This is a genomic window from Streptomyces sp. NPDC008238, from assembly GCF_042956445.1.
Classification (GTDB): Bacteria; Actinomycetota; Actinomycetes; order Streptomycetales; family Streptomycetaceae; genus Actinacidiphila.
The window spans coordinates 1-54775 of sequence record NZ_JBIBGK010000032.1; the positions used below are offsets into that span (position 1 = coordinate 1).

General features: G+C 73.3%; 54 protein-coding genes, 1 tRNA gene, 4 pseudogenes and 1 riboswitch. Of the genes and pseudogenes, 29 read left to right on the forward strand and 30 right to left on the reverse strand.

The features are described from left to right. Positions 1 to 376 precede the first annotated feature (376 nt). On the forward strand, positions 377 to 1012 hold the full coding sequence (gene eda / locus ACFZAU_RS36490; protein ID WP_500555751.1) for a bifunctional 4-hydroxy-2-oxoglutarate aldolase/2-dehydro-3-deoxy-phosphogluconate aldolase: 636 nt from the start codon (positions 377 to 379) through the stop codon (positions 1010 to 1012). Here eda and ACFZAU_RS36495 read toward each other — a convergent pair. Genes ACFZAU_RS36495 through ACFZAU_RS36505 form a run of 3 tightly spaced genes read right to left on the reverse strand, consistent with a single transcriptional unit; the run spans position 998 to position 3791 of the window. Beyond that, positions 998 to 2188, reverse strand: a complete 1191-nt coding sequence (locus ACFZAU_RS36495) for a bifunctional RNase H/acid phosphatase (RefSeq protein ID WP_500555752.1) — start codon at positions 2186 to 2188, stop codon at positions 998 to 1000. The genes eda and ACFZAU_RS36495 overlap by 15 nt on opposite strands. Continuing rightward, positions 2188 to 2931: a zinc ribbon domain-containing protein gene (locus ACFZAU_RS36500; RefSeq protein ID WP_500465526.1), complete on the reverse strand. Its 744-nt coding sequence runs from the start codon at positions 2929 to 2931 to the stop codon at positions 2188 to 2190. The genes ACFZAU_RS36495 and ACFZAU_RS36500 overlap by 1 nt, the downstream gene beginning before the upstream one ends. Further along, positions 2928 to 3791 carry a Nif3-like dinuclear metal center hexameric protein gene (locus ACFZAU_RS36505; protein WP_500555753.1) on the reverse strand — a complete coding sequence of 288 codons (864 nt, stop codon included), beginning with the start codon at positions 3789 to 3791 and terminating at the stop codon, positions 2928 to 2930. The genes ACFZAU_RS36500 and ACFZAU_RS36505 overlap by 4 nt, the downstream gene beginning before the upstream one ends. Positions 3792 to 3971: 180 nt before the next feature. Here ACFZAU_RS36505 and ACFZAU_RS36510 point away from each other — a divergent pair, with 180 nt between their 5' ends. Both ACFZAU_RS36510 and ACFZAU_RS36515 read left to right on the forward strand, forming a co-directional pair. Further along, entirely contained in the window at positions 3972 to 5102 is a 1131-nt protein-coding gene (locus ACFZAU_RS36510) for a hypothetical protein (protein ID WP_500555754.1), read from the forward strand. 60 nt (positions 5103 to 5162) lie between these two features. Further along, positions 5163 to 5342: a hypothetical protein gene (locus ACFZAU_RS36515; RefSeq protein ID WP_500465510.1), complete on the forward strand. Its 180-nt coding sequence runs from the start codon at positions 5163 to 5165 to the stop codon at positions 5340 to 5342. 16 nt (positions 5343 to 5358) lie between these two features. On the opposite strand, the gene ACFZAU_RS36520 is transcribed toward ACFZAU_RS36515, so the two are convergent. Genes ACFZAU_RS36520 through ACFZAU_RS36530 form a run of 3 tightly spaced genes read right to left on the reverse strand, consistent with a single transcriptional unit; the run spans position 5359 to position 8265 of the window. Beyond that, positions 5359 to 6297, reverse strand: coding sequence for a 3-oxoacyl-ACP reductase (locus ACFZAU_RS36520; RefSeq protein WP_500555755.1), 939 nt, complete (start codon positions 6295 to 6297; stop codon positions 5359 to 5361). Positions 6298 to 6316: 19 nt separating this feature from the next. Next, positions 6317 to 7393 (reverse strand): Zn-dependent alcohol dehydrogenase, encoded by a 1077-nt coding sequence (locus tag ACFZAU_RS36525; protein ID WP_500555756.1) that lies wholly within the window; start codon positions 7391 to 7393, stop codon positions 6317 to 6319. A gap of 26 nt (positions 7394 to 7419) precedes the next feature. Continuing rightward, positions 7420 to 8265: a MaoC/PaaZ C-terminal domain-containing protein gene (locus ACFZAU_RS36530; RefSeq protein ID WP_500555757.1), complete on the reverse strand. Its 846-nt coding sequence runs from the start codon at positions 8263 to 8265 to the stop codon at positions 7420 to 7422. Positions 8266 to 8497: 232 nt separating this feature from the next. Between ACFZAU_RS36530 and ACFZAU_RS36535 the strand changes: the two genes are divergently transcribed. The 4 genes from ACFZAU_RS36535 to ACFZAU_RS36550 are packed head-to-tail and all read left to right on the forward strand — an operon-like array spanning position 8498 to position 12055. Then, positions 8498 to 9442, forward strand: coding sequence for an ABC transporter ATP-binding protein (locus ACFZAU_RS36535; protein WP_500555758.1), 945 nt, complete (start codon positions 8498 to 8500; stop codon positions 9440 to 9442). Then, the gene (locus ACFZAU_RS36540; protein WP_499598471.1) at positions 9442 to 10173 is read left to right on the forward strand and encodes an ABC transporter permease; all 732 of its coding nucleotides are present in this window, start codon (positions 9442 to 9444) and stop codon (positions 10171 to 10173) included. The genes ACFZAU_RS36535 and ACFZAU_RS36540 overlap by 1 nt, the downstream gene beginning before the upstream one ends. Positions 10174 to 10211: 38 nt before the next feature. Then, entirely contained in the window at positions 10212 to 11444 is a 1233-nt protein-coding gene (locus ACFZAU_RS36545; protein ID WP_500555759.1) for a sensor histidine kinase, read from the forward strand. Then, the gene (locus ACFZAU_RS36550) at positions 11441 to 12055 is read left to right on the forward strand and encodes a response regulator (RefSeq protein ID WP_500555760.1); all 615 of its coding nucleotides are present in this window, start codon (positions 11441 to 11443) and stop codon (positions 12053 to 12055) included. Before ACFZAU_RS36545 ends, ACFZAU_RS36550 begins: the two co-directional genes overlap by 4 nt. A gap of 319 nt (positions 12056 to 12374) precedes the next feature. On the opposite strand, the pseudogene ACFZAU_RS36555 reads toward ACFZAU_RS36550, so the two are convergent. The 4 genes and pseudogenes from ACFZAU_RS36555 to ACFZAU_RS36570 all read right to left on the reverse strand — a co-directional run. After that, a pseudogene (locus ACFZAU_RS36555) lies at positions 12375 to 12555 on the reverse strand (molecular chaperone DnaJ); the annotation flags it as partial. A 103-nt stretch (positions 12556 to 12658) separates the two neighbouring features. Next, complete coding sequence (locus tag ACFZAU_RS36560; protein ID WP_500555810.1) at positions 12659 to 13027, reverse strand: GNAT family N-acetyltransferase; 369 nt, start codon at positions 13025 to 13027, stop codon at positions 12659 to 12661. Between the two features lie 465 nt (positions 13028 to 13492). Continuing rightward, positions 13493 to 14407: an alpha/beta fold hydrolase gene (locus ACFZAU_RS36565; protein WP_500555761.1), complete on the reverse strand. Its 915-nt coding sequence runs from the start codon at positions 14405 to 14407 to the stop codon at positions 13493 to 13495. 35 nt (positions 14408 to 14442) lie between these two features. Then, complete coding sequence (locus ACFZAU_RS36570; RefSeq protein WP_500555762.1) at positions 14443 to 15423, reverse strand: RNA polymerase sigma factor; 981 nt, start codon at positions 15421 to 15423, stop codon at positions 14443 to 14445. A 113-nt stretch (positions 15424 to 15536) separates the two neighbouring features. On the opposite strand from ACFZAU_RS36570, the gene ACFZAU_RS36575 reads away from it, so the two are divergent. The 4 genes from ACFZAU_RS36575 to ACFZAU_RS36590 all read left to right on the forward strand — a co-directional run bounded on the left by ACFZAU_RS36575 (position 15537) and on the right by ACFZAU_RS36590 (position 19255). Further along, positions 15537 to 16211, forward strand: a complete 675-nt coding sequence (locus tag ACFZAU_RS36575; protein WP_500555763.1) for a class I SAM-dependent methyltransferase — start codon at positions 15537 to 15539, stop codon at positions 16209 to 16211. A gap of 10 nt (positions 16212 to 16221) precedes the next feature. Beyond that, positions 16222 to 17106, forward strand: coding sequence for an N-acetylmuramoyl-L-alanine amidase (locus ACFZAU_RS36580; protein WP_500555764.1), 885 nt, complete (start codon positions 16222 to 16224; stop codon positions 17104 to 17106). A 166-nt stretch (positions 17107 to 17272) separates the two neighbouring features. Further along, positions 17273 to 18094, forward strand: a complete 822-nt coding sequence (locus ACFZAU_RS36585) for a DUF5336 domain-containing protein (protein ID WP_500555765.1) — start codon at positions 17273 to 17275, stop codon at positions 18092 to 18094. Positions 18095 to 18241: 147 nt separating this feature from the next. Then, positions 18242 to 19255: an LLM class F420-dependent oxidoreductase gene (locus tag ACFZAU_RS36590; RefSeq protein ID WP_500555766.1), complete on the forward strand. Its 1014-nt coding sequence runs from the start codon at positions 18242 to 18244 to the stop codon at positions 19253 to 19255. On the opposite strand, the gene ACFZAU_RS36595 is transcribed toward ACFZAU_RS36590, so the two are convergent. After that, positions 19242 to 19778 carry a hypothetical protein gene (locus ACFZAU_RS36595; protein ID WP_500555767.1) on the reverse strand — a complete coding sequence of 179 codons (537 nt, stop codon included), beginning with the start codon at positions 19776 to 19778 and terminating at the stop codon, positions 19242 to 19244. The two genes, ACFZAU_RS36590 and ACFZAU_RS36595, sit on opposite strands and share 14 nt — an antisense overlap. A gap of 143 nt (positions 19779 to 19921) precedes the next feature. On the opposite strand from ACFZAU_RS36595, the gene ACFZAU_RS36600 reads away from it, so the two are divergent. Beyond that, on the forward strand, positions 19922 to 20209 hold the full coding sequence (locus ACFZAU_RS36600; protein ID WP_499598499.1) for a hypothetical protein: 288 nt from the start codon (positions 19922 to 19924) through the stop codon (positions 20207 to 20209). A 7-nt stretch (positions 20210 to 20216) separates the two neighbouring features. Here the strand turns inward: ACFZAU_RS36600 and ACFZAU_RS36605 are convergent, their stop codons facing one another. Genes ACFZAU_RS36605 through ACFZAU_RS36615 form a run of 3 tightly spaced genes read right to left on the reverse strand, consistent with a single transcriptional unit; the run spans position 20217 to position 23373 of the window. Then, positions 20217 to 21320, reverse strand: a complete 1104-nt coding sequence (locus ACFZAU_RS36605; protein WP_500555768.1) for a prenyltransferase/squalene oxidase repeat-containing protein — start codon at positions 21318 to 21320, stop codon at positions 20217 to 20219. Continuing rightward, a complete protein-coding gene (locus ACFZAU_RS36610) occupies positions 21317 to 22054 on the reverse strand; it encodes a class I SAM-dependent methyltransferase (protein WP_500465494.1) in 738 nt (245 codons plus the stop codon). Before ACFZAU_RS36610 ends, ACFZAU_RS36605 begins: the two co-directional genes overlap by 4 nt. Then, the gene (locus ACFZAU_RS36615; RefSeq protein ID WP_500555769.1) at positions 22048 to 23373 is read right to left on the reverse strand and encodes a glycosyltransferase family 4 protein; all 1326 of its coding nucleotides are present in this window, start codon (positions 23371 to 23373) and stop codon (positions 22048 to 22050) included. The genes ACFZAU_RS36610 and ACFZAU_RS36615 overlap by 7 nt, the downstream gene beginning before the upstream one ends. Positions 23374 to 24421: 1048 nt before the next feature. On the opposite strand from ACFZAU_RS36615, the gene ACFZAU_RS36620 reads away from it, so the two are divergent. Further along, on the forward strand, positions 24422 to 25039 hold the full coding sequence (locus tag ACFZAU_RS36620; protein WP_500555770.1) for a TetR family transcriptional regulator: 618 nt from the start codon (positions 24422 to 24424) through the stop codon (positions 25037 to 25039). 14 nt (positions 25040 to 25053) lie between these two features. Here the strand turns inward: ACFZAU_RS36620 and ACFZAU_RS36625 are convergent, their stop codons facing one another. Continuing rightward, entirely contained in the window at positions 25054 to 25287 is a 234-nt protein-coding gene (locus tag ACFZAU_RS36625; RefSeq protein WP_500555771.1) for a ferredoxin, read from the reverse strand. A gap of 4 nt (positions 25288 to 25291) precedes the next feature. Beyond that, positions 25292 to 26755, reverse strand: coding sequence for an aldehyde dehydrogenase (locus tag ACFZAU_RS36630; RefSeq protein WP_500555772.1), 1464 nt, complete (start codon positions 26753 to 26755; stop codon positions 25292 to 25294). Between the two features lie 115 nt (positions 26756 to 26870). Between ACFZAU_RS36630 and ACFZAU_RS36635 the strand changes: the two genes are divergently transcribed. From ACFZAU_RS36635 to ACFZAU_RS36660, 6 genes are all read left to right on the forward strand, one after another. Beyond that, on the forward strand, positions 26871 to 27875 hold the full coding sequence (locus ACFZAU_RS36635) for a Strvi_7410 family MBL fold metallo-hydrolase (protein ID WP_500555773.1): 1005 nt from the start codon (positions 26871 to 26873) through the stop codon (positions 27873 to 27875). 101 nt (positions 27876 to 27976) lie between these two features. Next, positions 27977 to 28054: riboswitch (cobalamin riboswitch) on the forward strand. A gap of 108 nt (positions 28055 to 28162) precedes the next feature. Next, the gene (locus ACFZAU_RS36640) at positions 28163 to 29296 is read left to right on the forward strand and encodes an SCO2321 family membrane protein (protein ID WP_500555774.1); all 1134 of its coding nucleotides are present in this window, start codon (positions 28163 to 28165) and stop codon (positions 29294 to 29296) included. Next, positions 29293 to 29916, forward strand: coding sequence for an SCO2322 family protein (locus ACFZAU_RS36645; protein WP_500555775.1), 624 nt, complete (start codon positions 29293 to 29295; stop codon positions 29914 to 29916). The genes ACFZAU_RS36640 and ACFZAU_RS36645 overlap by 4 nt, the downstream gene beginning before the upstream one ends. Before the next feature lie 791 nt (positions 29917 to 30707). Continuing rightward, positions 30708 to 31823, forward strand: a complete 1116-nt coding sequence (locus tag ACFZAU_RS36650) for a CbiQ family ECF transporter T component (protein ID WP_500555811.1) — start codon at positions 30708 to 30710, stop codon at positions 31821 to 31823. Then, positions 31820 to 33433, forward strand: a complete 1614-nt coding sequence (locus tag ACFZAU_RS36655) for an ABC transporter ATP-binding protein (protein WP_500555776.1) — start codon at positions 31820 to 31822, stop codon at positions 33431 to 33433. The genes ACFZAU_RS36650 and ACFZAU_RS36655 overlap by 4 nt, the downstream gene beginning before the upstream one ends. Next, positions 33385 to 34284: an ECF transporter S component gene (locus ACFZAU_RS36660; RefSeq protein ID WP_500555812.1), complete on the forward strand. Its 900-nt coding sequence runs from the start codon at positions 33385 to 33387 to the stop codon at positions 34282 to 34284. The genes ACFZAU_RS36655 and ACFZAU_RS36660 overlap by 49 nt, the downstream gene beginning before the upstream one ends. Positions 34285 to 34658: 374 nt before the next feature. On the opposite strand, the gene ACFZAU_RS36665 is transcribed toward ACFZAU_RS36660, so the two are convergent. Then, positions 34659 to 35828: a steroid 3-ketoacyl-CoA thiolase gene (locus tag ACFZAU_RS36665; protein ID WP_500555777.1), complete on the reverse strand. Its 1170-nt coding sequence runs from the start codon at positions 35826 to 35828 to the stop codon at positions 34659 to 34661. 405 nt (positions 35829 to 36233) lie between these two features. On the opposite strand from ACFZAU_RS36665, the pseudogene ACFZAU_RS36670 reads away from it, so the two are divergent. Both ACFZAU_RS36670 and ACFZAU_RS36675 read left to right on the forward strand, forming a co-directional pair. Continuing rightward, positions 36234 to 37488, forward strand: a pseudogene (locus ACFZAU_RS36670) (cytochrome P450). Positions 37489 to 37552: 64 nt separating this feature from the next. After that, positions 37553 to 37627: transfer RNA gene (locus ACFZAU_RS36675), tRNA-Val, on the forward strand. A gap of 145 nt (positions 37628 to 37772) precedes the next feature. Here ACFZAU_RS36675 and ACFZAU_RS36680 read toward each other — a convergent pair. After that, positions 37773 to 38075, reverse strand: a pseudogene (locus ACFZAU_RS36680) (tyrosine-type recombinase/integrase); the annotation flags it as partial. On the opposite strand from ACFZAU_RS36680, the gene ACFZAU_RS36685 reads away from it, so the two are divergent. Together ACFZAU_RS36685 and ACFZAU_RS36690 are read left to right on the forward strand one after the other, a co-directional pair. Further along, positions 38056 to 38466 carry a hypothetical protein gene (locus tag ACFZAU_RS36685; RefSeq protein ID WP_500555778.1) on the forward strand — a complete coding sequence of 137 codons (411 nt, stop codon included), beginning with the start codon at positions 38056 to 38058 and terminating at the stop codon, positions 38464 to 38466. The pseudogene ACFZAU_RS36680 and the gene ACFZAU_RS36685 overlap by 20 nt on opposite strands. Positions 38467 to 38639: 173 nt before the next feature. Beyond that, positions 38640 to 38873: a barstar family protein gene (locus ACFZAU_RS36690; protein ID WP_500555813.1), complete on the forward strand. Its 234-nt coding sequence runs from the start codon at positions 38640 to 38642 to the stop codon at positions 38871 to 38873. Positions 38874 to 39434: 561 nt separating this feature from the next. Here the strand turns inward: ACFZAU_RS36690 and ACFZAU_RS36695 are convergent. The 3 genes from ACFZAU_RS36695 to ACFZAU_RS36705 all read right to left on the reverse strand — a co-directional run bounded on the left by ACFZAU_RS36695 (position 39435) and on the right by ACFZAU_RS36705 (position 41735). Further along, positions 39435 to 39908, reverse strand: coding sequence for a hypothetical protein (locus ACFZAU_RS36695; protein WP_500555779.1), 474 nt, complete (start codon positions 39906 to 39908; stop codon positions 39435 to 39437). A gap of 453 nt (positions 39909 to 40361) precedes the next feature. Further along, on the reverse strand, positions 40362 to 41081 hold the full coding sequence (locus tag ACFZAU_RS36700; RefSeq protein ID WP_500555780.1) for a DinB family protein: 720 nt from the start codon (positions 41079 to 41081) through the stop codon (positions 40362 to 40364). A gap of 243 nt (positions 41082 to 41324) precedes the next feature. Further along, entirely contained in the window at positions 41325 to 41735 is a 411-nt protein-coding gene (locus tag ACFZAU_RS36705) for a hypothetical protein (RefSeq protein ID WP_500555781.1), read from the reverse strand. A 530-nt stretch (positions 41736 to 42265) separates the two neighbouring features. Between ACFZAU_RS36705 and ACFZAU_RS36710 the strand changes: the two genes are divergently transcribed. After that, complete coding sequence (locus ACFZAU_RS36710; protein WP_500555782.1) at positions 42266 to 42880, forward strand: hypothetical protein; 615 nt, start codon at positions 42266 to 42268, stop codon at positions 42878 to 42880. Between the two features lie 6 nt (positions 42881 to 42886). On the opposite strand, the gene ACFZAU_RS36715 is transcribed toward ACFZAU_RS36710, so the two are convergent. Next, on the reverse strand, positions 42887 to 43534 hold the full coding sequence (locus tag ACFZAU_RS36715) for a hypothetical protein (RefSeq protein WP_500555783.1): 648 nt from the start codon (positions 43532 to 43534) through the stop codon (positions 42887 to 42889). Between the two features lie 28 nt (positions 43535 to 43562). Between ACFZAU_RS36715 and ACFZAU_RS36720 the strand changes: the two genes are divergently transcribed. Beyond that, positions 43563 to 43688 carry a hypothetical protein gene (locus ACFZAU_RS36720; protein WP_500555784.1) on the forward strand — a complete coding sequence of 42 codons (126 nt, stop codon included), beginning with the start codon at positions 43563 to 43565 and terminating at the stop codon, positions 43686 to 43688. Between the two features lie 92 nt (positions 43689 to 43780). Here the strand turns inward: ACFZAU_RS36720 and ACFZAU_RS36725 are convergent, their stop codons facing one another. Beyond that, positions 43781 to 44554 (reverse strand): hypothetical protein, encoded by a 774-nt coding sequence (locus ACFZAU_RS36725; RefSeq protein ID WP_500555785.1) that lies wholly within the window; start codon positions 44552 to 44554, stop codon positions 43781 to 43783. 273 nt (positions 44555 to 44827) lie between these two features. Then, positions 44828 to 45220, reverse strand: coding sequence for a hypothetical protein (locus ACFZAU_RS36730; protein ID WP_500555786.1), 393 nt, complete (start codon positions 45218 to 45220; stop codon positions 44828 to 44830). Positions 45221 to 45655: 435 nt separating this feature from the next. Between ACFZAU_RS36730 and ACFZAU_RS36735 the strand changes: the two genes are divergently transcribed. Further along, on the forward strand, positions 45656 to 46465 hold the full coding sequence (locus ACFZAU_RS36735) for a hypothetical protein (protein ID WP_500555787.1): 810 nt from the start codon (positions 45656 to 45658) through the stop codon (positions 46463 to 46465). A gap of 426 nt (positions 46466 to 46891) precedes the next feature. Here the strand turns inward: ACFZAU_RS36735 and snpA are convergent. Together snpA and ACFZAU_RS36745 are read right to left on the reverse strand one after the other, a co-directional pair. Further along, positions 46892 to 47548: pseudogene (snpA, locus tag ACFZAU_RS36740) on the reverse strand (snapalysin); the annotation flags it as partial. Between the two features lie 487 nt (positions 47549 to 48035). Then, positions 48036 to 48998, reverse strand: a complete 963-nt coding sequence (locus ACFZAU_RS36745) for a TIGR03619 family F420-dependent LLM class oxidoreductase (protein WP_500555788.1) — start codon at positions 48996 to 48998, stop codon at positions 48036 to 48038. A gap of 143 nt (positions 48999 to 49141) precedes the next feature. On the opposite strand from ACFZAU_RS36745, the gene ACFZAU_RS36750 reads away from it, so the two are divergent. Then, positions 49142 to 49708 (forward strand): helix-turn-helix domain-containing protein, encoded by a 567-nt coding sequence (locus ACFZAU_RS36750; protein ID WP_500555789.1) that lies wholly within the window; start codon positions 49142 to 49144, stop codon positions 49706 to 49708. Here ACFZAU_RS36750 and ACFZAU_RS36755 read toward each other — a convergent pair. Further along, the gene (locus tag ACFZAU_RS36755; RefSeq protein ID WP_500555790.1) at positions 49672 to 50181 is read right to left on the reverse strand and encodes a DUF4240 domain-containing protein; all 510 of its coding nucleotides are present in this window, start codon (positions 50179 to 50181) and stop codon (positions 49672 to 49674) included. The two genes, ACFZAU_RS36750 and ACFZAU_RS36755, sit on opposite strands and share 37 nt — an antisense overlap. Positions 50182 to 50500: 319 nt before the next feature. On the opposite strand from ACFZAU_RS36755, the gene ACFZAU_RS36760 reads away from it, so the two are divergent. Both ACFZAU_RS36760 and ACFZAU_RS36765 read left to right on the forward strand, forming a co-directional pair. Beyond that, on the forward strand, positions 50501 to 51514 hold the full coding sequence (locus tag ACFZAU_RS36760) for a DUF1259 domain-containing protein (protein WP_500555791.1): 1014 nt from the start codon (positions 50501 to 50503) through the stop codon (positions 51512 to 51514). Positions 51515 to 51663: 149 nt separating this feature from the next. Next, complete coding sequence (locus ACFZAU_RS36765) at positions 51664 to 51984, forward strand: hypothetical protein (protein ID WP_500555792.1); 321 nt, start codon at positions 51664 to 51666, stop codon at positions 51982 to 51984. A 97-nt stretch (positions 51985 to 52081) separates the two neighbouring features. Here the strand turns inward: ACFZAU_RS36765 and ACFZAU_RS36770 are convergent, their stop codons facing one another. From ACFZAU_RS36770 to ACFZAU_RS36780, 3 genes are all read right to left on the reverse strand, one after another. After that, positions 52082 to 53305 (reverse strand): NAD(P)/FAD-dependent oxidoreductase, encoded by a 1224-nt coding sequence (locus tag ACFZAU_RS36770; protein ID WP_500555793.1) that lies wholly within the window; start codon positions 53303 to 53305, stop codon positions 52082 to 52084. 98 nt (positions 53306 to 53403) lie between these two features. Beyond that, positions 53404 to 54369 (reverse strand): RNA polymerase sigma factor SigJ, encoded by a 966-nt coding sequence (gene sigJ, locus ACFZAU_RS36775; protein WP_500555794.1) that lies wholly within the window; start codon positions 54367 to 54369, stop codon positions 53404 to 53406. A 150-nt stretch (positions 54370 to 54519) separates the two neighbouring features. Further along, on the reverse strand, positions 54520 to 54738 hold the full coding sequence (locus tag ACFZAU_RS36780) for a hypothetical protein (RefSeq protein WP_500555795.1): 219 nt from the start codon (positions 54736 to 54738) through the stop codon (positions 54520 to 54522). Between the last annotated feature and the right edge of the window lie 37 nt (positions 54739 to 54775).

Genomic DNA, 54775 nt, shown 5'->3' on the forward strand with positions numbered 1-54775 from the left:
GCCTGTGCGCTGAAGACCTGTGGGGGTGCCAAATGCCGTCCGGGGTGATCGCACCTGCCTATCCGACCCCCCACCGGCCGTTGTGCGCCCACACGGCGGGAGGGGGTGTGGCGGGGTGCGCCCGGAAACGACGAGCGGCGGACCCGGTGCCCAAGGATGTAGACGCAAACCGCGAGCGTTGAGGACGTGCGCCGGCGCGGCCCCGACCCTACAACGACGTGCGAGACCCGCACCAACCATGCCGGGCAATCGGGCGGGAGGGTGGGAAACAGCCCGCCGCAGGCGCAAACAACCCGCACACAACCACCGGCCGCAAGGGGCACCCCCGTTGCGCGGCGTGCAACGCACGTTGCGGAGGGCACAAGGGACCGGCACGATGCGGCGCATGGTGCTGAACCTCGCCCCCGTGATCCCGGTCGTGACGCTGGAGGACCCCGCGGACGCACCCCCCCTCGTCGGGGCGCTGGCCCGCGGCGGGTTGACCGCGGTGGAGATCACGCTGCGGACCCCCGCCGCGCTGGACGCCGTCGCCGCGGCCGCGCGGGCCGTGCCGGAGGCGGTCGTGGGGGCCGGGACCGTGCTGCGGGCGGAGCAGGTGGGGGCGGCGGTGCGGGCCGGGGCACGGTTCCTGGTGAGCCCGGGGTGGACGGACGGCCTGGTCGACGCGATGACCGCCTCGGGGCTGCCGTTCCTGCCCGGGGTGTCGACCGCCTCCGAGGTGCTCGCCCTGGCCGAACGCGGCGTGACGGAGCTGAAGTTCTTCCCCGCGGAGGCGGCCGGCGGCCCGGCGTACCTGAAAGCGCTGGCCGCCCCGCTGCCGCACGTCCGGTTCTGCCCGACCGGCGGCATCGACGCGGCCCGCGCGCCGGCCTACCTCGCCCTGCCGAACGTGTCCTGCGTGGGCGGCAGTTGGATGGTCCCGCAGGACGCCCTGCGGGACCGCGACTGGGACCGGGTGGAGCGGCTCGCCCGCGAGGCGGCCGCGCTCACCGCGCCGTCAGCGCAGGTGTGACGTGTCGTTGAGCAGCCTCAGCGACGCGTTCCCGTCCCCGTAGTACGCCACCGCCGACAGCGCCGCCGCCGACAGCTCCATCCGGAACAGCGACTCCGGCGGGGCCCCGAGGGCGAGCCGGACGAGGGTCTTGATGGGCGTGACGTGCGTGACCACCAGCACCGTGCGGCCGGCGTAGCGGGCGATGAGCTTGTCCCGCGCGAGGGAGACCCGGCGGGCGACGGCGGCGAAGCTCTCCCCGCCGGGCGGGGCGGTCTTGGCGGAGCCGAGCCAGGCGTCGAGTTCGGCCGGATGGCGTTCCTTCACCTCGGCGAAGGTCAGCCCCTCCCAGGCGCCGAAGTCGGTCTCGCGCAGACCCTCGTCGACGCGTACGTCGAGCCCGAGCCGGTCCGCGACGGTCTGCGCGGTCTGCCGGCAGCGGGTCAGCGGCGAGGTGACGACGGCCTGTACGGTGCCGCGGGCGGCGAGGGCGTCGGCCACGCGCTGGGCCTGCCAGCGGCCCCTCTCCGAGAGTTCCGGGTCGTCGCCGCCGCTGCCGGAGAAGCGCTTCTCCGCGGTGAGCGGGGTCTCCCCGTGCCGCAGCAGGACGAAGGTGGTGGGCGTGCCGAGGTCTGCCGCCGCCGCCCAGCCGACGGGCGGGGCCTTGGGGGCCTCGTCCACCGGCTCGTCCACCGAATCGGCCGCCAAGGCGGCGGCCGGCACGGCGGCCGGCGCAGAGGAAGAGGCGAGCGCGGCGGCGGAACGGCCGGGCTCCCACTGCTTGCCGCGCTTGCCCGCGTCCATCGCCTCGTTGGCGAGCCGGTCGGCGTGCTTGTTCTTCTCGCGCGGGATCCACTCGTAGCTGACCTGCTCCGCGGGCAGGACCGCCTTCGCCTCGGCGGCCAGCGGCCGCATGTCCGGGTGCTTGATCTTCCAGCGGCCGGACATCTGCTCGACGACCAGCTTGGAGTCCATCCGCACCCGCACCCGGGCCTGCGGGTCGATCGCGTGGGCGGCGCGCAGCCCGGCGATCAGGCCCCGGTACTCGGCGACGTTGTTGGTGTGCGTACCGATGAACTCGGCGGCCTCGGCGAGCACTTCGCCCGTGGCGGCGTCGCTGACGACGGCGCCGTAGCCGGCCGGTCCCGGGTTGCCCCGGGACCCCCCGTCGGCCTCCACCACGAACGTACGGGCCATTACAGGCCCGACTCGGGGGTGCGGACGAGGATGCGCCTGCAGTTCTCGCAGCGCACGACCTCGTCGGCGGCGGCCGCCCGCACCTCGTTGAGCTCGGTGATGTTCAGCTCCAGCCGGCAGCCCTCGCAGCGCTTCTGGTAGAGCCGGGCGGCGCCGACGCCGCCGGACTGGGCGCGCAGCTTGTCGTAGAGCTTCAGCAGGTCGGCGGGGACCGAACCGGCGATGATCTCGCGCTCCTTGACGACCGTGGAGCCCTCGGCGTCGATCTCCTGCAGCGCCGCGTTGCGGCGCTCCCCGGACTCGCCGGCCTTGGCCTGCACGGACTCCAGGCGCCCGGTGAGCTCCTGGACCCGTTCCTGCAGGCCCTCGCGGCGTTCCATGACCTCCAGGACGACGTCCTCGAGGTCGCTCTGCCGCTTGGCGAGGGAGGTGAGCTCGCGCTGCAGGTTCTCCAGGTCCTTCGGGGAGGAGACCGCGCCGGAGTCCAGCCGCTCCTGGTCGCGGACGGCGCGCTTGCGCACCTGGTCCACGTCCTGCTCGGCCTTGGTCTGCTCGCGGGCGGTGTCGCTCTCCTCGGTCTGGGCGGCGACCAGCAGGTCGCGCAGCTGGGTCACGTCGGAGTTCAGGCGCTCGATCTCCGCGTGCTCGGGAAGGTTCTTGCGCTTGTGGTCCAGCTGCGCGAGGCGCGAATCGAGGGACTGGACCTCGAGCAGTCGGATCTGGTCTGCGGGCGCGGCTTTCAGCGGGGGGCTCCTGAGGTCGTGGGTTCGTCGAGGGGAAGTGCCGGGGCGTGGGCCGTCCACGGGTCGGTGACGGTGCGCGACACGTACGTGCGCAGCGTCCAGCCGTGCCGTTCGGAGACCTCGTCGAGGCGGCGCGCGGCCTGCTCGCACCAGGGCCACTCGGTGGCCCAGTGGGCGGCGTCGACGAGCGCCGGCGGTCCCGCCTGCTGCGCCTCGGACGCCGGGTGGTGGCGCAGGTCGGCGGTGAGGTAGACGTCCACCCCGGCCCTGCGCACGTCGTCGAAGAGGCCGTCGCCGGAGCCGCCGCACACCGCGACGGTACGGACCGGCCGCTCGGGGTCGCCGGCGACGCGCAGCCCGGTCGCGGTGGCCGGCAGGCCGGCAGCCGCCCGGCGGGCGAACTCCGCCAGCGTCAGCGGTTCGGGCAGCTCGCCGATCCGGCCGAGGCCGCGGCGGCCGGCCGGGTCGGCGGGGTCGGGCACGAGGGGTCCGGTGACGCGCAGGCCGACGGCCTCGGCGAGGGCGTCGGAGACCCCGGGGTCGGCCCGGTCGGCGTTGGTGTGCGCCACGTGCAGCGCGATGTCGTGTCTGATCAGGGTGTGCACGACGCGGCCCTTGAAGCCGGTGGCCGCGACCGTCGTCGTCCCGCGCAGGTAGAGCGGGTGGTGCGTGACCAGCAGGTCGGCGCCGGTGGCGATCGCCTCCTCGACGACCTCCCGGACCGGGTCGACGGCGAACAGCACCCGGCCGACCTCGGCGTCCGGGTCGCCGCAGACGAGGCCGACGGCGTCCCACTGCTCGGCCCACGCCGGGGGCCAGAGGGCTTCGAGGGCGGCGATGACGTCGGACAGTTTCGGCACGGGTCGAGGTTACCGCGCCCGTGGCGGACGGCCGGAATCCCGGCCTGGTCATGAGCACACCGAGCATCCGAAGTCCGACGGAACGGGACGAGAGCCACCCTTACGTGTGAAGACCACCGACTCGTGTCGGGCGGCCGGGCGTGCGAAAACTAGCGTCGTGGCCCGGAGGTGAGCCATACCATGACAGCCTGCGCCACCGAGACCACCACCGTGCGACGGGCCGGGTTCACGATCGCCGCGGACGGCTCCTACGCCGCCTGCCTGGCCCAGGGACCCGACGGGGACGACGGCTGGTACCCCGAGCGCTGGACGCTCGGCGGACCGGAGCCGTACACCGTGCCGCTGCCCGGCAACCAGCCCGAGGAACAGTGCTCCGAGGTCCTGCCCCTGCCCGACGGCCGCGTGCTGATCCTCCGCCGGGTCGCCGACCGGCACGACCTCGCCCTGCTCTACCCGACCGGCCCCGGCACCGGCGAACTGCTCGTCGGCTCGCTCCCGGGCGGGGACACGCGGGCGCGGCTGCTGCCTCCGGTCGCCTCCGGCGAGGTGTACGCGCTCACCTACGACCCGGCGCGGGAGGTGTCGGCGGTGTGGCTCGTGCACGACGACCGGGACCTGCGGCCGCGCCGGCTGGCGGAGGTCCCGGGCCGCTGCGGGGGCGGCGCGTGGCTGGACCGGGCGGGGCGGCTGCTGGCGCTGGACCGCGAGGCGGACGGGGCGGTCAAGACGGTCGCCGTCGACCTGGAGCGGGCCGGGGCGGTGAGCCCGCTGCTGCAGATCACCGACGACAGCAACGACCGGCTGCTGCTGGCGGAACCGGACAGCGGGCTGCTGATAGTGCGCAGCGACGCCACCGGCGAGGACCGGATCGGCTGGGGCGTGCTGGGCAGCCGCCGGCCCATGCGGTTCGCGGAGTGCCTGCGCGTGCCGGACGCGGTGCTGACCCCGTTCGCGGCCCAGCCCGGGCAGGTGCTGATGCCCGAGGCGTGCGCGGTGGCGCTGCGCGCGGACGGCCCGCACGGCACGTCGCTGGCGGTCTGGCGGCCCGGGGAGCGCCGCGCCACCTGGCTGTCGGCGCCGGAGGGATGGCTGCCCGGGGCGGGCCTGTGGTCGGCCCGCGGGGTGCTGCGCCTGCCGTACGCCTGCGCGCACTGCCCGTGCGGCACGGTGGAGTACGAGGCGCCGCCCGCGGTGCCCGTGCCGTTCCCGCCGGGGAGCGCGGCGGAGGGCGCTCCCCCGGAGCTGCCGGAGGCCGCGCGGACCAGCCCCGTGCTCCCGTTGCAGAAGGCGCCGCTGGCCACGGGATCTTGAATGGGTAAACTCCTGCGGCGTTCCGCGCACCCTGCAAGCTAGTCGACGGAGAGTCTCCTCATGTCCGATGCCCGACACGACACCGCCGCCGAGGCCCGCCTCGAGGACGGTTACGCCGAGGGCCTGCACGCCGGCCGCCACCGCGGTACGGCTTCCGCCCAAGACGACAACACCCAGGTGGTCGAGGCGCCGCACGGCCGCCACCGCCGCCCCTCCGGGCCCCCCGCCATGGAGATCTGACGGGCCCGGGCCCGTCTCAGCCCTCGTGGCGCAGGGCCAGGACGTCGGTGGCGGCGAACCCGTCACCGGGGTCACGGCCCGCCCAGTAGGGGGTGAGCAGGTCGTCCAGCTCGTCGTGGGTGAACGCGTCCTTGGCGGTGTCGAACCTCGCCGCGACGCGGGGGCGGTCCATCACCGCCACCATCCCGCCGTGCACGACGAACAGCTGGCCGGTGATCCGGTCGGCCGCCGGTGAGGCCAAGTAGCCGACGAGCGGGGCGACGTGCTCCACCCCGAGCGGGTCGGGCCCGTACGCGGGACGGCCGAGGCCCGCGAAGACGTCCTCGGTCATCCGGGTCCGCGCCCGCGGGCAGATGGCATTGACGCGGACGCCGTACCTGCCGAGGGCGGCGGCCGTCGACGAGGTGAGGCCGACGATGCCGCCCTTGGCGGCCGCGTAGTTGGGCTGACCGGCCGAGCCGGCGAGGAACGCCTCGGACGAGGTGTTGACGATCCGGCCGTAGACCGGGGAGCCCGTCGCCTTGGCGCGCTCGCGCCAGTGGGCGGCGGCGAACCGGGTGGTGGCGAAGTGGCCCTTGAGGTGGACCCGGACGACCGAGTCCCACTCGTCCTCGGTCATCGAGAACACCATCCGGTCCCGCAGGATCCCGGCGTTGTTGACCAGGACGTCGAGCGCGCCGTACGTGCCGACCGCCAGCCGCACCAGGTCCTGCGCCTGGTCGAGGTCGGCGACGTCGCCGTGGTGCGCCACCGCGTGGCCGCCGGCGGCGGTGATCTCGGCGACGACCTCGTCGGCGGGGCTCGCCGACGCCTCGCCGGAGCCGTCGCGGCCGGACTGCCCGTAGTCGTTGACGACCACGTTGGCGCCCAGCCGCGCCAGTTCCAGCGCCTCGGCCCGGCCGAGGCCGCGTCCCGCCCCCGTGACGACGGCGGTCCTGCCGTCCAGCACGCGCATGCGTCCTCCCGTCCCGGTGTCAGACCGCGATGCAGGTGCGCAGGGCCTCGCCGCTGCGCATCTGGTCGACGGCCTCGTTGATCTGGTCGAGCCGTACCCGGTGGGTGATAAGGCCCTCCAGGTCCACGCGCCCCGAGCGCCAGAGGCGGATGACGCGGTCGTAGGAGCGCAGGACGTCGCCGCCGCCGTACAGGGAGGGCAGGATGCGCTTCTCATCGAAGAAGAGCTCGAACATGTTGACCTGCAGGAGGTCGTCCATCGCGCCGGCGCCGACGACGCAGAGGGTGCCGCCGCGGCGGGTGGTGTCGTAGGCCGTGCGGGCCGTCGCGCTGCGGCCGACGACCTCGAAGACGTAGTCGAAGCCCTCGCCGCCGGTGATCCGGGCCTTGGCGTCGGCCAGTTCCTCGGGGGCGACCGCGTCGGTGGCGCCGAGGCGCAGGGCCGCGTCGCGGCGGGTCTGCACGGGGTCGACGGCGATGATCTCCGAGGCGCCGGAGGCGCGGGCGCCCTGGATGACGCTGATGCCGACGCCGCCGCAGCCGATGACGGCGACGGAGGAACCGGGGGTGACCCGCGCGGTGTTGAGCGCGGCGCCGATGCCGGTCGTGACGCCGCAGCCGATGAGGGCGGCGATCTCGTACGGCAGGTCGTCGGGGATGGGCACGGCGCACGAGGCGGGGACCACGACCTCCTCGGCGAAGGTCCCGGTGCCTGCGAAGCCGAACACGTCCCCGGCGGGGCGGCGGAAGTTGGGGGTGCCGGCGTTCATGAACCCGGCAAGGCACAGGTGGGACTGGCCGCGCCGGCAGGCCGGGCAGGCGCCGCAGGCCGGGAGCCAGCAGACCAGGACGCGGTCGCCGGCCGAGAGGCCGCTGACGTCCTCGCCGGTCCCGGTGATCTCCCCGGCGCCCTCGTGGCCGGGGACGAAGGGCGCGGGCTGCGGCAGGACGCCGCTCATGGCGGACAGGTCGGAGTGGCACAGCCCGGTCGCCCGCAGCCGGATGCGCACCTTGCCGGGGCCGAAGCCCACCGTCTCGACGTCGTCGACGACCTCGAGCTTGTCCTGGCCGATCTCCTGCAGGAGTGCTGCGCGCATGCGTGTTCCCCTCTCCCCTCCGGGACTTACGAGTGCTCGACAACGGTGTCGGCGAGGACCGGCGCGTCGTCGCGTTCGACGGCGGTCGCCGACGCCAGGACGCGGCCCTGCTGCGACCACATCCGGATGCGCAGGGTCTCGCCGGGGAAGAAGACCCCGGCGAAGCGGGTGGAGCAGGACGTCACACGGCTCGCGTCGTCACCGAGCAGGGTGTCGACGACGGCCTTGAGCGTGATGCCGTAGGAGCACAGGCCGTGCAGGATCGGCCGGTCGAAGCCGGCCTGCTTCGCGAACCCGGGGTCGGCGTGCAGCGGGTTCCAGTCGCCGGAGAGCCGGTAGAGCAGGGCCTGGTCCTCGCGGGTGGCGCGCAGCACGGTGCGGTCGGGCGCCCTTCCGGGCGGTTCGGTGCGGGCGGAGGGCCCGCGGTCGCCGCCGAAGCCGCCCTCGCCGCGGACGAAGATCTGCGCGTCGGAGGTCCACAGCGGGCCCTGCTCGTCGGCGACCTCGCGGCGCAGCACGATGACGGCGGCCTTGCCCTTGTCGTACACGTCGGCGACGCGCGTGGTCTGCCGCGCCCGGCCGCGGACGGGGACCGGGCGGTGCACCTCGATGCGCTGGGCGCCGTGCAGGACGGCGGCGAGGTCGATCTCGATGCCGGGCAGGGAGAGCCCGCCCCGCGGTTCCCCGGCGGCGGCGGAGCCGCCGGCGACGGTGGCGAAGCTGGGCAGGACCTGCAGGCCGGGGCCTTCGAGTGCGTAGCCGAGGGCGTTCGCGCCGAGGCCCAGGTGGTAGAGGATGACGTCCCGGTGGTCCCAGACGAGTTCGGCGCTGCGGGCTTCGGCCGAGGTGGCGGCGGCGACGTCGATCGGCATGTCCGGCGGCTCCTTCGCTGCGCGGGGGCCCTGGCGCGGCCGTCCGCACCGTCGGCCCCGCCAGGGCGCGTACTAGAACGCGTTCTAGCCAGCCCATGTATAACGCATCACCCGGGCCCTGGGAATAGCTGACGTACCGTCAGAGTGCCTTCGCAACAGTGACATTTGTCCTGCCAGGGTTCGTACATTCCCCACTGACCCCGCGGCGGGCCCTGGCCGTAGTGTCGGTGACATGACGACGACAGTGAGTTTCACCAGGGCCGTCAAGACGTTCGGCGCGGTACGCGCGGTTAACGGCGTCGACCTGGAGATCCGGCGGGGGGAGTCCGTCGCCCTGCTCGGCCGCAACGGCGCGGGCAAGTCCACCACGATCAGCCTGCTGCTCGGGCTCAACGAGCCCGACGACGGCGAGGTCCGGCTCTTCGGCGGCACCCCGCACACCGCGGTCCGCGCGGGCCGGGTCGGCGCGATGCTGCAGGACGGCAGGCCGATCCCCCGGGTGACCGTCCGGGAGCTGATCACCTTCGTGGCACGCACCTACCCCGACCCCCTGCCCGTGGCCGAGGCCCTGGAGTTGGCCGGCCTCACCGAGGTCGCCGGCCGCCGCGCCGACCGGCTCTCCGGCGGCCAGGCGCAGCGGGTCCGCTTCGCCGTGGCCCTGGCCGGCAACCCCGAGCTCATCGTGCTGGACGAGCCCACCGCCGCCCTCGACGTCGAGGCCCGGCGCGCCTTCTGGGACTCGATGCGCGCGTACGCGGCCCGCGGCAACACCGTGCTGTTCTCCACCCACTACCTGGAGGAGGCGGACGAGAACGCCGACCGCATCGTGGTCATCGACCGCGGCCGGGTCGTCGCCGACGACAGCGGCGAGCGCATCAAGCGCGCCGTCGGCGGCAACCTCGTCTCCTTCGACCTGGCCGGGGCCCCCACCGAGGGCCTGCGGCAGCTGCCCGGGGTGGTGTCCGTGGAGGTCCGCGGCGACCGCGCCCTGCTGCGCTCCGCCGACTCCGACGCCACCGTCGTCGCCCTCGCCGACCGCGGCATGGTCCGCGGCCTGACGGTGACCGCCGCCAGCCTGGAGGACGCGTTCCTCTCCCTCACCGCGCAGTCCCCCGCCCCGGACCACGCGCCCACCACCGCCAAGGACACCGCCGCCCTCGCCGAGGAGAAGGTCTGATGCTGCTCGCCTACGTCTCGCTGGAGATCCGCCGCACCCTGCGCGACGCCGGATTCGTGATCTTCGGCGTCGGCATGCCCGTCATGATGTACCTGCTCTTCACCAACCTCGGCGTCTCCGGCTCGGAGGACGACAAGGCCGCCTCGCTGGCCGCCATGATCGGCATGGCCGCGTACGGCGCGCTGGGCTCGGCGGTGTCCACCGGGTCGAGCGTCGCCGAGGACAAGGGCCTCGGCTGGCTGCGCCAGCTGCGGATCACCCCCATGTCGCCGCTGCTGGTCGTCACCGGCCGCTGCATCAGCGGCTCCGTCACCGTGCTGCCCGCCATCCTGGCCGTCCTGCTGGCCGGCGGGCTCGTCAACGGCGTCGAACTGCGGCCCTGGCAGTGGGCCGCCGTCGGCGGGCTGCTGTGGGTGGGCACCGCCCCCTTCACCCTGCTCGGGCTCGGCAACGGCTACCGGCTGTCCGGGCAGACCACCGGCGTGGTGAACATGGCCTGCAACCTGGGCCTGTCCGTGGTCGGCGGGCTGTGGATCCCCTCGTCGGTCTTCCCGGACTGGCTGCGGGCGGTCTCCGAGTGGACCCCGTCCCAGCGCTTCGGGCAGCTCGGCTGGAGCATCGCGGACGGCGCGGTCCCGCGGACGGGTACCGTCGCCGTGCTCGCCGCGTGGACGGCCGTCTTCGGCGCGTACGCCGTGTACGCCTACCGCCGCTCGGCCCGCACCCCGTGAACCCCACCGGGACCGTGGAAGAGGAGGTGGCGACGGCCATGGCCATCACCACGCAACCCCGGCGCCCGCTGCCGGCACGGATCCTCCACCACTGGCGGCAGCTGCGGGTGACCCGGCCCTTCGCCGAGGAGATCGAGGACCTCAAGCCCCCGACCCGGTTCACCTTCCTGCCCTGGCTGCTGATGGGCGTGGGCGCCCTGTCCCACCTCCTGCAGGGCAAGGCCGCCAACCCCTGGCTCGGCGGCCTCGGCCTGCTGGCCTTCAACTCCCTCTACATCGGCGTCGTCTTCACCTCCTTCGACCCGCGCACCGCCCGCGGCAAGGTGCCCCGGCGCTACCTCCTGGCGCTGGCCGCCGTCACCTACGCCCTCGCCATCGGCTACGGCGGCAGCTGGCTGGTGTTCTTCCCGCTGCTGTCGCTGGCCGTCGGGATCGTGGTGCGCGGCCGGCGGATGGGTCCCGTGCTGGTCGCCCTGGCGGTGTCCGCGGGGATCGTCTCCGGGATGCGCAGCGGCGACATCTGGGAGGGCGTCTCCATCGGGTACGGCAGCCTCATCTCCGGCCTGGTCACCGCCGCCATGCTCACCCTCTTCGACGCGGTGACCCAACTGCGCGCCACCCGCCAGGAACTGGCCCGCAACGCCGTCGCCGAGGAACGGCTGCGCTTCTCCCGCGACCTGCACGACCTGCTCGGGCACACGCTCTCCGTGGTCGTCGTCAAGGCGGAGGCCGCCCGCCGGCTCGCCCCGCGCGACCTGGAGGCCGCCCTCGCCCAGGTCGCCGACATCGAGGCGGTGGGACGCCAGGCGCTCACCGAGATCCGGGAGGCCGTCACCGGCTACCGCGAGGGCAGCCTCTCCACCGAACTGGACCGCGCCCGCTCGGCCCTGGCGGCCGCGGGCATCGAGGCCGTCGTCAAGGAGTCCGGCCCGCCGCTGCCCTCGCAGACCGAGGCCCTGCTCGGGTGGGTGGTGCGGGAGGGGGTGACCAACGTCGTACGGCACAGCGGGGCCGCCACCTGCGCCATCGAGCTCGCCGGCACCGGCGGCCGGGTACGTCTGCGGATCACCGACGACGGCCGCGGCGTAGGCTCGGCCCCCGGATCCGGCCCGGGCGACGGCTCCGGTTTCGGCTCGGGCTCCGGCTCGGGGCTGAAGGGGCTCACCGAACGGCTCGCCGCGGCGGGCGGCTCCCTCGGCACGGGCCCGGGCCCCGGGGGCGGGTTCCGCGTCGTCGCCGAACTGCCGGTGGAGGAGGAGCAGACCGCATGAGCGGCGTCATCAGGGTCCTGCTGGCCGAGGACCAGGGCATGATGCGCGGGGCGCTGTCCCTGCTCCTCAACCTGGAGGACGACATCGACGTCGTCGCACAGGTCGCCGCGGGCGACGGGATCGTCACCGCGGCGCTGGAGGCCCGGCCCGACGTCGCGCTGCTCGACATCGAACTCCCCGGCCGCAGCGGGCTCGACGCGGCGGCGGAACTGCGCGAGCGCCTCCCGGCCTGCAAGGTGCTCATCCTCACCACGTTCGGCCGCCCCGGCTACCTGCGCCGCGCGATGGAGGCCGGGGCGTCCGGCTTCCTGGTCAAGGACGGCCCCGTCGAGGACCTCGCCGCCGCGATCCGGCGCGTCCTCGCCGGTCACCGCGTGATCGACCCCGCCCTGGCCGCGGCCGCCCTCAGCACCGGGCCCAGCCCGCTGACGCCGCGCGAGCAGGACGTGCTCAACGCGGCGGCGGACGGGGCGACGGTGGCGGACATCGCGGCGCGGGTGCACCTGTCGGAGTCGACGGTGCGGAACTACCTGTCGTCCGCCATCGGCAAGACCGGCACCCGCAACCGGACGGAAGCCGTCCGCACCGCCCGCCACAACGGCTGGCTCTGACCCGGGGCCCGAGGCCCCCGTCCGCGTACGCCCCCACCGGCCACCCCCCTCCCGGCGGACGAAATTGCCCCGTCTGCGCCCGGCAGCCATCGCGGTGCCCGGATCTCCGGCAAGACCCGCACTCCCGCACCGGACGAAGGACCCCGGTCCGCCCCCGCCGACCACCGCCCCTCCCGGCGACCCGGCCCACCGCGCCGGGCAGCTCCGGGCCCGCTCAGGCCCCCTCCGGGCAGAGGAAGCCCATCCGTGCCCGGCAACCGTCGCAGTGCCCGGATCTCCGGCAAGACCCACATCCCCGTCGGCTCGACGCAGGCCGGGATCTCGCCGTCAGCGTGCGCCGCGACCGGATCCGGCCGTCGCCGGACCACTCCGGCCCCGGGGTCGGCACGACGGTGCCGACCCCCGGCACTGCTGGCACGGCCGGGAGGTCGCGAGACCTCCCCGCGGCATCGGCACACGTCACGGGTCCGCGCGACCGTGCGCGTCATCTCACTCCGCCCGCACGGACGAAGGACCCCACCTGTGCCCGCGCCCCCCGCTGCTGCCGGAACACCCCCCGCCGGACCGGCGCACAAAGCGAGCCGGCCCGGCGGCGCCGTACGGCTACCCGCGCCAGACCCAGGCCACCCGCTCGTACAGCGGCTCGAAGCCGGCGCGCAGCATGTTGTGGAGGGAGCTGTTGTGCTCGCCCGGGCCCTCCGCGCCGGTCTCGGCGACGAGCCAGCGGCAGCCCGCGTCGTGGGCGGCCCGGACGCGGGCCGTGAGCAGGGCCGACTGGGCGCCGCGGCCCCGCCACCCCGCAAGCGTGGCCCCGCCGAACATGCCCGCGCAGTCGCCGTTGAGGAAGACGCTGCCCACCGCGACGATCCGTTCGCCCTCCCAGACCGCGTACTGCCGCCAGTCCGGCCTGCCGACGCACGCCGCGGCCATGTCGGTCATGGCCGGCGTGGTGAAGCCGAAGGTCGTCATCATCACGGTCGCCCACTCGTGCGCCTGGTGGGGGCTCGACGAGGCCGACGCGCAGCCCCGGGTCGAGCGCGGTGGCACCGTCGACCGCGGCCAGGGCCGCCGGGACGTCGCAGCCGAGCTTGGCGAAGCGGGTGCCCTCGGTAAGGTCCCGCTTCCCGGCGATCGAGGCCCAGTCGGACGGCAGCAGCGACGGCGCGATCATGAGCGAGCCGACGGGCACGCCCTGGGCCCGGAAGAAGCCGCACACCTCGTCAACGGCCTCGGCCGTGACCGGTCCGGCGGAGCCGAATCCCCCGGCCCGGTTGAAGAAGCGGCTCGGGTCCTCGCGGACGGCCAGCGCGCGCACCGCGCCGAACCGCCGCGTGCCGATGCCCAGTGCCCCGCGCACGCCGGCCGGCGCTCCGGTCACGAAGTCGGCGTACGCCGCGATCTCTGTCTCCTCGGCCAGGCCGGTCGGCACCGTCGTCGTCATGCTGCGTTCTCCTTGTCCTGGGTGGTGACGAAGTCGCGCACCGCGGCCACGAACCTCTCCGTCTCCTCGATGTGTCCGAAGTGGCCGCTCGCGGTCAGCTCGCACAGCCGCGCCTGCGGTATCCCGACCTGCAGCTCGTACGCGAAGCCCGGCGGGCAGATGAAGTCGTGGGTGCCGACGATCACCAGGACCGGCGCCCCGATCGTGCCGAGCCGGTCGCGGACGTCCCATGCGGAGGGGCGCCGGTTCGGGTCGTGGGTGGCCCGGAGGGCGGGGACGGACCCGGTCCGCATCGCCGTCCTGCGGTAGTCGGCGAAGTAGGCCGGCAGCACGGCCTCGAGGTAGCGCTCCATGGACGCGTCGTCGGTGATCGCCGCCGTCCCCGCCACCCGGGCCCGCCACGCCCGCCCCGCCGCGGCCGCCTCGGGCCGGTCGGGCCGGCGCTCGACGAAGGCGGCCATCTCCTCGGTCGCCGTCTCCATCAGTTCCGGCCCGTACACGGGCGCGGTGTCGTAGAGGATCAGCCCGTCGAGGCGGCCGGGGTGGTCGAGGGCGAACTGCAGCGCCACGAAGCCGCCGTGCGAGTGGCCGAGGAAGTAGGCGGTGGGCGCCCCGAGGTCGTCCAGTACGGCCGCGGCGAAGCGCGCGTAGCGGGACGTCGAGTAGTCCCCGTCCGGCAGCGGATCGCTGTCGCCCGAGCCGACGGGGTCCACGTGGACCATGGTCAGGTGCTGTTCCAGTGCGGGTACGCGCAGGTACTCCGGGTGCACACCGGGGCCTCCGGAGTGCACGAGGCACACCGGCCCGGCACCCCTGACCCGGTAGACCTGGCGCACGCCGTCGACGAGGACGGTCCGCACCTCGGCGGCGGCACGTGTGGGGTGCTCCGCCTCGTGAGGGATGACGTTCATGCCCACACGATGCGGCGGGCGGCGAAAAGGTTCGGTCAGTTCCCGTGATCGTTCGCGCGGGCTTCTTCCCGGCGGCGGCGCGGGTGGTACAGGCGCAGCCTGTCCTCGCCCCCGCCGTCGAGGAAGTGCACCCAGACCACGCCGGGCGGGCAGTGGAACGGGTCCTCCGGCGGGCTGACGATGGCCGCCTCCCAGATGACGACCTCTCGGCTGGCCACCACGTTCAGCAGCTTCTGGCGGACGCCTTCGGAGACGTCGCGGCGGAAGGAGAACCCCAGGTAGTCGAGGTCGGTGCGCTTGCCGGTCGGCCACGTCACCTCCAGCTGGGGGGACCGCCAGCCGGCCCACGCCGAGGCGAGTTCGCCGCGGTGCGCCGCCAGCATGGTCTCCTCGGCCAGCCGGCGGTGGCGCGCGGTGAGGGAGGCGGAGTCGTCGTGGACCCGGTCGCCCGCGGCCACCAGCGCGGCCGACAGGTTGGCGCGCGCCTGGCTGAGCCTGCTGCGCACGGTGCCGACGGGGATGCCGCAGAGCAGCGCGATCTCCTCATAGGAGGTGACGTCGGTGAAGTAGCGCAGCATCGTCACCAGCCGCAGCCCGGGCGACAGGCCCTCCAGCGCGTCCCAGATCCAGTCCCGCAGCACGTGCCCGTCGAGCACGTCCGCCGGGTCGGGCGGGCCGCCCGAGCGGTCCATGGCGACGAATCCCTCGATCTCGGCCACGGGGACCGCCGACTTCCTGCGCAGCTGGGCCCGGCAGACGTTGCGGACCACCATCCGAAGCCAGGGGCCGGCGGCGTCCGGGTCGCGGAGGTCACCGATGCGCCGCAGCGCTATGAGCGCCGCCTCCTGCACGGCGTCCTCGGCGTCCGGGCCGTAACCCAGCACGGCGAGGGCGACCGCGTGCATGGCCGCCCGGTGCCTGGCGAGCAGCAGCCCCAGGGAACCCGCGTCACCGCACCGCGCGGCCCGCACCAGCTCGGTGTCGAGCGGTGCCCCGGCCCACAGCGGATCAGTCATGACGTGACCATTGAACCAGAACGTCCGGATCCGGGACCGGCGTCGCGCCCGCCGGGCGCGACGCCGGCGCACCCCCGCCGAAGGGCACCGCGGCCGTACGGGACGATGGGGGCATGAGCACGCCATCCCCCGCAGCGGTCCCCGCGGACGCGCTGGCCGCGTTCGAGGCGGCCAAGGGCTTCATGCCCACCGATGAGGGCCTCGCCCTGCACGCGGCCGCCGCCGACGCCGCCGCCCGCCTCCCGGGCCTGCCGCTGCTGGAGGTCGGCACGTACTGCGGCCGCTCCACGATCCTGCTGGCCGCCGCCGCCCGCGAGGCCGGCACCGTCGCCGTCACCGTCGACCACCACCGCGGCAGCGAGGAGCAGCAGCCCGGCTGGGAGTACCACGACACCACCCTGGTCGACCCCGAGGTCGGCCTGATGGACACCCTGCCCACCTTCCGGCGCACCCTGCACGCCGCCGGGCTGGAGGAGCACGTGGTCGCGGTCGTCGGCCGTTCGCCGCAGGTCGCGGCGGTGTGGGGGAAGCCGCTGGCCCTGGTCTTCATCGACGGCGGGCACACCGACGAGCACGCGGGCAACGACTACGAGGGCTGGGTGCCGCACCTCGCGCAGGACGGCCTCCTGGTCATCCACGACGTCTTCGCGGACCCCGCCGACGGCGGCCAGGCGCCCTGGCGGATCTACCGGCGGGCGCTGGAGTCGGGCGCGTTCACGGAACTGTCCGTGACGGGTTCGCTGCACGTCCTCCGGCGTACGTGCGCCGGGGTCCGGGACGGCGGATAGCATCGCTGACGTGTTCAAGAGCAAAGGCCGCTCCACCGTGGTCGTCGTGGCCGCGCTGGTCCCGGCGTGCGCGGCCGCGTGGCTGGTGTGGGACGCCACGGGCGGACCGGACGACCCCGGACGCAACGGGGACCTCCCGCAGAGCGTGCGTCCGCACCGCTCGGCGGCGGCGTCCTCCGGACCGTCCTCGGCGGCACCGTCCGCCGGGTCCGCGAAGCCGCTCGCGGGGAAGGTCGTGGTGCTGGACCCGGGCCACAACACGCGCAACAGCCGTCACACGGCCGAGATCAACCGCCTGGTCGACATCGGCACCGCCCGCAAGGAGTGCGACACCACGGGCACCGCGACCAACGCGGGGTACGCCGAGGCCGCGTTCACCCTGGACGTGTCCCGGCGCGCCCGGGCGCTGCTCGAAGCGCGGGGGGCGAAGGTGACGTTCACGCACGACGGCGACCGCGCCTACGGCCCCTGCATCGACGAGCGGGCCCGGACCGGCAACAAGGCGAAGGCCGACGCGGTGGTGTCGGTGCACGGCGACGGCTCGGCGGCCGGCAACCGCGGCTTCCACGTGATCATGCCGGCCCCGGTGCACCGCGGCATCGCGGACACCCGGAAGATCAGCGGGCCGTCGAAACTGCTCGGCACCGCCCTCAAACGGCACTTCGCCGAGGAGACGGGCACCCGGCCGTCCAACTACATCGGCGGCGGCACCGGCCTGGACGTCCGCAGCGACCTCGGCGGACTCAACCTCAGCAGCCGGCCGAAGGTGTTGATCGAGTGCGGCAACATGCGCGACCCCAGGGACGCCGCGCTGATGACCAGCCCGGCCTGGCGACAGCGGGCCGCGGAGGGCATCGCGGACGGCATCACCGCGTTCTTGGAGGACCGCGGGTGATCGGCCGGTGAGCATTGGGTCCCGATCGTGTCACCGAGGGGCGGACCGGTCCCACCCGGCGGCAACGGCCCTCATACGATGGGGAACCGCCCGGCGACAGCGACAACGAGACGACTGACAAGGACTCCTAGTGAATAACCGCTCCCTCACCCGAGGAGACGGCGCGGTGATCGGCGCGGCACTGCTGCTGCTGATCGCCTCGTTCCTGAACTTCTACACGTTCAAGGGATGCAGCTCCGACGAGTGCGGAGCCAGCGCGTGGAAGAGCGAGCTGTTCCCGCTGCTGCCCTCGGTGCACCTCCTGGGCCTGATCGCCGCCGGCCTGTTCGTCGCCTCGCGCTTCCAGCCCGAGGGGCGCAAGCTGCTCGGCATCGGGCTGGCGCACTGGGGCGCGGTCCTCTCCGTGGCCGCCGCCTGGGACGCGCTGTGGTCGCTGTTCCACGGCAGCGAGGCCTTCGAGCTGGCCGCCGGCGCGTACCTCTCCTTCGTGGCCGCCGCGGCCCTCGCGGCCGCCATGCTGCTCACCCTGCAGGGCCTGCCCGTGCTGAAGGCGCCGCTGCTGCCCGCTCCGCGGCCGCAGCAGCCCCAGCAGGCGCAGCCGTACGGCGGCCAGCAGGGCCAGCCCTACCCGGGCGTGCAGCAGGGCGGCTACGGGTACCCGGGGCAGACCGGTGGTCAGGGCGCGCAGGCCGACCCGTCCTTCGGCGGCGGCCAGTACGGCTACCCGCAGGCCCAGCAGCAGCCGCAGGCCCAGCAGCCCCAGCAGCAGCCGCAGGCGCAGCCCTCCGCGGAGTTCGCGGCCTTCTGGTTCGCGGTGCCCGTGGCGCGTCCGCTGTACGCGGAGGACGGTTCGGGCCGGCAGATCGCCGAGCTGGCCCCCGGCACCTGGTACCTGGCGGTGGAGCAGCGCGGTTCCGCCCTGGTCGCGCAGACCCAGGACGGCCGCCGCGGCGTCCTCCAGGACGCCGGCGGCATCCAGCGCGGCTGATCCCCGCCGGAGCGCCACTCGCGCACGCACGCGACAGCCGTGCCCCGGGCCGTCCGGCCCGGGGCACGGCTGTCCGCTCTTCCGGGGCGGGTGTGCTTGCCGTACCGTACGGCTGACGTACCGTCAGCTCCGGTGGGAGGCGTGCGCATGCGGCTCGGACTGGCCCTCGGCTACTGGGGGCGCGTCTCCTCCCCCGGCCACCTGGCCCTGGCGCAGGAGGCCGAACGGCTCGGCTACGACTCGGTGTGGACGGCGGAGGCCTGGGGCTCGGACGCGTTCACCCCGCTCACCTGGATCGCCGCGCACACCAGCCGGATCCGGCTCGGTACCGGCATCGCGCAGATGGCCGCCCGCTCCCCCACCGCCACCGCCATGCACGCGCTGACCCTGGACCACCTCTCCGGCGGCCGGGTCATGCTGGGGCTCGGCCTGTCGGGGCCGCAGGTGGTGGAGGGCTGGTACGGCAGGCCGTTCCCGCGCAGTCCGCTGACCGCGACCCGGGAGTACGTGGACGTCGTGCGCCAGGTGCTGCGCCGCGAGGGCCCGGTGGCGCTGGACGGGCGCTTCCACCCGCTGCCGTACGCGGGGCCCGACGCGACCGGCCTCGGCCGGCCGCTCAAGCCGATCACCCATCCGCTGCGGGCCGCCCTGCCGGTCCTGCTGGGCGCCGAGGGCCCGAAGAACATCGCGCAGACCACCCGCATCGCCGACGGCTGGCTGCCGCTGTACTGGTCGCCGTTCCGCACGGACGTGTACGAGGTGTCACTGGCGGACGCGCCGAAGGACTTCATGATCGCCCCGATGGCGCGGGCCCAGGTGTGCGACGACCCGGCGGAGGGCCTGCTGCCGGTCAAGGCGATGCTCGGCTTCTACATCGGCGGGATGGGCGCGGCCACCCGCAACTTCCACGCCGACCTGATGGCCAGGATGGGCTACGAGCAGGAGGCCCGGCGCATCCAGGAACTGTTCCTGGCCGGGCGGCGCGAGGAGGCGGTCGCGGCGGTGCCGGACGCCTTCGCCGACGAGATCTCGCTCGTCGGCCCGCGGGAGCGGATCGCGGAACGGCTGGAGGTGTGGCGGTCGGGCCCGGTGACCGACCTGCTGGTCACCGCGCCCGACCCGGCCACCCTGAGGGTGCTGGCCGAGCTCATCCGCCGCTGAGCTGGGACAGCGAGGGCACCTTGTCGGTGACCTTGGCGCCGGCGCCCTCGCCGGCCGACTTGACGCCGGTGATGGTGTCCTGGAAGGTGCCGACGATGTCGTCCGTGCCCTGGCCGCTGCGCAGCTTGGCCGGCAGGTCCTTGAGCGACTCGATGCCCGCGTTCAGCGGGGCCACCAGCTTGGCCAGGGTCGGGTCGCCCTTGGCGTTCTCCGAGGCGGCCTTGAGCCGGTTGTAGGCGAAGGCCCCGGCCAGGCCCGCCTTCACCAGGGCCAGCTTGCGGCCCTCGGCGTCCTTCTTGAACTTGCCCTCGCGGTAGGGCTTGACGATCCACTGGTAGGTCGCGCCGGCGGCCAGTCCGGCGTTGGCGACGAAGCGCGTCTTGGCGAGCTTCTGCTTCTGCACGGAGGAGGTGGGGCTCGCGGTGCCGACGCTCGCGGTCCGCGGCGAGTCGCCGCCGCAGGCGGGGACGAGCATCAGCACGCCGGAGAGCAGCAGGGCGGTCAGGGCACGGCGCAAGGGCATGACGGTTCTCCCGGGGGGATGCGGTGCGTGATCGCATCCTCGCCCGGGCCCCCGGCACCGGCCACCGCACAGGGCCGTACGGGGCGTCAGGCGGGGGCCGGCGCCCCACGTTTCAGTCCGCCGATCGGGGCAAGACGGCAGGTATGTCCAGACGATATCGCGGCAATCTGGCCGCCACGGTCATCATGGTGGCCGCGGACGTGGCGGCCTTCATCCTGGTCCTGTGGATCGTGTTGTGGATGCTCGACGCCAACCGGGCGAACGACCTCGTGGAGTGGATCCACGACGTCGCGTCCTGGCTCGGCGGCTGGGCCCACGACATCTTCGACACCGACTCCGCGTGGGCGCGCACCCTGCTGAACTACGGCCTGCCGGCTGCGGTCTACCTGGTCGTCGGCCACGCCGTGGCGGGCCGCGTCAACCGGGCCTGACGCCCGCTCACCGGCCGGCGCAGCACCCCGCCGCCCCGGGCACCAGCCCGAGCGGCAGCCTCTCACCCCCGAAGACCGCCGTCGTCGCCTCGTCCCCTCCCAGGGCGGCGACGGCGAGCAGCAGGGCCCCGGCCGTCCACGTGGTCCGTTCCCGGGGCCACACGGCGGGGCCGGTACCGGCCTCCTCGTCCGACTCGAAGACGTACCCGGTCCAGTACATGCCGTCCTCGGCACGCAAGTGCCGGATCGCGCCGAGGACCTCCACGGCGCGGTCGGACTCGCCCATCGCCCACAGCGCGAGGGCGAGTTCGGCGCTCTCCCCGCCGGTCACCCACGGGTTGGGCACCACGCAGCGGACCCCGAGGCCGGGCACGACGAACTCGTCCCAGCGGGCCAGCACGCGCTCCCGGGCGGCCTCCCCCCGCAGCACCCCGCCGAGGATCGGGTAGTACCAGTCCATGGAGTAGCGGTCCTTGTCCAGGAACCGCTCGGGGTGGTGGGCGACGGCGTGCCCGAGGGCGCCGGCGGCCAGCTCCCAGTCCGGCTGCGGGTCCTCGCGGTGCTCGGCGACGGCCAGCGCGCAGCGCAGCGCCTGGTACATCGACGAACAGCCGGTCAGCAGCGCCTCCTGCGGGTACGTCCCGTCGTCCTCGCGCTTCCAGGCGATCTGGCCGCCGGGCAGCTGGAGTTCCAGGACGTACTCGACGGCCGCGTACAGCACCGGCCACATGCGCTCCAGGAACGCGTCGTCGCCGGTGGAGAGGTAGTGGTGCCACACCCCGACGGCGACGTAGGCGCAGAAGTTGCTCTCCCGGCCCAGGTCGGTGGGCTCGCCCTCGGCGCCGTCGGCGAAGCCGTAGGCGGCGTACCAGGAACCGTCCGGGTTCTGCCGGCGGGCGAGCCAGGTGTAGGCGGCCTCGGCGTGCACGTGCTCGCCGGCGGCGTCCATCGCCATGGCGGCCTCGACGTGGTCCCACGGGTCGAGGTGGCCGCCCTCGAACCACGGTACGGCGCCGTCCGGCCGCTGCACGGCGAGGATCCCGGCGACGGTCTGCGCGGCCTGCTCCGAGGTCAGGACGCCGGGCAGGACGAGGTGTTCGGTCCGCCTCACGCGTCGACGCCCGCCTTCGGGGTGTGCGGCTTGGTGGCGTAGGCGACGAAGCTCTTGCCGATCAGCGGGTTGAGCGCGTTCTCGGCGAGCCGGGTGGCCAGCGGCTTCTTCATGATGTCCCAGACCAGCAGCTTGTGGTACAGCTTCACCGGCAGGGCCTTGTCGTTGTCCACGCCGACCGCGCACTTGATCCACCAGTACGGGGAGTGCAGCGCGTGCGCGTGGTGGCTGCCGTACGGGCGCAGCCCCGCCTCGCGGATCCTGCCGAGCAGTTCGTCGGCCCGGTAGATGCGGATGTGGCCGCCCTCGACCTCGTGGTAGGCGTCGGACAGCGCCCAGCAGATCCTCTCCGGCCCGTAGCGCGGCACGGTGACGGCGATCAGCCCGCCCGGCTTGAGGACGCGCACCATCTCGGCGAGCACGCCCTTGTCGTCCGGGATGTGCTCCATGACCTCGGAGATGATGACGCGGTCGAAGGTGTCGTCGGGGAACGGCAGGCTCAGCGCGTCGCCCTCCATCGCCGTGGCGGTCGCCCCGGCCGGGGCCTCCCCGGCCTCCCTCATCGCGGCGAACCACTTGGCGACCTCGCGGATCTCGTCGCCGTTCCGGTCCAGGGCCACCACGTCCGCGCCGCGCCGGTAGCACTCGAAGGCGTGGCGGCCCGCGCCGCAGCCCAGGTCGAGCACGCGGTCGCCCGGGGCGAGCGGGAAGCGGGAGAAGTCGACGGTCAGCACGTGGAGTCTGCTTTCGTCCGGGACGGTGACTGGACAGTGGGCCGCGGCCCCGCGGCGGCCTCGATCGCCGCACGGTACTGCTCGGCGGTGCCGATGGCGGCCCGCTCCCAGGTGAAGCGGGCCAGTACGCGTTCCCGGCCGGCCCGGCCGAGGCGGCGGCGCAGCTCCGAGTCGCGCAGCAGCCGGCCCAGCGCCGCGGCCAGCGCGCCCGGGTCCCCCGGCGCCACGGCCAGGCACGTCTCCCCGTCGGGCCCGGCGACCTCGGGGATGGCGCCGCCGGTGGTGGCGACCAGCGGCGTCCCGGTGGCCATGGCCTCGGCGGCCGGCAGCGAGAACCCCTCGTACAGCGACGGCACGCACGCCACCTGGGCACCGCGCACCAGGTCGACCAGCTCCTCGTCGCTGATGCCCTTCACGAAGTCGACGGCGCCGCCGAGCCCGTACCGCTCGATGGCGGCGGCCACCGGGCCGTCGTCGGCCCGCTTGCCGACGACGACGAGGTGCGCGTCGGGGTGCTCGGTGCGCAGCTTCGCGAGGGCCTCCACGAGGTGGACCAGGCCCTTGAGCGGCACGTCGGCGCTGGACGTCGTCACGATCCGGCCCGGCACCTCTGGCACGGACGGGTCCGGCGAGAACAGCCGCGTGTCGGCGCCGATGTGCACCACGTGCACCCGGTCCTCACGCACCCCGAGGTGGTCGACGATCTCCTGACGGGAGCTGCCCGAGACGGTGAGCACGGACGGCAGCCGGCGCGAGACCCGCCGCTGCATCCGCGTGAAGCCGTACCAGCGGCGGACCGACGCCCGGCGCTTCCACCCCTGCGCGGCGTCGAGTTCGAGCCGCCGGTCCACGGTGATGGGGTGGTGGATGGTCGTCACCAGCGGCGCGCCGAGGGCGTCCGGGCCGCCGAGGAGGCCGTAGCCGAGGGTCTGGTTGTCGTGGATGACGTCGAAGGACCCCCGCCGGGCGGCCAGGTGACGGCGGGCCCGCAGGCTGAACGTCAACGGCTCCGGGAAGCCGCCGGTCCACATCGTGCCGACCTCCAGCGCGTCCACCCAGTCGCGGTACTCGCCGCGCTTCGGGGTGCGGAACGGGTCCGGCGAGCGGTAGAGGTCCAGGCTCGGCAGCTCGGTGAGGCGCACCCCGTCACCGACCGCGTCGAGCACGGGGTAGGGCTGGGCACCGATCACCTCGACGCTGTGGCCGAGCCGGGCGAGTTCCCTCGACAGATGGCGCACGTACACGCCCTGGCCCCCGCAGAACGGGTTCCCCTTGTAGGTGAGCAGCGCGATCCGGAGCGGCCTGGCCTCTGCGGTCACTCACGGCCCCCTTCTCACTGCACTTCAGCGGGAGCGTAGCCGCCCGTGCCCGGGTAGAACAAGTTTCAGAATCGGTTACTCAGGAGTTGGCCCGAGAGCACGAAGATACCTGGGCCCGTGCCGGGTGCCCTGGCTGGTGCGGGTGATTCCCGCCACGCCGCGCCTGCGGCGGGCTGCCCGGTTGTCGTGTGCGGCGCCGTTGTAATTGATGTTGGGGGTTCCCCCACCCTCCCGCCCTCCCCCAACCTTCGGCCGGGGGGACCCCCAGAACGCTCGCGGTTTACCCCCACATCCTTGGGCACCGCGTCCGCCGCTCGTCTCCCCCAGCCTTCCGCCAGGGGGCCCACCCCGACACACCCCCTCCCGAGGTACGGGCGCACAACGGCCGGTGGAGGGGGTCAGAAGGCAGTCCAGGGCACCCCGAACCGCTCACTGACCCCACGGCCCCACGGGCTCAGCCCGCATCATTGGGCACCGAATCCCACCGCTCGTTTCCCCCGGCCTTCGACCAGGGGGAGCACCCCGCCACACCCCTTCTCTCGTGTGGGCGCAGGACGGCCTGTGGGGGTCAGATAGGCGTTCGGGGTTACCCGGAGCTGCCCTGTGACCTCACGGCCCCGCTGCTCGTCTCCCCGGTGAGGGGGCAGATGGGCAACCGGGGTGACCTCGGACCGCCTTGTGACCACCCACCGGCCGCTGGCCGCTGTCGATAGGGAGGGGGTGGGGTCGTAGGGGCGGGCGTTCTGGACGCTGACGTGTATTTGATGTGCGGCATCCCGGGTGACCAAGCGCAGGTGCCCGTCATGCACATAAATATGCGGTACAGAATGCCCACCCCGGAGGCCCCGCCCCCGGCCCACCAACCCACAGAGCGCGGGCCCGCACCGACCATGCCGGGCAATCGGGTGGGCGGGTGGGCGAACCCCCAACAGCAACCACGCCGCACCCGCACGGAGGCACGAAGGGTCACGCACACCGCACCGGCCGGCGGCGCAGCCCTTACGCTGGGGGACGGTTCCGCTCGGCGCACAGATTCGGATAGGGACAGATGACCGCAGCTCCTCAGCCGTCCCCGGTGCCGCTGACCGAGCGTCAGGAAGCCCGCCGCCGCCGCATCCTGCGCACCAGCGCCGAACTCGCCGTCCGGGGCGGCTTCGACGCCGTCCAGATGCGCGAGGTCGCCGAGCAGTCGAACGTCGCGCTCGGCACCCTCTACCGCTACTTCCCGTCCAAGATCCATCTGCTCGTCGCCACGATGCGCGACCAGCTGGAGCACCTCCACGAGGCCCTGCGCAAGCGCCCGCCCACCGCCTCCGCGCCCGCGGACCGCGTGGCGGAGACACTGATGCGCGCGTTCCGCGCGATGCAGCGCGAGCCGCACCTCGCGGACGCCATGGTGCGGGCGCTGACGTTCGCCGACCGTTCGGTGAGCCCGGAGGTGGACGCCGTGTCGCGGCTGACGACCTCGATCGTCCTGGACGCGATGCGGCTGGACGGGCCGCCCGGGCCCGAGCTGCTGTCCGCGGTGCGCGTCATCGAGCACACCTGGCACTCGGCCCTGGTGACCTGGCTGTCCGGGCGGGCCTCGATCGCCCAGGTGAAGATCGACATCGAGACGGTGTGCCGGCTGATCGACCTCACCGATCCGCGCCGCGCGCAGCCCTGACCCCTGCGGACCGTTCACTCCTCGGGTGGGAAGACCACCTCGCCGGAGGCGGCCAGGGTGATGCTGATCGCCTCCACCGGGCAGCCCTCCGCCGCCGCGAGCAGCGCCTCGGCGGCGTCGGTGTCCGGGGCCGCCGCGTGGGACTGCCGGGCGGAGTCGAGGGTGAAGCCGTCCGGGGCGGAGTTCACGCACATGCCCGAGCCGATGCACACCCCCCGGTCGACCTCGATGTGCCAGCGGTCCCCCACGGGGTCAGCCCTCCCAGCCGGCGGGCAGGTGGACCATCTTGTGCTCCAGGTACTCGCCCAGCCCCTCGGGGCCGAACTCGCGCCCCAGCCCGGAGTTCTTGTAGCCGCCGAAGGGCCCGAGCATGTCGAGACTGAAGGTGTTGACGTTGAACGTGCCCGTGCGCACCCGGCGGGCGACGTCGATGCCGTGCTCGACGTCCGCCGTCCACACGCTGCCGGACAGGCCGTACTCGGAGTCGTTGGCGATGCGGACGGCCTCGGCCTCGTCCTCGTACGGCAGCAGGCAGACGACCGGGCCGAAGATCTCCTCGCGGGCGATCCGCATGGAGTTGGAGACGTCGCCGAAGAGGGTGGGCTCGACGTACCAGCCGGTGGGCTGGGCCTGCGGGCGGCCGCCGCCGGTGAGGACCTTGGCGCCCTCCTGCTGGCCGAGGGCGATGTAGTCCAGGGAACGCTGCTGCTGGCGGCGGGCGACCAGCGGGCCGACCTGGGTCGCGGGGTCGAGGGGGTCGCCGACGACGAGGGCGGAGGCGGCCGCGGCCAGGCGCTCGGCGGTCTCGTCGTAGCGGGAGCGGGGCGCGAGGATGCGGGTCTGGGCGACGCAGGCCTGGCCGTTGTTCATCCAGGCCGCCGAGACGATGCCGGGGACGGCGGTGTCCAGGTCGGCGTCGGGCAGGACCAGCGCGGCGGACTTGCCGCCGAGTTCCAGCGTCACGCGGGTGAGGTTGCGGGAGGCGACCTCCATGACGCGCTTGCCGGCCGCGACCGAACCGGTGAAGGAGACCTTGTCCACGCCGGGGTGGCCGACCAGGTACTCGCTGACCTCGCGGTCGGCGGGCAGGATCGACAGCACGCCCTCGGGCAGCCCCGCCTCGGCGGCGATCTCGCCGAGCAGGTACGCGTCGAGCGGTGACTCCGGCGACGGCTTGAGGACCACCGTGCACCCGGCGAGCAGCGCGGGGGCGAGCTTGGCGGCGGCGGTGAACTGCGGGACGTTCCAGGGGACGACGGCGGCGACGACGCCGGCCGGTTCGCGGCGCACCAGGATCGGGCCGAGCGCACCGGCCCGTCGTTCCTCCCAGGTGAAGCCGCGCGCGACGGTGATCGCGGCGTCCCAGACCATCATCGCGCCGAGCGCCTGGGCGAGCACGCTCCAGGAGTAGGGCGAGCCGTTCTGCGCGCTGATGACGCGGGCGAACTCCTCGTGGCGTACGGCGATCGCGTCCTTGATCCGGGTGACGACCTCGATGCGTTCGTCGAGGCTCGCACGCGGCCACGGGCCCTCGTCGAAGGCCCGGCGGGCCGCGGCGACGGCCCGGTCGACGTCCTCGCGGGAGGCGTGCGGCACCCGCGCGAAGACCTGCTCGGTGTGGGGCGAGACGACCTCGATGGTGCCGGTGCCGAGCGGGTCCGCCAACTGCCCGCCGATGTAGAGCTGTCCGTGTTCGACGATCCCGTTCCCGTCCATGCCTGTCCCGTCCCGCCCTTGGCTGATGCCGCGTCAGAAGGTGACTCTGCTTCAGAACTGATACCAGTTCTAGTTATGGTGGGCAATGCGCGTGACGGATCGGAGAGGGGACCTCATGGAGCACGGTGACGGCATCTGGAGCATCCCGGTCCCGATCCCCGACAACCCCCTGGGCCACACGCTCGTCTACGTCGTCGACACCGACCGCGGCCCCGTCCTGGTCGACACCGGCTGGGACGACCCCGCCTCCTACGACGCCCTCGCGGACGGCCTCGGCGCGCTCGGCACCCGGGTCGCCGACGTCCACGGCGTCCTCGTCACCCACCACCACCCCGACCACCACGGCCTGTCCGGCCGGGTCCGCGAGGCCTCCGGCGCCTGGATCGCCATGCACCCCGCCGACACCGCCGTCGTCCGCCGCGCCCGCGGCGCCCGGCCCGGCGTGTGGCTGGACTACCTCGCCGTCAAGCTCGCCGCCGCCGGCGCCCCCGAGGAACACCTCGCCCCGCTGCGGGCGGTGCGCGCCGAGCGCCGCGCCGCCGACGTCCCCGGACTGCGGCCCGCCCTCCCCGACCGCGAGATCGTCCCCGGCGAGCGGGTACCGCTGGCCGGCCGCGCCGTCCGCGCCGTGTGGACCCCCGGCCACACCCCCCGCCACGTCTGCCTCTTCGAGGAGGACGGCCGCCGCCTGTTCTCCGGCGACCACCTGCTGCCCGGCATCTCCCCGCACATCGGCCTGTACGAGGACCCCGACGACGCGACCGCCGGCGACCCCCTGGGCGACTACCTCGACTCCCTCGAACGCGTCGCCCGGCTCGCCCCCGCCGAGGTGCTGCCCGCCCACGAGCACGCTTTCACCGGCGCCGCCGCCCGCGTGCGCGAACTGTTGGACCACCACACCGCCCGCCTCGCCTCGCTGCGCGCCCTGATCGCCGAGGCCCCCCGCACCCCGTGGCAGCTCGCCGTGGCCATGCAGTGGAACCGGCCCTGGGAGCAGATCCCCTTCCCCTCCCGGAACATCGCCGTCGCCGAGGCCGAGGCGCACCTGCGCCGCCTGGTCAAGCTCGGCCACGCCGAGCCGGTACCCCAATCCGACCCGGTCGCGTACACCGCGGTCTGAGGGCGCCGGTGTGAGGCAGACCGCACACGGCCGGGGGCGGCACGGCACGCGGTCCCGGCTAAGGTGTGGTCGACACAACCAAGTCCCATCACGTCCGAGCGGGGGAAGCCGGTGCGAATCCGGCGCTGACCCGCAACCGTGAGCCGTCCCCGTCCGGGGAGGGCCCAGCCGGAGCACCCGCGCGGACGGGAGCGGCTCTTCCGTCGAGGTACACGGAGCCGGAGCCCGGTGCCGTGACCGCGCGCCCGCATCCGTCTGCGCGACCGCTCACCGAAAGGCACCACCCGATGCACCTGCGCCGCACCGCCGCGGCCGCCCTGGCCGCCGTCAGCACGCTCCTCATAGCCGCGTCGCCCTCGCCGTCGCCGGCGACCGCGCCCGCCGCGCTGTACGGGGAGGCCGACCCGACGTACGACGGCGTGTGGCGCCAGTCGTACGCGCTGCTGGCGCTGCACGCGGCCGACACGGAGCCGGCCGGGAACGCGGTGGAGTGGCTCGCCAAGCAGCAGTGCGCCGACGGCGGCTTCGCCTCGTACCGTCCCGACCCGACGGCGCCCTGCGACCCGAAGACCGAGGACACCAACGCCACCGCCATAGCCGTGCAGGCGCTCGCCGTCCACGGCCAGGACTTCGCCGTCGAGCGCGCCGCCGAGTGGCTGGCCAAGGTGCAGAACCGCGACGGCGGCTGGTCCTACAACCCCGGCGGCGCCTCCGACGCCGACTCCACCGGCGTCGTCATCGGCGGCCTCAAGGCCGCCGGAACCGACGTCAAGTCCGTGACCACCGACGGCCGGTCGCCCTACGACGCGCTGCGCTCCCTCCAGCTGGCCTGCGGCAAGGAGGACGGCGGCGCGTTCGCCTACCAGCCCGACGCGAAGTCCGGGGCGCTCGCGGCCAACGCCAAGGCCACCGCCGACGCCGTGCGCGGCGCCGAGGGCGCGGGCTTCGTCGTCGAGGCCCCCGACCGCGACCTCGCCGTGCGCACCGAGTGCGGCGGCAGCGCCTCCGACGCGGGCGCCGCCTGGCTCGCGGCCCGGCTCACCGCCGGCGGCAGCCACTTCGAGGCCGTCACCCCGGGCTCCGACCAGAAGACCCCCGACTTCGGCACGACCGCCGACGCCGTCATCGCCCTCGCCGCGGGCGGCCACCTCGACGCCGCCAAGGGCGCGTACAACTGGCTCGCCGCCAACTCCGGCGCCTGGGCGAAGGACAATCCCACCGCCCTCGCGCAGCTCGCCCTCGCCGCGTACGCCACCGGCAACCCGATGCGCGACCACATCACGCGGCTCAGCGCCCTCGGCCCGGTCGCGGAGCAGAAGCCCGACTCAGGCGGCAGTTCGGTGTGGTGGTTCGTCGGCGCCTGCCTGGTCGCCGGCATCGGCATCGGTGTGCTGCTCGCCGGCCGGAAGCACCGGCTGTGAGGCGGCCGCCCCTCACGGCGGCGGCACTCCTCCTGGCCCTGGTGGCCGCCCTCGTCGCGACGCCCGCGCACGCGGCCGCCTACCGCTACTGGTCCTTCTGGCAGCGTGACGCGGCCGGCCAGGCCTGGACGTTCGCCACGACCGGGCCCGCCCTCAGCCGCCCCGACGACGGTGCCGTCGAGGGCTGGCGCTTCGGCGTCAGCCCCGACGCCGACTCGGCCGCCCGCCCCCGCGGCACGGCCCGGTTCGCCGCCGTCTGCGACGGCACCCCGGCCCGCCCCGGCACCAAGCGCGTCGCCCTGCTGCTCGACTTCGGCACCGCGGCCGACGCACCGGCCGCCCGCGCCGCCTGCGCCCGCGTCCCCGTCGACGCCACCTCCGCCGAAGCCCTCGCCGCGGTCGCGCCCCCCCTCCGCTACAACTCCGCGGGCCTGGTGTGCGCCATCGCCGGCTACCCCGCCAAGGGCTGCGGCGAGCAGGTCACCGACGACGCCGCACCCCCCGCGCCCACCTCCTCCCCCGGCCCCGCGCTCGGCACGTACGGCGCCGCCGGCGTCGTCCTCCTCGTCGCCGCGGCCGCCGCCTGGCAGATCCGCCGCCGCCGGAACGACCGCCCGTGACCGCCGGCACACCTCTGCCGTGGACCGGCGGCACTCCGCTCCCCGGCCCGCGTGCCCTGCGGCCCCTCGGCCTGCTTCGGCTGCTGCGGCTTCTGCGCCCACGCGACGGTGACGGCGACGGCCTGACCGGCCCGACCGCGCGGGCGACACCGGGCAGCACGACCGCCGCCCGGCCCGAACCGCCGCGCACAACCGCCGAGGCGGCCACCCAGCCCCGGCGCACGGGCATCCCCCTCGGCGACTCCCCCACCGGACCCAGTACCTTCGGCACAACCCCCGCGCGGGCCACGGCATCGCTCCCGTCGTCCGGGCCGGCCCGCCCGCACGCGCGCGACGACCGGGCAGCCGTTACGCCGGCCGCCCGCACGGACGACACCGCGACGCCAACCCGTCGGTCCGTCAGCCCCCACGACATCGGCGGCGAACCACACACGGCCGCCCCCTCCGACGGACGAGCCACGCCATCGCGCACCCCCACCGGGGACGGCTCGACCACCCTGGCCACCCGGCCCCGCCGCACGGGCATCCCCCTCGGCGACTCCCTCACCGGACCCGGCACCTTCGGCACAACCCCCACGCGGGCCACGCCATCACCCGCCTCGTCCGGGCCCGCCCGGCCTCACCCCCGCGACCACCGGCCCACCGTCCCCGTCCCCGGCTGGAACCCGGCCGTCGCCGAGGGCCCGGACGATTCGAGGGCCCGCGCCCTGCCCGGCCGGCCGCGGCCGCGCACCCGGGGCGGCTCGGCCACCGCGGGCGGCGACGGCCACCCCGGCCGCCTGCGGGCGCTGATGCGGCGGCCGGGCAGGGCGGAGGACGGGGGCGCGGAAGGCGCACCCGGGGGGCGGGCGCGGGGACCGCACGCGGGGGCGTGGTGGCTGTGGGCGCTGGGGCTCGCCACGGCCGCGTCGCGGACGTCGAACCCCGCGCTGCTCGCGCTGCTCGCGGCCGTCGCCGGTTACGTCGTCGCCGTGTGCCGGGTGCCGGACGCGCCCTGGTCGCGGTCGTACGCCGCCTTCCTCCGCCTGGGCCTGGTGGTCGTCGCCATCCGGCTCGCGTTCGCCGTCGTCCTGGGCTCCCCGGTGCCCGGCACGCACACCGTGCTGACCCTCCCCGAAGTGCCCCTGCCCGACTGGGCGCAGGGGGTCCGCCTCGGCGGCCGGGTCACCGCCGAGGGGCTGTGGTTCGCGTTCCGGGAGGGCCTGCGGCTGGCCACCCTCCTGGCCTGCCTGGGCGCCGCGAACGCCCTGGCCAACCCGGCCCGGCTGCTGAAGTCGCTGCCCGGCGCCCTGTACGAGGCGGGCGTCGCCGTGGTCGTCGCGATGACGTTCGCGCCGCACCTGGTCGCCGACGTCCGCCGGCTGCGGACGGCCCGCAGGCTGCGGGGCCGCGCGGACAAAGGCGTACGGGCGCTGCTCCAGGTCGGCCTGCCCGTGCTCGAGGGCGCCCTGGAGCGTTCGGTGGCCCTCGCGGCCGCGATGGACGCCCGCGGTTACGGCCGCACCGCCGAGGTGCCGCCGGCCGTGCGCCGGGCGACCGTCGCGCTCACCCTCGGCGGGCTGCTCGGGCTGTGCGCGGGCACCTACGCGCTGCTGGCCGCGCAGGGCGCCGCGTACGGCCTGCCACTTCTGCTGGCCGGTGCGGCCGCGGCCGTCGCGGGGCTGCGGCTCGGCGGGCGCCGCTCCGTACGCACCCGCTACCGCCCCGACCGCTGGGACGCGACCGCGTGGCTGATCACCGCCTCGGGCGTGGCCGTCGCCGCGCTGACGATCTGGGCCGCCGGTGCCTCGCCCGCCGACCTGGACCCGCCCGTGGTGCCGCTGACCGCGCCGACGCTGCCGCTGTGGCCCGCGGCCGCCGTCCTGCTGGGCCTGCTGCCCGCCCATCTGAAGGGAGCCCGCCCGTGATCCGCTTCGAGCAGGTCTCCGTCACGTACGACGGCGCCGCGGAACCCGCCGTCGCCGGTGTCGACCTGACCGTCCCCGAGGGCGAACTCTGCCTGGTCGTCGGGCCCTCCGGCACCGGCAAGTCCACGCTCCTGGGCGCCGTCTCCGGTCTCGTGCCGCACTTCACCGGCGGCGTCCTCACCGGCCGGGTCACCGTCGCCGGGCACGACACGCGCACCCACCGGCCGCGCGAACTCGCCCATGTCGTCGGCACCGTGGGCCAGGACCCGCTCGCGCACTTCGTCACCGACACCGTCGAGGACGAACTCGCCTACGGCATGGAGTCGATAGGCCTGCCGCCCGACGTGATGCGCCGCCGCGTCGAGGAGACCCTCGACCTGCTGGGCCTCGCCGAGCTGCGCGACCGCCCGATCGGCACCCTCTCCGGCGGGCAGCAGCAGCGCGTCGCCATCGGCTCCGTCCTCACCGTCCACCCGCGGGTGCTGGTGCTGGACGAGCCGACGTCCGCGCTCGACCCCGCCGCCGCCGAGGAGGTGCTCGCCGTGCTGCAGCGGCTCGTCCACGACCTGGGGACGACCGTGCTGCTGGCCGAGCACCGCCTGGAGCGGGTCGTGCACTACGCCGACCAGGTCGTCCTCCTCCCCGGCGGGGGCGCCGCCCCGGTCTGCGGGCCGCCCGCCGAGGTCATGGCGGTCTCGCCGGTCCGTCCGCCGGTGGTCGCGCTCGGGCGCCTCGCGGGCTGGTCCCCGCTGCCGCTGTCGGTGCGCGACGCCCGCCGTGCCGCCGCCCCGTTGCGCGAGCGCCTCGCCGGCCGCACCCCGCCCGCGCCGCCCGCGCCCGCCACGGGCGAACCCGTCGCGGTCGTGACGGGACTGACCGTGCGCCGCGGCCGCGTCGAGGCGCTGCGCTCGGTGGACCTGACCGTACGGCCGGGCGAGACCGTGGCCCTGATGGGCCGCAACGGCGCGGGCAAGTCCACGCTGCTGTCCGCGCTCGCCGGGATGCGGGCGCCCACCTCGGGCGGCGTGCGCGTCGGCGGTCTGGAGCCGTCGCGCACCAGGCCGGCCGAGCTGATCCGCCACGTGGGCCTCGTCCCGCAGGACCCCCGGGACCTGCTGTACGCCGACACCGTCGCCGCCGAGTGCGCCGCCGCCGACGCCGACGCCCGCGCGACGCCCGGCACCTGCCGCGCCCTGGTCGGCGAACTGCTGCCGGGCGTCGCCGACGGCGCCCACCCGCGCGACCTGTCCGAGGGCCAGCGCCTGGCGCTCGCCCTCGCCGTCGTACTGACCGCCCGGCCCCCGCTGATCCTGCTCGACGAGCCGACCCGCGGCCTGGACTACGCCGCCAAGGCCCGTCTCGCCGCGCACCTGCGCGCGCTCGGCGCGGACGGCCACGCCGTCGTCCTCGCCACCCACGACGTCGAACTCGCCGCCGAACTCGCCCACCGCGTGGTCGTCCTCGCCGACGGTGACCTCGTCGCGGACGGGCCCACGGCTGACGTCGTCGTCTCCTCCCCGGCCTTCGCGCCGCAGGTCGCCAAGGTGCTCGGCCCCCTGCCCTGGCTGACCGTCGGCCAGGTCGAGGCGGCCCTGACGGGGACGGCGTGAGCGCGCGTCCGCCGCGCGCGGTCCGGCTGGGCCGCCGGGCCGTCGTCGCGCTGACCCTCGTCTCCCTGATCGGCGTCGCCGCGTTCGGCTGGCCGCTGCTCGCCGACCCGGGCTCCGGGCTCGCCCACAGCGCGGACGCCCCCTGGCTGTTCGCGCTGCTGCTGCCGCTGCTGCTCGCCGTCGTCATGGCGACGATCGCGGACGACGAGGAGGGCCTGAGCGCCAAGTCCGTCGCCATGCTGGGCGTGCTGGCCGCGGCGGGCGCGGCCCTGCGGCCGCTCGGCGGCGGCACGGCGGGCATCGAGCCGATGTTCTTCCTCGTCGTGCTGTCCGGCCGGGTGCTCGGCCCCGGCTTCGGCTTCTCGCTGGGCGCGTTGACGATGTTCGCCTCGGCCCTGCTCACCGGCGGGGTCGGGCCGTGGATGCCGTTCCAGATGCTCTCGATGGGCTGGGTGGCGCTCGGTGCGGGCCTGCTCCCGGGCGCCGCGCGGCTGCGCGGCCGGGGCGAGCTCGTCCTGCTCGCCGGGTACGGGGCGGTGTCCTCGATCGCGTACGGGACGGTCATGAACCTGCAGGGCTGGCCGTACCTGGGCGGCCTGTCCTCCGGGGTCTCCTTCGTTCCGGGCGACCCGCTCCCGGACAACCTCGCCCGCTTCGTCGCGTACTGCCTGGCCACCTCCCTCGGCTGGGACCTTCCGCGTGCCGTGCTGACCGCGGTGCTGGCCCTCACCCTGGGCCCGTTCGTGCTGCGCGCGCTGCGCCGGGCGACCCGGCGCGCCGCCTTCGGCGCCCCGGTGGCCTTCGGGGACGGGGGACCGCGCGCACCGGACGGGCCGGCTCAGCCGCGCTGACGGGCCGGCGCGGCGAACCGGCGCGGGAACGCGCCCAAACGGCCGGTGTCGCCGGGCAGGCGCACAACGCGGCGCGGTCGTACGTCGCCGGCGGGTCACAGAGAGCAGCCGGCCGCGGCCGGCGGGGGCCGTCGCGGCGGGTGGACGCGGGGCGGCCACGGCCGCCACCGGCCCCGCGACGGCGCCGCTCGCGACGGCCGTCGCGAGGACGGTGGCGGCGCTCGCGAGCGCCCTCCCCCGCGCTCGCGGAGGACGCCTGTCCGTGGGGTGGGAAGGCATGCGCCCATGCCCGGCGCCGCCGCCCGCCGCCCGCCGCCCGCCGCCCGGAATGCGGTGGTCCCCCGGGCGTACCGGGGCCGGCCGCGCTCTCCGGGTCAGATCCGCTGGATGATCGTGCCGGTGGCGAGGGCTCCGCCGGCGCACATCACGATCAGCGCGAACTCCTTGTCCGCACGTTCCAGTTCGTGCAGCGCCGTGGTGATCAGCCGGGCCCCGGTGGCGCCCACGGGGTGACCGAGGGCGATCGCGCCGCCGTTGACGTTGACCTTCTCCAGGTCCTGGTCGAAGACCCGGGCCCAGGACAGCACCACGGAGGCGAAGGCCTCGTTGACCTCGACGAGGTCGATGTCGTTCAGGGTCATGCCGGCCTTGCCCAGCACCGTGCGGGTCGCGTCGACCGGCCCGTCCAGGTGGTAGTGCGTGTCCGCGCCGACCAGGGCCTGCGCCACGATCCGGGCCCGCGGCCGCAGCCTCAGCGCCCGGGCCATCCGCTTGGACGCCCACATCACGGCCGCCGCGCCGTCCGAGATCTGCGAGGAGTTGCCCGCGGTGTGCACGGCCGTCGGCATGATCGCCTTCAGCCCGGACAGCGCCTCCATGCTGGTGTCGCGCAGCCCCTCGTCACGGTCGACCAGCCGCCACATGCTCTGGCCGGCGAGCTGCTCCTCCTCCGTCGTGGGCACCTGCACGGCGAAGGTCTCCCGCTTGAAGCGCTCCTCGGCCCAGGCCCGCGCCGCCCGCTCCTGGGACAGCAGCCCGAGCCGGTCGGCGTCCTCGCGGGTCAGCCCGCGACGCCGGGCGATGCGCTCGGCGGCCTCGAACTGGTTGGGCAGGTCCACGTTCCACTCGTCCGGGAAGGGCTTGCCGGGGCCGTGCTTGGAACCGCTGCCGAGCGGCACCCGCGACATGGCCTCGACGCCGCAGCCGATGCCGATGTCGATCACCCCGGCCGCGATCATGTTGGCGACCATGTGGTTGGCCTGCTGCGAGGAGCCGCACTGGCAGTCCACGGTGGTCGCCGCCGTCTCGTACGGCAGCCCGCAGGCCAGCGGGGCGGTGTGCGCCGGGTTCATGGACTGCTCCCCGGCGTGGGTGACCGTACCGCCGACGATCTGCTCCACCGCGTCGGGCTGGATGCCGGTGCGGCCGAGCAGTTCGCGGTACGTCTCGCCCAGCAGGTAGGCGGGGTGCAGATTGGCGAGCGCGCCGCCGCGCTTGCCGATGGGGGTGCGTACAGCTTCGACGATGACGGGTTCAGCGGCCATGTACCTCGTCCTCTCCTCGGCCGCGGGGCGTCCCGGCGCCCACGGCAGAACTAGTACGCGTTCTAGTTCTGCCCAGCAGTCTGATTACCGGCGGTACGCGGGCGCAAGGGGCGTGCACCAAGCCGGCCGATCCGCACCGCCACGGGCCTTGCGACTTGAAGGGGGCGGGGCTACCGTCCACAGGCACATCTGATGCCCCGTCAGAAGACGGTACGCGGGGACGCACCCGGCCCCGGCCCTCAACCGCACCGGACCACAGACCGGAAGACCACCGAACCGGCACAAGAACGCGACCACCACCGAGCGGCACCAGAACGGAACCACCACCGGACCGGAACCAGCACAGCACCAGCACCGGACCAGCACCAGCACCGGACCAGGAGCCAACCGGACCAGGAGCCGCCGATGTCCGCCACGCCGCCGCCCCCCTCCTGCCCCGCCCTCCCCGACGGCTTCGACTTCACCGACCCGGACGTCAACCAGGAGCGCATACCGCTCCCGGAGTTCGCCGCCCTCCGGCGCACGGCACCCGTCTCCTGGATCCCCCAGCCCCACGGCCTCGCCGGCTTCGGGGACGACGGCTACTGGGCGGTGACGCGGCACAGCGACGTCAGGACGGTCTCCACCACGCCGGAGACCTTCTCCTCGCGCACCAACACGGCGATCATCCGCTTCAACGAACACATGCAGCGGGACCGGATCGACGCCCAGCAGCTGATCATCCTCAACATGGACCCGCCCGAGCACACCCGCCTGCGGCAGATCGTCCAGCGCGGCTTCACCCCCCGCGCTATCCGCGCCCTCGAGGACGCCCTCCGCCGCCGCGCCGAGCACATCATCGCGGGGGCCGCCGCCCACGGCACCGGCGACTTCGTCACCGACATCGCGTGCGAACTGCCCCTCCAGGCCATCGCCGAACTCATCGGCGTCCCGCAGGAGGACCGCAGCAAGATCTTCGAGTGGTCCAACAAGATGATCGGCTACGACGACCCCGAGCTGGCCATCACCGAGGAGGTCGGCACGAAGTCCTCCATCGAGCTCATCTCCTACGCGATGAACATGGCCACCGAGCGCAAGGCCTGCCCCGCGCACGACATCGTCACCAAGCTGGTCGCCGCCGAGGACGAGGGCAACCTCACGACGGACGAGTTCGGCTTCTTCGTCCTGGTCCTGGCCGTCGCGGGGAACGAGACCACGCGCAACGCCATCACCCACGGCATGCACGCCCTCCTCACCCATCCCGACCAGTGGGAACTCTTCCGCGCCGAGCGCCCGCGCACCACCGCCGACGAGATCGTCCGCTGGGCGACCCCCGTGACCTCCTTCCAGCGCACCGCCACCCACGACACGGAACTGAGCGGCGCCAAGATCCGCGAGGGCGACCGGGTCGGCATCTTCTACGCCTCCGCCAACCACGACCCCGAGGTCTTTACCGCCCCCGAGGCCTTCGACATCACCCGCGACCCCAACCCCCACCTCGGCTTCGGCGGCGGCGGCCCCCACTTCTGCCTCGGCGCCAGCCTCGCCCGCCTCGAGATCGACCTCATCTTCAACGCCATAGCCGACACCCTCCCCGCCATCCGCCTCGCCGGCGAACCCCGCCTGCCTCCGCTCCCCCTGGCTCAACGGCGTGAAGCAACTCCGCGTGACCTACACCTGACCCCGGGCGTGCGTTTGCTGGCCACCGGGTATGGCAGGGTAGGGTGTGCTTTCGCATGTCCAGCGGGCGTGTAGCTCAGCGGTAGAGCGCTGCCCTTACAAGGCAGATGTCGGCGGTTCGAAACCGTCCACGCCCACCAGCCCCATGGCAAGCAAAAGGCCCAGGTCATCCAGCATGAGTCCGGATGCCTGGGCCTTGATCTTTTGCCGCCCGTGAGGGCCGCCGTGCCACTCACGTACCAGAAAGTCCACCAGAATCCACATCGGAGTCCGTCCCCTTGACCCCCGCCGGATCTGGTCGTCCACGTGCCCCGCGATCTCGTGGTCGCGACCATCTGACGAGATGCTGATAGATGAGCGCGCCCCGCACCGACGAGCGCCCCATGCGGTGCATCAGTTCCCACGTGGAGGCCCCGGCCCCGCCCGTCGCGGCGACGGTGTTCCCGGTGTGCCGCAGATCGTGGAAGTGGACGTCCCCGAGGCCGGCCGCGCCGATGGCCCGCAGCCAGATCCGCCGGAAGTGTTCCGTCGCAGCACTCCCCCGCGCGGCCCGACGAAGACCCGACCCGTGCGGCCCGGCTCCGCGTACAACCATTCCGACCGCCCCGAGTTGCTGGCGCAGAAGGCCGCCGCCGGCGCGCAGGTGCGGAAACTGCTGGGCGACCCGGAATCGGAGGCGGTCCACCAGTGCGGCAACAAGGAGGGGATCGGCGGGGACCTGGCCGCGCGAGCCAGGATCAAGCGCCGCTATCTCGAACCGAGCATGGCCACGCCAGGTGTGGAGGTCAGGTCGCACGACACGATCCTCTACAACTCCATCTACCACTTCGACGACGACGTCTTGGTGAACCCGCACGTCCGCGAAGCTCCCCCCGGCCAGAACCCGGTCCTGCACTTCCGCTACCTGCCCAGTGCCCGCACCTTCCGGCACTACATGCGCAGCTTCGACTACGCATGGGAGCGCGGCCGACCCAACTGAACAGGCAGCTAGATCCCGCTCAGGCGGTCCACGTCGCCGAGATGACCCGCGGGGAGAAGGCGGATGGGAGAATCACAGCTGTGGATGCCCCATCCTTGACCGCGCCCAGACCGCCGTGGGTGGTCTTTACGTACGAGAATGACTTGTGGTTGACCGGTGAGCTCTCCGAGCTCATGGAACGCGGGGGCCTCTTCTTTAGGCTCGATGGCGGCGAACTGACGCATCCAATAGCGCTGTTCCGGACCTTCGCCCGTGAACTCTCGTTCGCTGACTACTTCGGCCACAACTGGGACGCACTCGCAGACTGCCTGCACGACTGGCACGGCCCGGGCCACGGTGAACCAGACGTCGCAGTCGTCAGTGCTGTGCCAGGCGGCGTGGCAGGCAAATCTCCGACTCGACGCTGACGGCATGGTGGACGCAACAAGGCCGCGGTTCGCCCTTCACTCCGTATTCGCGCTACGGCAGACGCCGCCCGCCTCCTTCACCGAAGCAGTCAGGACGGGCAGGGACGTTGTCACTTCTCTGTCCGGTGGGCGTCTGACCGCCACACTTGCCGGTGAAGACTGGCTAGGAGCCCCTCCATCCACCCGTTGCTCGTAGAGCTGGATGGCGGGCCGATCTCCGACACCGCACCATGCGAGGCTGTTCTCATGGCCGCATTGGCTACTTCAACGACCCGTACGCGCTGAAGGCAAACAGCATCGTCCCCTCGGTCACCGCCGTCGCCCTGGGTCCGCAGCCTCAGTCTTCCAAACTGGGTGTGCACCGCGACGAAGTCAGATGGATGAGGCAGACGACCCTGTCCGCACTCCGGGTCCCGTCCTTTACCGTGCGGGCGACCTCATCCCGCGACAGCCTACGCCGGGTGCGTGGACCCAATCCCAAGCCGCTGCCTGGTCAGAGGCCGTTCACCTGCGGTGGGGGTGGGATGTGAAGCCACGGTGTCATCGCTGCCACGACGGTTTTCAAGACCGTATACGGGTCGACTCTCCCAAGGCGTCGAGTGCACCCACGGCCGCGTGAATATGAGCCGGGCCGCGACGCAACCGTTCTCCCGCGCACCACCAGGACAGTCGCTCTTCTGTGTCCTCCCTTGGATGCATGCCCAGGTCATGCTCGGGGCACAGGGGCCACGCCTGCCGCAGAAGCTCCATGACGGTCTCCTGCGCGGCATCGGCGACGCTCGCCAGTGCAGAGGCAAGGCTGTCCTGTGAGTTCGGGTCCAAGTGGTTGCCGTGCCACTCGCCGTTGGCCATGGCGACGTAGACGTTCTCCGGCTCATCCGCGTCGTAGGACGGAAGGGCCAGCAGCTGCAGGGGGTCCAGCTGGGGAAGCGTCACCGCCAGGTCCCGGTTCAGAAGGGCGAGAGCCTGGTCCCACACGGGGTACTCGCCCGGCGAGACGCGGCGAGGCTCAGCGGGGTCGAAAAGAGCGCACATGAGCCCTATTCTCCGCCACGCCAAGGACAGCCCCAATCGCTCAACAGCGCCGCCCCGCCTGCAAAGACCGCGTGCAGGGGCTGACATCAGCGGCTGACATCAACGACGCTGGACGGGTGCGTACACCAGCACCTCGGCCCGGCCGTCGCACCAATCGACGAAAGCCGCCGCAGCAGGCCCGGATCGAACTTGCGAGGCAGATGTCGGCGGTTCGAAACCGTCCACGCCCACCATTGAGAAGACCCCCAGTCGGTCACGGCGAGTACGGCAGCCACCATCCCCTTGGAACTCGACCCCGCGCTGAACGGGGAGAAGGTCGTCGACCGAGCCATGACGTACGAGCCCATCGCTCTCTGAGGCCTGCCGGAGCTCGGTTGGGGCTTGCGCCGGGCCATGCTTGACGACTGCCGACAATGGCAGACCCCCACGGCTGGCTCGAGTCCCCAGCCGGCCCTACTCGGCGTCCTGTGCCTCGATCAGGTCGAGGTCGCGGACGCAGAAGCCGTGGTGCTCGAAGGTCTCGTTGAGCACCGTGCCAAGGCACTGCCGCACCGAGCGGCCCCGGGCGTACGGCGGCCAGACATCGTCGTCGGGCACCGGCGCGCGCGCTGCGAGCTGCCCAGCGGTGACCTCGTCAAGCCAGGCCTCGAGCTCGGCGGCCTGTGCGTCACGCACGCTCACGATCTCGTCGAGGGCCGGATCGAGCGAGAGGTCAAGCCCGTGCGCTCCACGGTAGGGCTCGACGGTCGGCCCGATGCCCATCGGCGTGAACAGCTCCGTCGAGCCCAGGCAGCAGCGGCGGAACCACGAGTCGTGGACGAAGACCAGATGGCGCATCGTCTGCACCGCCGACCACTCGTCGTTCACGCTGCGGCGCTCGATGCCGGGCTTACGGCGGATGCGCTCGATCGTGGCGGCCCAGCCGGCATGGAGCTGACGCGATGCCTCGCGCAGATCGGCCGGGTCCTCGGAGCGGATCAGCACGCGCACCGGATGACGCCGGTCGAGCTCTGCCTCGACGTACTCGGTGACCTCGACACCGTTCACCACGAGGTTGGTGACGAGCCCGTCGATCACAGCATCCTGCATGGCGACGCCGATCAGGCGTGCCCCGGTCAGATCGCACTCGCGGAACTCGGCACCGTGCAGATCCTCATCAACGTACCGCTTCATGCTCCGCATGCTAGGTCCGAGCACTGACAAGCCGGCATCCCCAGCTCGCGACTCACCTGGCAGGTCTCGGACGATCACGAAGCGACCGCTGCGCCTCTCCGCACCGGCCGCTCCTCAAGCTGCGGGCTCCAGCCGCGATGGCTAGGGGAAGGGTCGACCGCATGCGCTGCAAGCCCTGACATCAGCCACGCCAAGAAGGATGGTGGGGCGGCGCGAGCGCCACCCCTGCGGGTGCCGGAGGGGTCAGCCTTTGACGATGACCGCCTTGTCCTTGGGGTTGATGGGGTTCACCGTGTCGAAGACGATGCGGTTGGACTCCCCGTCCAGGTAGAAGGTGGCTGTGTAGAGGTCGCGCGTGACCGTCCTCTCCAGGTCGGTGCTCGTCATCCATGACGAGACCGACGCCGTGCCGGCGGCCTGGGCGACGGGACCGGGGATGCTCTTGGGCCGTGAATGCTCGAACGTCCAGTAGGGGTGGTCGAGGAGCCCCTTCATGTCGGCCGCCGTGGTGTCGAAGTAGCCCACGAGCCGGAAGTCGGTCGGCCCCGGGACCCGGCCGGAACCACCGGTGAGGTTGACGGCGCACCACCGCGTGCGGACGACCGTGCCCAGTTTCGAGAACCGGTCGGTGATCTGCTGCGTGGTGTCGCGCAACTCGCAGCCTGCGGCCTGTTTCCCGTTCTTCGACGCCTCTTGCGCTCGCGCGGGCGCACCGGGGGTACAGGCAACGGTCAGGAGCAGCGCGGCAACGGACAGCGCCCCGGCCGACATACGCGCCCGGTGGTCCCTCATCGGCGGCCTCCCGGCCTGGATGCGCTGGAAAAGCCACGGCGGCGACCCGGGTATCTCGTCCACACGCGCACGGTAACAGCCGGCGGGCGTGCCACAGCCGTGCCGCATCGGGCGGGGAGCCAGGAGGGGAATCACGCGGATCAGGGGTGCGCAAGGGTACGGCCTCCGGGCTCTGGTCAAGACAGGGAGCCCGCAGGCGCGGCGCTGATGGCCGACCTCGCTCCTGGAACGGATGTCGCCCACGAGTCGAGCACCGTCTCCGGGCCGTCTCTGGGCCGTGCCCACCGACCTCGTGCAACGGAACACCGCCGGCGGGGCCGCACGAACCTCGCCCGGACAATCGACGTGACACCCAACGTACGTCGCGTACCGGCCACCGGTATCGTCGCGAGGTGACTTCTGATCGCCCCATCGACGGCGTTACTGCAGGCCAGGGCCGCATCAATCAGCAGATGGTGGGCTGGGCAGCGCTGCTGGTAGTTCTCCTGCTGGTGGTGATCCCTACGCTGCTCGTGAGGTCCGGGCTGGTCGGGGACGCATGGTGCGCCCTCGCCCTCTTCTCCCCCCTGATCGGCTTCGCTGTGTGGCAGAGTCCCGCTGAGGCGCGATCCCCGGAGCTGCGTGACGGTCATCTGTTGACAGCACGCACCCAATGTGGGCGACGCACGGTCGATCTCACCAGTCTGGTCAAGGTGCGACGGATCGAACTCCAAGGTCCCTATACGCCGGCGGTGGACCAGCTCGCGATCAAGGATGCGCACGGTGTCCGCCTCATCCTCGACGAAGGTCACGACGTGGAGATTCGAACGGCGATCACGCAGGCTCCAGCCGGCCGGATAGACGTCTCCCGCCGCGCGGCCGAGCGGCTGGGGCTCACGCCGTCACGAAGCCGCCCCTGGCAGATGTACATGCTGCGCATGATGCGCACCTTCGCCGTTGGCGTCACGTTGCTCATCGCGGGCTTCCCACTGCTGGCCATCAGTCTGGCCACCGCAGGCAAGGCCTGACCGCTGCTACCCATCGTGGCCGAGCACGTCGAGATCCAGGCCGTGGCGCACCACGAGGGCGCGGGCGAACCGGTGGTACTCCTCGACGTTCGCCATGCTGAGGTCGTTGCCGTATCGAAGCAGGTGCTGCTGTGCGGTGGAGGTGGCCCGGTCGGCCTCACCCCGCAAGAGATGCAGTGCCGGGATCAGAAGATTCGCCCGCCCGGGATTGCCCACGTGGCCGCCTTCCTCCAACGCAGCCAGCAGCCTGTCCGGACTTGCGTAGCGGCGCGAGTGCGGAAGCCCGTACCGGATGACCAGCTCCACGAGCTCTTCGGCTGCGGGTCCAGCGGCCTCGGGAGTCGCGATCTTCAGCTGAAGGAAACTGCTGTACGGGGTGAGGTATCCGATCGGCCTGCTCAGGGTGGCCTTTCCTGGGACGGGCTTCTCACCCAGCAGTTCAGCCAGGAGCCGTTCCAGCGGCACGTATGCGAGACCGGCAACCGGATTGATCTGGAGAGGGTGATACCTCGTGGCTGTGTTGAGACCGACCCAGGCTTCGAAGCCATCGCCAAGGTCCAGCGTGAAGATGCCCCCGCGGCCGCGCCGACGCCAGCCGGCCTCCGTCATACGCTCGCGTGCGGCGGCATTGAACGCCGCGATCAGGTCACGCATCACGCCCGCAACCTTAGGCCTCCTCGCCGTGGCCGTTGCCGAGCAGGTCAACCTGCCCACGGCGCAGCACAACCGCCGCCGCGCCGGCGTGCCGCAGCTGCGCCGCATCGGGCGGTCAGCCGCGGTCAACAACGTGGCGTCGCCGTCGCGATGACCGGCTGAGCCCAGGACTCTCCAAGGCCGCTCTGATCTGCCCACCCTCGACGCCCTCGACCACCAGGCCCGAATCTGTTTCGACCCCGGCAGTCAGATCGCATGGGGGATGTAGGGCGATGCTGCGACCTGTGCCATCGTCCGAAGTTTCGTGAAGTAGGAGGCGCAGTACTCCTCGTTGATCAGGGGCACGATCTTGTCGAGGTCGGCGATGCGGCCCCAGAGGGAGGCAATGCCCCTGTCGTCGAGTCCGCCGTCCAGTTCTCGTTGCACGAGGCCGGCGACGTCGGCGTCCAGGAGGACCAGGTCCACGCCGTCGAAGTCCACGCCGCGGAAGCCGTCGGGGAACAGCGCGCGCTGGTGGTCCTTCCACAGCCGGGCGAGTCCGCCAGCGGGCTGTGCTCCGCCCACCGGGATGGCTCTCGTCTCTGCCGCGGACGGTGGGCGAAGGAGCAGGGCGACGGCATCGAAGACGGCACGCACCATGGCGACCGCTTGGGCCGCTCCGACGGCGGCACTTGACGCGGCGCCCCGCGTGAGCCGGTCGCGCAGTCGTCGGCTGCGGTCGAGTTCGGCGGCGAGTCCGGCCGTGATGAGTCCCGCGTCGGTGGCCCGCTGGATCAGGGCGTGAAGCGGGTCGTTCGAGCCCAGTCGTTCGGCGAGGACGTGCTCCAGGGCGAACAGGGAGTGCGTGACGGCGACGGTGGCGAACTCGTAGCGGTAGTAGGAGTGCCGGATGAGCTCGCGGGAGGTTTCCATCGCGCTCATGACGTACATCGACGCCCCCTGAGGCAGAACCAGGTCCGAGACCAAGGCGTGCATGCCGTCGTAGTCCAGAACGATGTAGCGGCCACGTGGATCCGGCATGGGCATGGAAAGCGGGCCGGGCATCGACGGCGGGGTGTTCACCGGGGCAGTCTTGTCGCCGGAGGGCTGTTGGTGCCATCGGATTTCTCGGAGCGGTTACCGACCCGTCCGCCGCATGTCGCCGCCGGCCCGGGCTTTGAAATACGCCGCGACAGCCACCGCACGAACGCGGACGACCACGGACGCGGAAGATGGACGGTTCCGCCCGAAGTCACAGGGTCGCGTGCAGTGCTTCGGGACGACGAGGCCACTCCTGAGGCCTCAGGGAAGCAACTATCCCCGGTTCACGCAGCTGTACGAGCCGTCGTCATTGCGCCCCACGCTGTCGTACGACCAGCAGTGGAGCGCCGGCGCGAGCGTCCACATCCGCACTGCCATGAGGACACCGATGCAGGCGACAGCAGCCCATCCCCCGTAGGACCGCCAGCCGGAGAGCGCCAGTCCGCCGACGCCCACCAGGGCCGCGAACACCAGCATGTAGACGATCACCGGCCCCATGTTCTCCCGCAACCCGGGGAACGACTCCATCTCGATGGTCCCCCCGAAGCTGAACAACACCACGAGTACGGCAAAGGCGAAAACGATGGCGGCCGTACAACCACGGACTGCGCGCGCGTACGGCTCAGGCCGGATCTCGGCCGGCTCGGCAGAGTGCTTCTCGTGCACGGCACCTCCTCATCCGTGGGTGAGCCGCGATCGTAACGGCCGGGCAGAGCACCGCAGGAGGTACCCACACCCGACTCGGCACCCGCAAGGCGCACTTGGCGGATCCCATGATGTACGTGCCAGGCCTCGGGATAGTCAAATGCACGTCGGAGCCGGAACAAGCAAAGGCCCGCCCTCCGGAGAGTCGCATCCTGCTACGCGCGGGGCGTGGCTCCGGTCTTCCGCTGCAATCCCGTCCGGGCGGCACCGAACGCATCCCCGACGAGTGCACGGACGTCGGCCGGCTCACGCCCGCAGAAATCGCAGAGCGCATGTCCGCGGTCCAGGGAGGCCGGCTGTTCGACGCCCTCGATGACGATGGCGCCCCACCTGCGGAGCCGGAGCCGTGATGATAGGCGCCGGAACGCCGTCTGATGTCCCTCGTAGCCTGTCCTGGTGACGAGCGCACAAGAGCACCCCACGTCTGCGGTGATGCGGTCCCTGCCCGAGGCGGAAACGATCCTCCGCGACACCGACTGGGCCGGTATGGAGCATCTGTGGGGTCCCGCAGGTGACGTGCCCGCTGCGCTGGCGGCCCTCCGCGGCACGGATCCCGTTGTCCACGCGCGCGTCATGGACAAGGACCTCGACTGCCTGCGCCACTCGAACGGTGTCTCCCCGGCCACGGTGCCCGCGGCGTTGTTCATCGCCGCGATCCTTCCGGATCCGTGCGCCGAGGTCGAAGGGACCTACTACTCCTGGGACGCCCCAGTCGGAGGGGAACGGCGCAGCCTGCTCCGCGTGGAACTGCTCGAATGGCTGGCGGCACTGGTCCACGACACCGACGACGAGCTGTACGCCAGGCTACGGAGGCGGGGCGAGGTCTCGCCGGAGATCGAGGCGGTACGGGCTTTACGGCCGCTGTTCTTCCGGGCAGTCGCCCCCTTCCTGGACGACGCCGAGCCGACCGTCCGCCACGCGGCCCTCATGACGGCCGTCTTCCTCTCCGAACACCCTGATCTGGCAGGCCACCGACCTCATCTGGCCCTCCGTGCACGGGATCTCCTGGAGACCTGCGAACGCCCTCAGTACTACCGCCACGGCGCCATCGACGGCCTCAAGGCCTGGGGCGAGCCCTACGAAGACCTCATACGTCCCACCGACGTTCGTCCACCCCGGCCGACGGAACAAGAGGGATCGCCGTGGGATGACGCGGCCTCCGCCGACGACCAGCAGCCCGGCTGCAGCGACGACCCGCGCTTTTAGGGCTGCCGGTCCCAAGCCCAAGCGGCGGGCGAGTTCGCGCAGCTCGGGGTCGTCGTACGGGCGAGCCATGGGCGCATCCTCCCGCGGCCACACCCTGCTTGGCGAGCGAGCCGGGCAGCCACCCGTGCCGCATGGGGCGGTCCGCCCGCGTGTGGCTGACGCCATTCGCGACAGCGAACCGCCTCCCATGCGGGAACGGGATCACCGCCAGGGCGAACCGTGGATCGGACGTCCCGGGCCGTGGCCCGGCATGACGGGCTGCTGCGCCGGGGGTGCGGGGTTCACCTGGCCGCCGGGCTGCTGCACCGGGGGTGCCGGGTTGACCTGGCCGCCGGGCTGCTGCACCGGGGGCACCTGGCCGCCGGGCTGCTGCGCCGGGGGTGCGGGGTTGACCTGGCCGCCGGGCTGCTGCGTTCCCGTGCCCGGGGCCTGTGCGAGTCCGCCGGCCCACAGCTCGTCGACGCGCGAGCGCTCGGTGGCGTCCGGGTAGCGGTTGGTGCAGGACGGGCCGGGGCCGCCACCCGACATCAGCTCGCTGCACGGCCCGCTGTAGTTGTCCGGCAGGCCCAGCACGTGCCCGGTCTCGTGGGTGACGACGCGGATCGAGTCGTCCTGCCGGTTCTGGGTGTAGTCGAGGAAGACGTAGCCGCTTCCGTGGCCGTCGGTGGAGGCGTAGGACCCGCGCTGGTCGTTGCCCTCGTAGTAGGAGAAGTCCGCGTTGCCCGAGGCCTCTTGAAGCTTGACGTTGGACTCGGAGCTGTTCCATATCGAGGCGGCGCTCGATATCTGCGAACGGAAGCTCGGTGCGTGGGAGGCGTCGTAGTGGACGGTCACCGCCTGCGCGTTGGGCTGGGCGGCGCGCTTCGCGGCGACCGACGTGAGGACGGCCTTGAAGAACGCCTCGTTGTTCGCGGCCTCCTCGCCCGACCCGTCGTACCGCGCCGCTGCGGAAGTACCGGTGGGGGCGGACGGGGCGGCGGGGGCGTGGGCGCTCGCCGGCACCGCCGCGCCCAGCGCGCTGGAGGCCAGACCCAGACCGAGAGCCAGGGCGAAGAGTCTCGGGGACGTACGGGACGACTTCATGGGAGGTCTCCTACTCACTCGGTGACGCCGAGCGTCCGGTGCGCGTCCGACTCCGCGAACACCGGTTCCGACCTGCAGCGACGTCCTGTGGGTCGCCATTCTTAGAACGGCCCGACGGAGAGCGCAACGGGCCCTGCCACTAGGTCGCCTCGTAGGTCCCGGGACCTTGCCGCGGCAAGCGATCGGGCCTCCGTCCGCACACGGCGGTGGGGGAAGGAGCTGTCGTAACGTCAGAACCCGTACGCCGCATAGCAGTCGGCGTACGGGTCGGCCGCGCTGAATTGCGGGAGGCGCGACAGGATTCACATTCCGGCGAAGTTGGACAAATTAGCCGATACCTTCCACACGCACCTACTAAGTGCGGCGGTAGGTTGGCGGGGTCTTGTGACCGATGTCATAGATTGCGGGCTTCCGCTTCTTTCACACCCCGCCGGCCCCGATTCGACCCCCTTCCCGAGTCACCCCCACCGCTCGGGCGTACCGCTCGTCACGGCGCGCGGACGCCGAGGCGGTCGGCCTCCTCGATCACCTCGCCGAGCAGCCCGAGCCATTCGTCCACGTCGGCGGCCTGCAGGCCCACGTCGAGCCCGAGGCCCTGGCCGCCGGCCAGGTAGACCTGGGTCGCGCCGCACTCGCGGGCGGCCATGAGGTCCTCGGCGACCTGCCGGGGCGATCCGCCGAGGAAGGGCCGGCCCTCCCCGATCGGTTCGCGAGTGAGCGGGGTCGGCCAGGGCACCTGGTTGACCACCATCAGGTCCGCCGGGTCGCGACCCGCCTCCCGGGCGGCGTCGTGGAACGCGGAGACGATGCCGCGCAGTTCCTGCGCCGAGGACGTGATCGGGATCAGGCCGTCCGCGATCCGGGCGGCACGCCTTACGGCGGCCGGCGCATTCGCGGCCAGCAGCACCGGGATGTGGGCCTGGACCGGCTTGGGGTTCACCTCCGAGGGCGCGATCTTGTAGAACTCCCCGTCGTGCCGGACCGGGTCCGGGCCCCACGAGGTCCGCATCGCCGTGATGAATTCCTCCGTGCGGGCGCCCTTGCGGCCGATCGGCACGTTCGCCGTCTCGAACTCGTTGTGCTGCCAGCCCTGTCCCAGGCCGGCGATGACCCGGCCCCCGCTGAACCGGTCCAGGGTGGCGAGCCGGCGGGCGAGCATCACGGGCACGTGCAGCGGCGCCACCAGGACCGCGGTGCCCAGCTTGATCCGCTCGGTCACGGCGGCGACATGGCTCAGCGTCTCCAGCGGCTCGTACGTCGAGCCGTAGAACTCCGGCAGCATGTCGGGGTCGCCCCCCGTCCACAGCACGACCTTCTCGATCGGGCGCAGCAGCCGCTCGAACGTCCACAGGGCGGCGTAGCCGAGGCGTTCGGCCTCCACTGCGACCCTGACGATCGTCTCCGGCGAGGTCTGCGGCCCGGCGGTGGGCAGTGCGAGACCGATCTCCATGGGTCCTCCAACAGGTGCGGTGCGTGGTTCCGGGACGCGGCCGGTGACGACGCGCAGCGGACGGCGTCCGCAGGGTGGGCCGCGGCGTACGGACGTGCCGGGCGGCGACGCGGGCGGGCTCTCCTTCTTATATACTAGAATCTGTGTCCAATATAGTAGATCCGCTGGTCGCGCAGATCGCAGCGCGCATCCACAGTGAACGGGAACAGCGCCGATGGACCCTGGCGCAGCTCGCGGACGCCTCAGGGGTGTCCCGCGCGATGATCAACCGGATCGAGCGCGCCGAGAGCAGCCCCACCGCCGTCGTCCTCGGCAAACTGGCGGCCGCGTTCCAGGTGCCCCTCTCCGCCCTGCTCACCCCGCCCGAGGCCACCGGGGTGCACCGGACGGCCGACGCCACGGAGTGGCACGACCCGGCCACCGGGTACCGCCGGCGCCAGATCACCGGGCCGCGGTTCCCGGCGGACATCGCCGAGGTCCGCCTGCCGCCGGGGGCCCGTGTGCCGTACCCGGCGGCGTCCCTGGCCTTCCAGCGGGTGGCCGTCTGGGTGCTCGACGGCCGGCTGACCTTCCACGCAGGCGACGCGGTGCACGAACTCGACGCGGGCGACTCGATCGAGATCGACGAACCGGTCGCGCACGTCTTCGCCAACACCAGCGACGCCGAGTGCCGCTACGCGGTCGTGCTCGCCCGCGTCGCGGGGCCGTGACCCCTCCCCCACGGCAGAGCAAGGTCCTGCTGGGAGCGCGCCCAGCCCGCGGTGTTGGAGTAGGACTCGTAGCAGTAGCGCGTACGGCGTTCCCACTCCTCGCCGGTGAGGTGCTCGTACGCCCGGTCCGGGACGTACAGCAGGTCTTCGGCCCACACGAGGCCGCTCGCGAAGGGCTCGAACGCCGCCGGATCCCGCAGGACGCGGTCGTACGTCTCGCGTCCGGCGGCGACGACGGCGGCCCGGGTGTACAGGAAGGCGTCGCCCGACAGGTCCTGTCCGTACTCCCTGCGATCCAGCCGGTACAGCGCCCACGACAGGTGCTCCGCGAACTGTTTCACCGTGCCCAGGGGGCCCGCGACCAGGCGGGCGGTCAGGGCGGCGACGAGTCGCTCCGCGTCCGGGTCGGGTGTCGTCGGCGCGCAGTCCTCGATCAGCTGCCAGAAGGCGTTCTCGTCCACGTACGCGAGCATGACGGAAGCCTCTGACAGGCTTCGTCGCGGTCGGCACGGCGCGATGAGCCGGGGGCACCGGTCGACGTCACGCCCCCGCGAGGCTCCGTCGGGCGCCGCTGACGGGCCGGCCCGGACCCGCCGGGTGCGGGCCGGCGGATGACGCCCCGGCGGGCCACGCCGCCGCGGGCGCGCCGCGGGCGCGACGCGGGCGCGGAGGCCGTTGCGCCGGGTGGGCTCACCCGTTTGCCGACGGACGCTTCACCCACCTGGCCGCAGTGCTGGCGGTGCTGGGGTGTGTGCGTGGCTCGCCGTGCTTCCATCCCGTCAGGAGGCACACATGATGCGTGAGGACCGACAGCAGGACACCACCCCGCGGACGGGTGCGTCACGGCGGCATCTGCTCGCCGCGGCCACACTGGCGCCGGTGCTGGGCGGGGCGATCTCGGCGTGCGCGCCGGCCGGGACGTCGAAGCAGCACAACCACCCGTCGGTCATGCCCGTGCGCACCGCCCTGACGGACTGGAAGGACGTGGCCGTCGCGCTGGGGCGGACGGGGGACATCAGGCGCGACTTCATGTACCACACGGGCCTGCCGCGCCGGGACCTGAAGGTGGTCTCGCAGGGCGTCACCGTCAAACCGGGGCTCGCGCTGGGCTCGCACGTGTCCTTCGTCCGGTACGCCGACGGGAACACGCTGCTGATGGGCGACGTGGTGGTCACCGAGAAGGAGATGCAGTCGTTCGCCGACGTGCTGCACGAGCGCAAGATCGAGCAGACCGCGATCCACAAGCACCTGCTGTCGCAGGACCCCGAGATCTGGTGGGTGCACGTCCACGCGCACGGCAAGGACCCCGTGGCCATCGCCAAGGGCCTGCGCGCGGCGCTCGACCGGACCGGCGCCCCGCCCCCGGGACGGCCGGACCACTCCGTACCGCGCCAGCTGGACATGGACACCGCCGCCATCGACAAGGTGATGGGCGTCAAGGGCGGCATCGACGACGGCGTCTACAAGAACACCTTCGTGCGCAAGGAGACCATCACCGACAACGGGATGGTCCTGCCGCCGGGCCTCGGGTCGACCAGTGCGATCAACTACCAGCCGCTGGGCAACGGCCGGGCCGCGGTCAGCGGCGACTGCGCCATGATCGCCAGTGAGGTCCAGGACGTCCTGGCGGCCCTCAGGCGTGCCGGGTGCCAGCTCGTCGAGCTGCACAACCACGGGCTCACGGACGAACCGCGGCTGTTCTTCGTCCACTTCTGGGCCGTCGGTGACGCGGTGAAGCTCGCCAAGGGGATCCGCGCCGCGCTGGACGCCACCAACGTCAAGGGGATGGCGGTCGAGATCGGCTGACCGCCCGTCCCGCCGGCGGGTACATGTGTCCCGGCCGCCGCTCCGCACCGCATCACGGTCGCGGCAGCGGCGGCCGGCTCCGTCCCCGCCCCGGGGCGGTACCGTCTGCGGGGACGGTCAAGGGGCGGGACACGGGAGGGACACGGGGCATGGCGGGACGGTGGTACACCGCGCTGGGGGTGAACCTGCTGCTGGGGATACCGGGCGTGGTCCCGCTCTGGATGCTCTGGTACCTCGCGGCGAACTGGCCGCTGGCGGACCTGGGTCTGACGCAGCGGGAGCCGACGGAGAACGACGGCATCCTGCCCGGGCTGGTCCTCTTCGGGCCCGTCGTGCTGCTGTTCGCCGTGCTCTGGTGGGCGGCCAACCGGCCGCTCGCGGCGCGGACGACGCTCACCGCGCGCCGCTACTGGCTGCTGAGCGTCCTGGCCACGTTGCTGCCGACGGCGGCGCTCTTCGCCAACTCCTGAGCGTCCCGGCGTCCCGCTCCCCGGCGTCCCGCCGCCCCGCCGCGGAGTGGTCCCCCGCGGCGGGGCGTGGTGGGCGTGACGTCGGTCACGGGGCGGGTCAGGCCGGGGTGCGGACGGCGGGGTCGGACGGGACGGGCCGGGTGGCGACCCTGCGGCGGCGGCCGGGGAGGCCCAAGGTCGGGTTGGCGACTCCCCAGGCGGCGCCCTTGCAGACCAGTTCCTTGTAGACGGCGGCGAACCGTCCGGTGACGGCCGCGCCGACGGCGCGGTCGTCGGCGGTGACGAACTGGATCAGGCCCTCCTTGCGGCCCAGCGAGATGCACTGGTTGAAGTAGCGCAGCGGCACGTCGGGGAGCTTGCCGCCGGTCAGGCGGGCGGCGATGGAGTCGGCGGCCTGCCACGCGGTGGGGATGCCCGAGGCGCACGACATCCGCAGCGGCTTGCCGCCGGGGCCCGCCACCAGGGCGGCGTCGCCGATGGCGTAGACGTCCGGGTGGGAGACCGAGCGCATGGTGCCGTCGACCACGATCTGGCCGGTGGCGGTGGTCTCCAGGGTGGTGGCCCCGGCGATCGGGTGGACGGCGAAGCCCGCGGTCCACAGGGTGACCGCGGCCGGGAGCGACGTGCCGTCGGCGGTGAGGACGTGGCCGGCCTCCACGGCGGCGACGGTGGTGTGCTCGTGCACGGTGATGCCGAGCCGGTCGACGACCTTGCGCAGGTGCCGGGCGCCCTTCGGGGAGAGCCAGTCGCCGAGGCCGCCGTGGGCGGCGAGGGCGACGGCGAGGTCAGGGCGGGCCTCGGCGATCTCGGTGGCGGCCTCCAGGCCGGTGAGACCGCCGCCGACCACCATGACGTGACGGCCGGCCTCGAGCCCGGACAGGCGCTCGCGCGCCCGGAGTGCACCGGCGCGGCCGGCGATCTCGTAGGCGTGCTCGGCGGCGCCGGGGACGCCCTGGTCCTTCCAGCCGCTGCCGAGCGCGTAGACGAGGGTGTCGTACGGCAGTTCCTCGGCGCCGCCGGTGCCACCGGCGCTTCCGTCAGCGTCCACGCCCCGGACGGTGACGGTGCGGCGGTCGGCGTCGACACCGGTGACCCTGGCCGTCCTCAGTGCGACGCCGGTGCCCTCGAACATCCCGGCGAGGGGCCGGGGCGTGAGGTCCTGGCCCGCGGCGAGTTGGTGCATCCGGACGCGCTCGACGAAGTCGGGGTCCGCGTTCACGAGGGTGACGGCGACGTCCTCGCGGTGCAGCCGCCGGGCGAGGCGCCCGGCGGCGCTGGCTCCGGTGTACCCGGCTCCGAGGACGACGATGCGGTGCTGCATGTCCTGGCTCCTGTCTGCTCTCCAGCGGATTCGCCACTTGAACCGGACGGCCCGCCGTTTCCTGACAGGAACGGGATGTGAAGCACGTCACATCGGCATCAGAAGGCGTGGAGCAGGGGTTCCCCGTGGTCGCCGGCCGCCCATCGCCTCGTGGCGCGGTCGAGCTTGTCGGGGTTGACCTGGTTGCGGACGGCGGCGATGCCGTCGGCGGTGACCTCCAGGCACATGACGCCGACGACCCGGCCGTCGACGACCGCCACCACGGCGGGCGCGCCGTTGGCGGCCGTCACATGGACCTCGGCCGAGCCGCCGACGAGCGCCCGCTTGGCGGTGCCCGGCGTGAACAGGCCCCGCAGGAACTTCGCGACGGCGACGGCGCCCTCGAACGCCTTGGTGCGGGCCGGGATCTTCCCGCCGCCGTCGCCGACCGCGACGACGTCCTGGGTGAGCAGCCGTACGAGCGGCTCGGTCCGGCCGCTGGTGGCGGCCGCCAGGAACTCCTCGACGACCCGCCGGGCCGCCGCCTCGTCGATCACGGCACCGGCGCCGGCGGCGGCGCCGCGGGCCCTGCCGTCCGCAACGTGCTTCTTCGCGCGGTGGTGGATCTGCTGGCTTGCGGCCTCGGTGATGTCGAGGATCTCGGCGATCTCGCGGTGCGGGTAGGCGAAGGCCTCCCGCAGCACGTACACGGCGCGCTCGCTCGGGGTGAGACGTTCCAGCAGGACGAGGACCGCGTACGAGACCGATTCGCGCTGCTCCGCGGTGTCGGCCGGGCCGAGCATCGGGTCGCCGGCGAGCAGCGGCTCGGGGAGCCACTGGCCCACGTAGGTCTCGCGCCGGGCGCGGGCCGAGGTGAGCTGGTTGAGGCACAGGTTGGTGAGCACCTTGGTCAGCCACGCCTCGGGGACGTCGATGCGGCCGACGTCGGCGGCCTGCCAGCGCAGGAACGTCTCCTGCACGGCGTCCTCGGCTTCGCTCGCGGAGCCGAGCAGACGGTAGGCGACGGCTTCCAGGCGGGGCCTGGACGCCTCGAACCGGTCCACGTCGTGCGGGGTCAGGGCCATGGCCGGGATCCTAGCCCTCCGCGGTCGGGCCGTCAGTGCGTGGCGTCGAGGACGTCGAGGACGTCGAGGCGGACGACCGCGCCGGTCTCGACGAGCCGGCCGGGCAGTGCCGGGTCGGACACGCCCATGACGGTGCTGGTGGGGCGGTGGTCACCGCAGTACGCGGCGGGCGCCGAAGTGCTCCAGCACGCGGTCGAGGGTGCCGGGGGTGGTCCTCGTCCGGAGTTCGAAGTCACCGGTCCTGATGAGGGTTCCGGCGCTGTCGTGGGACGACTGGCCCTGGAAGACCGGGCGGCGAGGGACCGCCGCCGGGACTCCCGCCGCTGACGGCCGCGGCCCGAGGCCGGAGGCCCCGTGACGGTTCGTCACGGTACCTCCGGCCGGGCGGGGCGTGCCGCGGTCGCCG

Coding starts and splice junctions, on each gene's coding strand:
- ACFZAU_RS36635 (WP_500555773.1), top strand. CDS start 26,871: ATGGAGCACGGTGACGGCATCTGGAGCATCCCGGTCCCGATCCCCGAC.
- ACFZAU_RS36540 (WP_499598471.1), top strand. CDS start 9,442: ATGCTGCTCGCCTACGTCTCGCTGGAGATCCGCCGCACCCTGCGCGAC.
- ACFZAU_RS36630 (WP_500555772.1), bottom strand. CDS start 26,755: ATGGACGGGAACGGGATCGTCGAACACGGACAGCTCTACATCGGCGGG.
- ACFZAU_RS36650 (WP_500555811.1), top strand. CDS start 30,708: ATGCGGCGGCCGGGCAGGGCGGAGGACGGGGGCGCGGAAGGCGCACCC.
- ACFZAU_RS36565 (WP_500555761.1), bottom strand. CDS start 14,407: ATGAACGTCATCCCTCACGAGGCGGAGCACCCCACACGTGCCGCCGCC.
- ACFZAU_RS36545 (WP_500555759.1), top strand. CDS start 10,212: ATGGCCATCACCACGCAACCCCGGCGCCCGCTGCCGGCACGGATCCTC.
- ACFZAU_RS36530 (WP_500555757.1), bottom strand. CDS start 8,265: ATGCCGATCGACGTCGCCGCCGCCACCTCGGCCGAAGCCCGCAGCGCC.
- ACFZAU_RS36560 (WP_500555810.1), bottom strand. CDS start 13,027: ATGATGACGACCTTCGGCTTCACCACGCCGGCCATGACCGACATGGCC.
- ACFZAU_RS36575 (WP_500555763.1), top strand. CDS start 15,537: ATGAGCACGCCATCCCCCGCAGCGGTCCCCGCGGACGCGCTGGCCGCG.
- ACFZAU_RS36640 (WP_500555774.1), top strand. CDS start 28,163: ATGCACCTGCGCCGCACCGCCGCGGCCGCCCTGGCCGCCGTCAGCACG.
- ACFZAU_RS36495 (WP_500555752.1), bottom strand. CDS start 2,188: ATGGCCCGTACGTTCGTGGTGGAGGCCGACGGGGGGTCCCGGGGCAAC.
- ACFZAU_RS36770 (WP_500555793.1), bottom strand. CDS start 53,305: ATGCAGCACCGCATCGTCGTCCTCGGAGCCGGGTACACCGGAGCCAGC.
- ACFZAU_RS36600 (WP_499598499.1), top strand. CDS start 19,922: ATGTCCAGACGATATCGCGGCAATCTGGCCGCCACGGTCATCATGGTG.
- ACFZAU_RS36765 (WP_500555792.1), top strand. CDS start 51,664: ATGGCGGGACGGTGGTACACCGCGCTGGGGGTGAACCTGCTGCTGGGG.
- ACFZAU_RS36570 (WP_500555762.1), bottom strand. CDS start 15,423: ATGACTGATCCGCTGTGGGCCGGGGCACCGCTCGACACCGAGCTGGTG.
- ACFZAU_RS36690 (WP_500555813.1), top strand. CDS start 38,640: ATGGAACGCGGGGGCCTCTTCTTTAGGCTCGATGGCGGCGAACTGACG.
- ACFZAU_RS36700 (WP_500555780.1), bottom strand. CDS start 41,081: ATGAAGCGGTACGTTGATGAGGATCTGCACGGTGCCGAGTTCCGCGAG.
- ACFZAU_RS36590 (WP_500555766.1), top strand. CDS start 18,242: ATGCGGCTCGGACTGGCCCTCGGCTACTGGGGGCGCGTCTCCTCCCCC.
- ACFZAU_RS36620 (WP_500555770.1), top strand. CDS start 24,422: ATGACCGCAGCTCCTCAGCCGTCCCCGGTGCCGCTGACCGAGCGTCAG.
- ACFZAU_RS36665 (WP_500555777.1), bottom strand. CDS start 35,828: ATGGCCGCTGAACCCGTCATCGTCGAAGCTGTACGCACCCCCATCGGC.
- ACFZAU_RS36525 (WP_500555756.1), bottom strand. CDS start 7,393: ATGCGCGCAGCACTCCTGCAGGAGATCGGCCAGGACAAGCTCGAGGTC.
- ACFZAU_RS36535 (WP_500555758.1), top strand. CDS start 8,498: ATGACGACGACAGTGAGTTTCACCAGGGCCGTCAAGACGTTCGGCGCG.
- ACFZAU_RS36745 (WP_500555788.1), bottom strand. CDS start 48,998: ATGGAGATCGGTCTCGCACTGCCCACCGCCGGGCCGCAGACCTCGCCG.
- ACFZAU_RS36515 (WP_500465510.1), top strand. CDS start 5,163: ATGTCCGATGCCCGACACGACACCGCCGCCGAGGCCCGCCTCGAGGAC.
- sigJ (WP_500555794.1), bottom strand. CDS start 54,369: ATGGCCCTGACCCCGCACGACGTGGACCGGTTCGAGGCGTCCAGGCCC.
- ACFZAU_RS36550 (WP_500555760.1), top strand. CDS start 11,441: ATGAGCGGCGTCATCAGGGTCCTGCTGGCCGAGGACCAGGGCATGATG.
- ACFZAU_RS36520 (WP_500555755.1), bottom strand. CDS start 6,297: ATGCGCGTGCTGGACGGCAGGACCGCCGTCGTCACGGGGGCGGGACGC.
- ACFZAU_RS36595 (WP_500555767.1), bottom strand. CDS start 19,778: ATGCCCTTGCGCCGTGCCCTGACCGCCCTGCTGCTCTCCGGCGTGCTG.
- ACFZAU_RS36695 (WP_500555779.1), bottom strand. CDS start 39,908: ATGTGCGCTCTTTTCGACCCCGCTGAGCCTCGCCGCGTCTCGCCGGGC.
- eda (WP_500555751.1), top strand. CDS start 377: ATGCGGCGCATGGTGCTGAACCTCGCCCCCGTGATCCCGGTCGTGACG.
- ACFZAU_RS36715 (WP_500555783.1), bottom strand. CDS start 43,534: ATGCGTGACCTGATCGCGGCGTTCAATGCCGCCGCACGCGAGCGTATG.
- ACFZAU_RS36755 (WP_500555790.1), bottom strand. CDS start 50,181: ATGCTCGCGTACGTGGACGAGAACGCCTTCTGGCAGCTGATCGAGGAC.
- ACFZAU_RS36725 (WP_500555785.1), bottom strand. CDS start 44,554: ATGCCGGATCCACGTGGCCGCTACATCGTTCTGGACTACGACGGCATG.
- ACFZAU_RS36510 (WP_500555754.1), top strand. CDS start 3,972: ATGACAGCCTGCGCCACCGAGACCACCACCGTGCGACGGGCCGGGTTC.
- ACFZAU_RS36760 (WP_500555791.1), top strand. CDS start 50,501: ATGATGCGTGAGGACCGACAGCAGGACACCACCCCGCGGACGGGTGCG.